The following is a 57,671-nucleotide window of genomic DNA, read 5'->3' as shown; positions in this document are numbered from 1 at the left end:
AAGTTTGAAATATTTCTCTTTATAGGTTTTACGCTGTTCATCAGAAATCGGAGTGTATGTAGAAAGATGTTTGTAAGTCTCATCCAGAAGATCAAACATAGGATCTACATACTGAATAATCTCTTCTTTTGTTTTGAATTTTAAAACTTTTAGCTTGTATTTTTCAGAAATAAGCTGATTGAATTTATGAATTTTGTCCGGTAATGTTTCGGGGAAGATTATTTCAAACTCTACCCATTCCTTTTCTTTAGTCAATCCCAGGTTCTCAAGATGCCTTGGATAGTACTCGTTATTATAAATTCCGATCATCGTCGCCAGCTGGTCAAAACCTTTGATCAGCATTCCTGCTTTATCAAGATTGGTGAAGCCCATTGGGCCTTCAATTTTGTCAATATTTTTTTCTTTGGCATAATCAACCGCTTTTTGAATCAATGCTTTTGAAACTTCAGCATCATCAATAAAGTCGATCCATCCAAAGCGTACTTTTTTAATGCCTAACTCTCTCTCTTCTTTGTGATTGATCAAAACAGCAATTCTTCCTACAATCTTATCATTCTTATAAGCCAGAAACTGTTTGGCTTCTGAATATTGAAGCGCAGGATTTTCATTTGCATTCCAAATGTTGATTTCGTCATTGATAAAGGACGGAACATAGTAGGGATTGTTTTTATACAAATCCATTGGAAACCTTACGAATTGCTTGAGCTGACCCGCTGTTTTTACTTCAATAATTGAAACTGTAGACATGTTTTTTGAGAGGAATTAAAGGACAAATATAAATAATAATATCGTATACTTTGGCACAGTTTTTATATGATTATGGGTAAAATTAAACACAAAATTTATATAAAATGGTGGGTTATTATATCATTATTGGTATTTCAATGTTGGTGAGCTGGTGGGTTTCGTCCAGATTGAAATCGAAATTTGAATATTATTCCAATGTGCACCTTCGAAATGGCCTTTCGGGGAAAGAAGTAGCGGAAAAGATGTTGAGAGATAACGGGATAAATGATGTTCAGGTCATATCAGTACCCGGGCAGTTGACGGACCACTATAATCCGGCAGATAAAACAGTGAACCTTTCTGAGGGTGTTTATATGCAGAGAAACGCAGCGGCCGCAGCAGTGGCAGCTCACGAGTGTGGGCATGCAGTGCAGCATGCGGTAGGGTATTCTATGCTGAATTTACGTTCAAAACTGGTTCCTATTGTCAATATAAGTTCCAATCTGATGCAATTTGTCCTTATTGCGGGTATCGCAGTAATGGCTGCGTCCAGAACAATTGAAAACCCTAATGGAAACACTACTGTGCTGGCAATCGGCGTTGCGATGTTTGCCATGACAACACTTTTTGCTTTTGTAACACTTCCTGTGGAATACGATGCAAGTAACAGAGCGATGAAGTGGCTTAAAGATACTGGAACTGTAACTGCAGAAGAATTTGTTGGAGTACAGGATAGCTTAAAATGGGCGGCAAGAACTTATGTGGTAGCCGCATTAGGTTCTCTGGCACAACTTCTTTACTGGGGATCTTTGCTTCTTGGTGGGAGAAGGGATTAATTATTAAATTCAAATGAAACATATTGCATCTCAGAAAGCTTTTCTGAGATGCTTTCTTTTTGTGCCAGTTTCAATGACGCGGTGAGAATACAGTTTTCATTCGCATCGAAGTTCAAAACTTTAGCATCAAATTTAGAAAGCAAGGTAAAAATTGTATTCTGCTGATTGAAGTTAAATTGAATCTCTACTTCTGTTTCTAATTCTCTGGTGATAATACTGGCTGCCTCTAATGTAATCTTCGCAGATTCTTTATAAGTTTTTACAAGGCCGGAAACTCCCAGTTTGGTTCCTCCGTAATAACGGACAACAATGACAAGGACATTGGTGATTTCATTCGCTAATAATTGATTGTAAATAGGCAATCCTGCACTTCCGGAAGGTTCGCCGTCATCATTGGCGCGATAGTTTTCCCCATTCAATCCCATTCTGAAAGCATAACAGTGGTGAGTTGCTTTCGGATGTTCTTCTCTTATTTTCTCCAGTGCACTCTTTAATTCTTTTTCATTAGTCACAGGATAAGCAAATCCGATAAACTTGCTTCCTTTTTCTTTTAAAAGAGTATTTTCTATGGGGCTTTCTATGGTTTTGTATTCGAACGTCATCGGAATTGCTGCTTTGTTATGCAAAAATATTAAATAAATCCTAGTACTTAATGAAAGAAGCCGCCAGATTTCTGACAGCTTCCCAATTTTTATGTATTGCAACTTTTGTTATTTCTATCCGCAATAATCCAGCGGAAGTAAACAAATATAGTTTGTAGGACCACAAAAGTCTGTAGGACAGAAATCTCTACATCTTGTAAGGTCTCCATTAGGCAAAGTACAGTTTACAAAAGCTCCGCCTTGAATTGATTTTAAACCGATTCTTGATACTTTTTTCAAATTTTTCATGATATTAGTTTTTGTTTTTACATCAAAATTTAACAAGGGAATGTTCCATCTGCCCAAGGTGGTGGGCAACTCATACTTGAAGGTGTTGCGCAGCAATGTTGTAATGAAGGAGGATAGAATGAGCAACATTCAGGAGCAATTCCTCCGTTTACTTTTTTTAAACTCTGTCTCGAAACTTTCTTTAAATTTTTCATAGTAATTTTAATTTGTAAGACTAATGTAAAGAAATTATTTCATTTGATGGTGATACAAAAGTATTATTTTGCTTTAAAAAATGAAATGGTATTATCTCTGAAATTTTCAATTGTATCAGGAACTTGATTGAATTCCGGAGCTTTTGTCCCATTTTCTACTGTCAAATTCTCATTTTTAATTACAATAGCTTCGTCCCAAAGATTAGCATTAATAAATTCCTGCAGAGTAAAGCGGCCCCCTTCGATAATCACAGATTGTATTTGTTCTTTATACAATGCCTCCATGAGCTCAGGTAGAAAATGAGCCTTGTTGATTTGAATGAATTGAATATGTCCTTCAGTACCTTCTTTCACGGAATTTAAAACCAATGTTCTTGCTTTATTGTTATAAATATTGAAACTGGCAGGAACTTTTAAATCAAAATCAATCAGAATTCTTACAGGATTTACGCCTTCAACATTTCTTACGGTAAGACTGGGGTTATCGTTCAATGCAGTTTGAGTTCCTACTAAAATGGCATGCTCGTCAGCTCTTAACTGATGAACAAACTGGTTTACTAATGTATTGGAAACGGCTGTCGGTGTAAAATCCTTATCCAAAAAGCCATCACCGGATTCTGCCCATTTTAAAATGATATATGGTCTTTTCTTTTCGTGATAGGTGAAAAATCTTTTGTTCAGTTCAATGCATTCTTCTTCAAGAATTCCTGATACGGCTTCAATTCCAGCATCCTGAATGATTTTCTTTCCTTTTCCATTCACTTTATCATGGGAGTCCATTGCGCCAATCACTACTTTTTTAAATCCTAATTCTTTAATCTTCAAAGCGCATGGCGGAGTTTTTCCATAATGTGCGCAGGGTTCCAGAGATACATAGATTGTAGATTCCGGAATCAGATCTTTATTTTTAACGGAATTAATGGCATTGATTTCTGCATGAGGTTCTCCTGCTTTGTGATGATACCCTTCACCAATGATTTTTCCGTTGTGTACGATCACACTTCCAACAAGAGGGTTAGGGTAGGTGTTGCCAAGAGCTTTTTGAGCCAGCTCAATACATCTTTTGATATAAAATTCGTCGTTGTTCATATGTATAAAAAGAAAAAGCGAAGACAAATTGCTTTGCTCCGCCTTTATTTATTTTGTTATGTATTAATCTCCGCTGATAATGCTGTGAAGATTTTGTTTTAACGTTTCAAGATGAGCTTTTTTCTCATCAATCGTGTTATAGGTATCTTTTAAAAGAGGGTTTTCTCTGGACGGTTTGTTGAAGAAAGAAAGGTTGTTTTCCAGTTTAACAATTTCTGCCTCAAGATCAGAGATTTGATTTTTGATCTTTCTTGCTTTGTCGGTAAGCTGGTTTTCAGATAGACCTTCTTCTTTCAGTTCAAGTTCGTTGATCTTATTTATTTTCAATTTCTCTCTCAATGTTTTGTTGAATTCAGAGTTGATTGAAATTTTATCTCTCGGAACTTTTCCGATATTATTCCATGAAGTTTTGATCTGCTCGATTCTTTCAATGCTTCCTTCTTCATTGGAAACTTCTTTCAGTTCATCAAGAAGAGCTTTTTTGTTCTTATAATTTTCTTTCCAGTTGTCGGTAGAAGTATTGCTCTTCTCTCTGTAATTGTTGAAGAATGCATTACATGCGTCACGGAATTCATCCCAGATTTTATTGGTCATGCTCTTTGGAACGTGGCCGATTTTTTTCCAGTCTTCCTGGAGTTTTTTGAATAACGGAACAGCAATATCCCATTCCTCGTTATTCATATTGTCCTGTGCAGTCTGGATCAGTTTAAGTTTTTCTTCAAGATTTGCCTGTTGAGAACCTTTCAACGATTTGTAGTAATTATTTTTCGTTGTATTAAAGCCTCTAAGTGTCGTTTTGAAATCATTCCAGTTTTGATTGGAAAGTTTTCTTGGAACACTTCCTGTTTTTAAAAATTCAGAACGCAGATCTTCCACTCTTTTGATGGCATTCTGCCAGTAGTTGTGGTTTGGCGTTTCCGAAGGTTCAGACAGTTTCTTGATTTCTGCAATAATCTGATTTTTCTTTTCAAGATTTTCACTCTGTTCTTTTTCAATAGAAGCTGAAAGTTCAGATTTTCTTTCGTGAATTTTATTCGAAATTTCTTTAAACTCTTCCCATGTTTTCTCACGGAACTCTTCAGCAACAGGTTCTGCTTCTTCTTTCCAAAGTTTATGAAGATACTGAAGTTCGTTTAGAGCTTTCTGGATAACGGGTTCATTTTCCAGCTCTTTAGCGCGGGCAATAATATGTTCTCTCTTTTCCAGATTGTGGCTGTATTCCTGCTCCAGAAATTCTTTATTAAGATCCAGCATCTGATAAAACTGATTCAGGTGGTGGAAATAATTATTGTTGAGAATTTTGAATTCAGACTTTGCAACCTGTCCTGCTTTTGACCAGTCTTCTTTAATCTCACGAATAGATCTGAAAAGATTGATTCCTGGTTCTGAGCTGGTGTATAGATTTTTAAGTCTTTCGATTATGCTTTGACGGTGGTCAAGGTTTTTCTTTTGCTCTTCTTCCTGTCCTTTCTGGAAGTCGTCATGTTTTTCCTTGAAAATATTAACCAACGCAGAATACTTAGCCTGAGAAGGGTGTTCGTAGCTGAAATTTTCAGCTGGATTTCCCGCTTCTACATATTCATGCTTTTTATCTTCCACTTCATCATGGATATAATGACTTGCTTTCTCTTTCAGCTGGTTGAATCTTTTGAAGTTCTCACCGGCATTGGGAGTGTTGATGATTTTTTCCATTTCCTTTAAAGCATCGGCAAGGGAAATTTCTTCCTCATGTTCATCCAGGTGCTCTGCATCATCTTCATGTTGGTTTGCATCATGAGAAACTGTGTTTTCTGATGGGTCCTGAGATACTTCGTTAGGATTTTTCTTTTCTTCGTTTTCAGAAAGATTGTTTTCTGTAGTCATAGCAAATCTTTTATGTGAGTGGCGTTAATATCCTTTAAATATAGCTTTAAGGCCAATTAAAGTACTAATTTATGTTATTTTTTTTGAAAATTCCAAATTTCCCAAGCTTTTTCTGCTTGCTGTTCAAGCATATAGTACCCATTCACTGTTTTTGCTCCTTTTTCTGAGGCATTGATGATGAATTGGGTATAGTTTGGATTGTAAATCAGATCAATAACGAGATGATCTGAAGAAAGCCCGTCAAAAGGAAAGTTCAGACAGTCTTTCACATTCGGGAAAGTGCCTACCGGTGTACATTGGATAATAATTTTATGCTCTGCAACAGTTTCCTGATCAAGATTTTCATAATTGATTTCTGTACTCCTTGAAATAGTTACAGAAGGAATATTGTTCTTGTCCAATGCATATTTGACGGCTTTTGCTGCCCCTCCGTTTCCTAAGATCAGTGCTTTATCCTGAGAAGGTTTTTTGTGCAAAAGAAGCGTCTTTTCAAAACCGAACGCATCTGTATTATACCCTGTTTTTTTGCCATCCTGAATAAGAACGCAATTGACAGCACCTATTTTCTCGGCTTCATCACTTAGTTCATCGAGATAATCGATTATTTTTTCCTTATAAGGGATGGTCACATTGAATCCTAACAAGTCCGGTGAAGCAAAAAGGTTTTCTACTTCATTGATTTCGTTGAGATCAAAAATATCGTAGGAGAAATTCTTCAGCATGAGCTTTTGGAACTTGTTTTCGAAGAATTTTTTAGAAAAAGAATAAGAAATATTTCGTCCTATCAATCCTAATTTTTTATTGGAATCCATACATCAAAAATAAAAAAAAGACCGGATAAATCCGGTCTTGGTTTGAAATATTTTTTAATAATTAATCTACGATAAATTTAGTAGAGAAATTATCTGTTTTAAGGAGATAAGTTCCTTTTACTATACCTTTAAGATTAATTTTGTTTGAATGTTTGAAAGGATTTGCAATTGTTTCAATTCGTTTTCCTGAAAGATCATAGATCTCAGCTTTTGAAATTTTGCTAAGGTTTTCTCCTTTTACAAATAATTCATTATTTCTTACCGGGTTAGGGTAGATGGTAATTGCTGATGTATCTTTTTGGTTTTCAGCGGTAGCTAACGTAGTTCCGAAACATGTCCAGCTAAGATCATCCAGAGCAACTCTGTTGGACGTAGACGAATTTGTCAGTTTAATCACCGCATTTCCGTTTACATTTATATTATTAATGGTAGTTGTAGTAACAACATTACTGTAAGGAATGGTTCCTACATTGACGTCGTTTACAAGAACATTGAAGTATCCTGCGCTTCCGGAGAATTTCAATTGAGTTGTTAAAGTTAAGCTTTGAACTCCACCTGAGAAAGTTGAACTTGTTAAAGTTCCATTTTTTATGGTAATGGCTTTATTATTGATGGTCTGGTCAACTCTTGCGTCTGTAGCAGTCCATGAAATTCCATTATTGGTCCAGTTTACTGTCATGTATGTATTTACAGGACCGGTGATCATTTCGAAATTTTCAGTTCCACAGTTTCCTCCTCCGGCAGGTACATCAAGAGTTGTTTCTGTAGCTGTTGTACTTTGTGGGGAAGAGTTTGCGAAAGCATCTTTAGCAATAATGTAGAATGTGTATTGAGTCAATGGTGATAATCCGGAAACAATAGTAGATGTTGTTGTACCTGAAACAGTAGCTTTTAAGGTTCCGTTGGCATAAATATCATACGAAGTTACTCCCACATTATCTGTAGCAGCTGTCCAGCTTAAAGCAATAGAGTTTGAAGTTGGGTTGCTGGCAACAAGGTTGGTTGCAGCTGTAGGGGCTTGGTTATCAACAACCGGAGCTCCCCAGATCTGAGTAACATATTCGGGGTGATCAATGAAAGGGTTTCTGTTTCCCTGGTAAGTATAAGAAGCATTGTTTCTTGCAATTTCTTCCGGAGATACGGGATCCATTGCATTCCATGCTAAATATTGATTAAGTGCCCAAGGCTGTAGTCCCGGGAATGTTGTGTTACCAAGCATGTCACCAGTAGTGAAATTAGGAAGTTTGTCTTCATATCTTGTTACGAAATAAAGGATCATTCTGGCAATGTCTCCTTTGAAAGCATCAATGGGTTCAAATACAGTACCTGCATATCCTGCAGAAACCGAATTTCCTAGTTTTGATCCATTTTTTGAAGTAAAAGAAGGTGTTCCTACAATTCCGAAAGGGTAGTTGGATCTCATTCCGTTTACTTTTCCGTCTGTAGCACGGATAAAATGAATGTCAGCTACCATTGGGGAAGCATTGTTGAACAAACTTTGAGGAACAACGTGCTCTCTATTGTAGCAGTCACCTTCATTAGAATATCCGGCAGATCCACACTGACTGGTTCCCAGGGTGAAATTATACTGATCCGGTCCATTGGGGTTTTCAGAATAAATATCCAGAATAGTTCCGTCATTTTCATAGAAATAATCGCGGTCTGTGTTAGCATAACCTGTCCACAGGCCACCGTAACCATTGTCGATATGCCCATTACTGATAATGGTTTTAAGAGCTGTTTTAAGAGCTGCACCTGTTAAGGTCGGCGATTGGTTATAATATCCAGCCGGAGCCTGTGCCAAAGCGCTTATAAATGTAACGCTTAAAAGAAAAAAAGATAAAATTTGTTTCATTTTTTAAAATTGGGGCGTAAAGGTACGAAAAAATGAAACCGAAGTATATTAATTGTATGTAATATATAAAGTTGAAATGTTAGCCTTTAGTAATATATTCTTTACTGATTTTTGAAAAGAACCATGAAATAGTTATTCCAAACAAGGAAGCTGTAAGGGCTACAATAAGATAATTTTTTCCCACAATTTTTACCGGGAATGGCAAAACCTCATTAGCTCTGAAGAACTCTGTATAAAGCTGGAAGTAGCAAAGTGCTGTTCCAAGAATTAATCCGGTAATCACACCTGAAATCACAATCAGGAGGCCAGTGTAGAAATAGGTCATTCTTAAATGGCTTAAAGGAAAGCCTAAAGATATCAATGATTTTGCCTGTTCTTTTTTGTCAAGCTGAAGGATAATAATGGCTCCGGCAAGGTTAAAAGTCGTAATAAAGATCACCAAGGCAAAGATCAGGTAAATGAATAGCTTTTCTGTATTAATCATTTTCCAGAAAGCAGCATTTTCCTCTTCTTTGGTTTTGATCTCAATATTTTTTCCGAGAGAAGAAAGCAGGCTTTGTTTTACAGCATCGGCATTTTCCGGATTTTTCAGTTTAATAACAATCTGGTAAGCAGACTTTTTAGGAAGAGTGAGTAATTCTTCTGTAAGCTCAATAGGAGAAACGATGTAATTGTCCAGCTGGTCTTTTCCCGGGAAGACACCTGTTACCAGAATATCTCTTTTATTATAAATGTCTTCTTCCTTACTGATAATCCCTGTTCCCGGTTTGGGCATAAAGACGGTTGCGTAATGATTGGAAGAATCCACAGGAATTGAAAGTCTGTTATCCAGACTGTTTTCCATCAATACCTCATTCGAGTATTTGAAACTTGGATAAGTTCCGTAAAACACTTCTTTATTAATAGGATTTACCTTAACATAAGCAGAATCTACCCCTCTTAGGTAAGCAATATCACCCTTTCCGTTGAAACTGATATATACTTTTTCTTCAATAACGCGGGAAAAACTGCTGATTTTCTTATTGTTGCTCAAAACTTTACTGACGTTATCCAGATTTTTGATGGTTTTTCCGGAAGTGCTTTTTAACGTAAGATCAGCGTGAAGATTGGAAATAAGGTCTTTGTTCAGGTCTTCAAGCCCTGAAAAAACAGAAATAATGACGAACATTGCAGCCACAGCAACCGTCATGGCACCTACAGCCAGCCACGTAATGAACGTAACGGCAGTACTTCCCTTTTTAGCCAAAAGGTATCTGGATGCTATGTAAAATGCAATATTCTTCAAGATCTATAAAACAGGATTGTCGCCTTCACCTCTTAATTCTCTTTCCAGTCTTTCAACATCATCAAGAGCGGTATCCAGGTAAAAGTTAAGTTGTGGAATAATACGCACCTGTTTTGCCATTTTCTGGCCAATGAAGTTTCTGTATTGAGGTTTGTTTTCTTCAATCTCCTTCATCACAGCGGTACGGAATTCCTGTGGGAAAATGCTTAAATAAATCTTAGCAATTCCTAAGTCAGCAGTTACTTTTACATCTGAAACAGATACCAATATGCTCTGTTTGCTTTCTGAAGCCTGTTTGCGGAAAAGCTCTGCGAAGTCTTCCTGAATGATCTGTGCTACTTTTCTTTGTCTGTTACTTTCCATAATTTCCGCAAATTTAGTACTTTTGTTTGAATTGATACTTTGAAATTCAACTACAGTATCAAATTTACGATTTAATTATATTGATTAGTATTTATGAAACTAGAACATATTGGCATTGCCGTAAAATCTTTAGGAGTTTCTGATGAACTTTTTGCCAAATTATTAGGAAAAGAATCCTATAAAAAAGAAACAGTGGAAAGGGAAGGGGTAGTAACTTCTTTCTATGAAACAGGAGAAAGTAAAATTGAGCTTTTGGAAGCCAGTAATCCAGAGAGCCCGATTTCGAAATTTATAGATAAAAAGGGAGAAGGTATCCATCATTTGGCATTTGGCGTTGAAAATATCGTGGAAGAAGTGAAAAGACTGAAAAAAGAAGGATTTCAGTTTATCTCCGAAGAACCGAAAGAAGGTGCTGATAACAAATTAGTTGTATTCCTTCATCCCAAGTCTACAAACGGAGTGCTGGTAGAACTTTGCCAAGAAAAGCAATAAAAAATTTTGTAGTGAAAGAAATTTTACTATTTTTGCAAACACAAAATTTAACCAAGTTTTGAGGTCCTATAGCTCAGTTGGTTAGAGCACCTGACTCATAATCAGGTGGTCCCTGGTTCGAGCCCAGGTGGGACCACAAAAAATCAAGCACTTACAAAAATGTAGGTGCTTTTTTTATGTCCCAAAACTATATACTGAAATACAGGTTCAGGTTTAAATGATAATACTATATTGGTGCAGGGCTATAAAAAAGTAGGACATACTGCCCTGCATATAGATTTTTTATTAAAAAACTTTATTATTCTTTTTCAATAGGATTATTGTTAAGCTTGTAAGATTCTTTTATTTCCTTCCCTTGTTTCTCAATAAAGTCCTTTACCTTCATGTCAGTTCCAGGCATTGTCATACTTAATAATTGAGGAGTTAGCTCATTTCTCATGGCAGCTAAAGGATCCTGTTTGTAATTTTCAAAGGTTTTTATAAATTTTACTTTTTCTACTATTTTCACATTACCATTGGTGAACTTTTTAACAAGTGAATCTTCACTGTTATCTTTCGCTTTTTTATTTCCTTTTAAGGTAAATGAATAATTGTGTTGATCATCTTCTATTTTTACAATTAATCCAGGTAAACCATTAAATTTATAAGGACCGTCATTAAAAGGAAGATCAGGACAAAACCAGGCAACCCATTTTCTTCCCGCAAAATTTACTATAGCTTTTTGGGCATTATATTCGCCGATTTTTTGCTTTTCTTTCTGAACTTTCCAATCAAAATTTATTTTTTCCTGATAGCCAAAGGTAAGAGGAGTCAATCCGTTCATAATATCTTCAGTATATTGAACTTCCATGTCAGGATATTTTTTTGTTACAGAATAGGTAAATCTGACATTCGGAGGTGCTGACTGATTTTCGTAAATGCCTGTTTTTTGCATTTTTTTAAATACTTCGTTGGAGATTGAATCTGAAACAATTAATTGATAATCTTTAAAAATCGATTGATCTTTTTTAATATCTAAAACCATCATTGCAGTTTCATTTCTTGTAGAATCTTTTTTAGGTTTATATTGTACTTCATAGAAAAAACGATTGATCTCCTGAGCTTTGATTTTGATAGTGGTTAAAAAGAATAACGGTAGTATCAATAAGTATTTCATGGGTTAATTTTTAAAATTTGTATCTGTATTTTGCAAAAATTTTATACCAAAAATCCGTGAAGGGAGTAGGTAAAAAAGAGAAAAAAGAAATAATTCTCCAGGGAGAAGTAAAGTGGGCAAATATTTCAAATATTGCCTTCGAACGTACCCAGACTTCATTATCATTCACAAAATAGATGGTCTGAAGATCTATAAACTTAATTCCTTTATCACGAAGAATTTTCCTTGCTTCTTTGTTTCTTACGGAAATGATTTCCAGTGTTTTAACGTTAGATTGGCTCCATTTGGAAAACCTTGTGCAAAACTTACATTCAGAATCATAAATAATAACTTTCATTTTGTAAATTTTTAAATAGATTGCAAGTCTGGCTGCGTTTTTATGTTTTTATATTGTGATAAAATGAATAACGAAGAAAATGACCCTGCCAAAAGCCCTGTAAATATCATGACTCCACTTTGAAGAATAAATGGAATTTTTTTCATGTAATCAATATTTTTTGAGGTTACCGCATATTGTCTGGATATCATCTGCAATGTTTCAGCATATTTTAAAGATAATGTTTTATCAATTAAAGCATACACGAAAACATCGATCAAAAAAATCATGATGGCGCTAAGAATGAAGGTACAAATCACATAATAAAAATTGGCGATATGATTTACCTGTTTTACCTTCTTATATTTCTTTAGTGACAGAAACAAAATAATTGCAGCGATCATAAAAGCAATAAACAATGATAGAATAGGGAAAAAAGCAACTGCAGTCATACTAAAATTATCATAAGAAAGATAGTATGCAATGCCATAAATACATCCTGTAAAGGATAAAGCGATCACTATTGAAGTAATAAAAATATACTCCAATGAAATAAGGTTATTGTCCATAGAAATTAGTTTTTAAATGCTAAATGTTGATGTAAGAGACCCAATCTTTCTGAATATCTTCTGTAAGATGTGTCCTTATTAAATGGTATTCTTCTGATAGGTAAATTTTAGCGAATTTTCCATTTTGTAAATGTCCGATATAATCACAACAATTTGTAAGAGTTTCCATAATATGAGAGCTTATCAAAACGATCTTATTTCTTTTTTTGAGGTCATCAATGATAAAATAAAACTTTTCGACACTTTCAAAATCGAGTCCGTTAAATGGTTCATCAAATAAGTATATGGGTCTGTCAATTAAAATATTACAAAGGATTGCAAGTTTCTTCTTGGTTCCTAATGAAAGTTTTTCAACAATAGCGTCTGTTGGAATATTAAAGAAATTTGTCAGTCTTGTTATCTTTTCATCCTCGTTATCATGAATAAACAGGTTTAAAATATCGTTAACCGACAGATAAGAATAAAAGTAATTTTCAGATTCCAAATATGAAATATCTCTTTTATATATGGGTTGGTCTTGTAATACTATTTTTCCATGGTATCTTGTATTTTGAAAAATAGATTCAAATAAAGTTGTTTTTCCCGCACCATTCCTTCCAAGAACACCGAATATGCTTCCTTCATTTATATTTAAACTTAGGTTATCCAAAATTTTTTTGGAGTTATAACTCAAGGTGATATTTTGTATACTAAACATACTTTGTAATTTTCTTTAAGGCTGATTTTCTATTGTTTATAATGTAAATTATTGCTGGAATTAGTAGCCCAATAATAAGTGTAAATTTGAAAAATTCAGCATCATTGATATGAGTTACCTTTATTTTTTCATTATAATTTACGTACTTATTAATAATAATAACATAATTTGAAAGAAAAAGATAAAAACTGAAATAAATTATATAATCTTTTTGTAGAGGATTTAAAAATGCAAAGCTGATTATAGCAGGAATGGAGATCATCAAGCAAATCAGAAAAGAGTATATGATTTTTTTTTCTAATCTGAATTTTGAGAATTGCAGAATGAGAATTTCTTTATTTTCCTGGAGTGAATAAACATGCAAAAGAATATGTAGCCAGCATAATCCTAATATTATCAAAGTTGCAGGATGATATCCTAAGAAAACGGAAAGTAATACAAAGGAAAAGAAAATTATAATATTCTTTCGTATATAGGCTTTCCACTCTAATAATGCATTAGGGAGTTTATTGATAAACCTTGGGTTTGCAAAATATTTTTTAAGCTTTAATAATGGTAAAATGAAGCATATAAAACCATTTCCCAAAAAGGCAAAGTTATTTTCTTTGAAAACGAAAAATAAATTTATAAATATCCAAATTATCAAATATTCTAATGCAAGGCTTATATAGAATTGCTTTCCTAAAATATTTTTTAAAAAATTAATATCCTTTCGAGTAAAATGAATGATAAATAAAACAGTTGATGAAATTAATGCATAATAGCCATTATGATTCGTTTTAAAAAAAAGTAAAAATAAAAGTATTATACTTACTAAAACACCAATATCCATACTTTGGTTTGACGCTTTAAGTAATAATTTTAATCTCAGTTTCAGATATCTCTTAAGCATATTCTTTAATAAATATTTTTCTTTTGAATAGCGATACAATTTTTTGAAAATATACTCCAGCCTTTTTCCATTCTTCATCACTTATGAAAAAACCATAACACATCATAAATAGGATTTCAAAATCATGGATCATCATAAAAATGTATATTCCCAGATGGATCATTATTCCAAGAGCAAACACAACGTATTTACCGGTTTTATGCCATGCAAGAAAAGGAAATGCTAACTCCCACATTAAAGTAATATAGGTAGAAAGTGTCACAAAAATCCCATTTTTTGCTAGTATATTATTCATTTCTGTTCCCTTAAATCTTTCTAATTGTAATGTATAATAAGTGGCAACACCGCTGAACCATACTTTAGCATTAAGTTTGAATATGGCAGAAACGAAATAAATCAAAGATAAATGAATTTTTATAGATAAAACGGATATTTGATTGACAAAATAGCTGATACTATCTTTTTTTTGTCCGGTACTGTTATTTAATGTGAAATACCTGTAGCAATCCGTAAAAATCATGTACAGTAAAAGAAATTTCAATAAATTATCACCACCATTTAATATAAAAGGATATGCTCTTTGAACAATTTCTACGGAAATATATAACAATAAGGGAGTGAAATACCTGAAAATTCCAAAGGCAAATAAAATACTTAGCAACATTATAGCACTAAGAATAATATTAATATTTTGAAAAATAGAGGATTGTTGAATTCCAAATAACTGAAATATTGGATTAACAGGTGCTCCTTTCAAAAATGTAGCATCAGTGATGAGATCCTTATTAAAAAATAATTGTAAATATTTTTTAAACACGTGTATTGATATCAATATCCTGAAAATCGAAAGATATATATAGTGATTTGAGTGGAATAGTTTTTTCATTTTAAAAAGGATAAGGATTGAAAGCAATTACTTTAGATTCTACATTTGGCTTTTTACTTTCTCTATTAGCAAATTTTTTAATTTCCTCAGAATTTATGTTTATCGTTACATATTTTACTGTCTTTAACTTTTCGGCAGACATTTTATCTTTTCCAACAATCTTCGCATAGTCTTTTAAAAGGAGAAAACCTTGAACTTGTTCAGGATTTTCATTGAGTCTTTGTACTGCCAGAAGATTGGCATTGTGAAGATTTAGCTCGGGTTGTGTAGTATTTATTTCAGTTCTTTCTTTCACTATTGTATTAACGATACCTTCGATAGATCCATAAATTGTATAGTCTACCATCTCGGCTCTGCCATTAAATGGCCTTGTATTTCGTTTTGATTCTATAATTGAAGAATAGACTTCGAAAGCAGCAATTTCATTTTTATTCTCATCCAGATAGGTAAAATAAAGTTTGTAGTTAAATTGTGGTGGAGGGGCAAAAAAACTCCATTTTTGAGCAAAAAAAGTAGAAAATAGTTTCATTTCTTTTTGATACTCAATCTTTATAAAATTATTGGGTGAATTGTATAAAAATGTAAAAAGCCAATAAATTGATACACAGGTAACGATAAATATTTTAATTGCTTTTTTCATAACTGTCAGGAATAAAAATGGCTCATTGTATTAATGAGCCATTAAATCATTATTAGTCTAAGTTCTGGATGTTTGCTGAAACATCATCTGTTGCGTGAAGACCATCTACTAGAGCTGAAACAACCATTACAGCAAGAAGAACGGTGCCGGCAACAGCAGATACACTTGAACCTGGAGGAAGCGCCTGGCGTGAAGTGTTAGAAGACTGTACTTGATCTCCATAGGCGATACCTTGTGCTTTAACTACATTAGGTACTAAAAAATTTAATGCAAATACGAATGCCATTCCACCTGCGAAAACTGAGTTTCTGATTTTTTTGTTCATGATAATTTTGTTTTTTTTATGATAATTAATTTTGTCATATAATCCCTGACATGGGTTTTCTGCTGATCAGGCTTGTTTCATTTTTATATTGCGCAGATATAAAAAGGTTAAGATTATTTGTGTTTCTAACCAAGGCAAAGATGCGTGTGCTTTTTCGATGATACAAGAAAAGTATAGTGGGATTTATAAATTTTGGATGAAAATCCTTATGGATTTATAAATTTAAATGAGAATTGAATGTTGTGTAAATTATTGTTTGCTAGTCTGTTGTGTTTTCAATAGTATCCTGCATAAGAATTTATAGGATACTATTGGAAAGTGTTTTTTTTTTCGGCGAATAATATCAGGAAACTGAGGAAAAAGAATGGGGTATTTTGAAAAATTCTTTATAAGAATGATTCATAAGCAAGCGTTTTATAATATCTCACTAGATAATCATAAATAACCATTTCAAATAATCTTTGCTGGGAAACAAATATTCTGTTGATATTCATATGGAAAATACTCTGAAATAAGAATTGCAGAGGCATTTCTAAAGATTGATTTTTATGTTTATGAAGAATGTTTTGTAGCGCAGTGTTCTTTTCTTCAATATTATAAATAATAGAGTTTCTTTCTTCCAAAAATTCTTTAGAATTAATAAAGTCTACAAATTTAGGTTTAAACTCGCGGTATTTTTTGTCTAACTGGCTATTGAGTTTTTTATCGGCATTAAATTCCTGTTTAAAAGTATGATTAAAATATTTGATCCACTCCAGCTTTTCTTGGATGGAAAGATTAAGTTTATTCAACATCTCATCCATATAAAACAAGCTGACTATGATCTTTTCCTCATCATCATAATGTAAACACTCCAACGTGAACTCACTATTTTTGTGAAATAGGGTTTCTATTTCTTCCATGGTATTCTTTCCATACCTTTCAATTTCCCGTTTATAGGTGTCGACCATAATGGTAAAAATCTCTCCACTATCTATATATGGCTGAAAAATATTTTGAGCAGTGTTAAGAATTTCATGGTAGTATTGGGGATCATTTAATTTTAATCTTATCCTCAAATGAGATTTAGGATCATAATACCGTATAAAAAACCATTCGGAAATATAGCCGTTCTTCTGAAATAGCTCTATTAAAGGATGTATGGCTTCTTCCAGGATTATATCAGAAGTTTTTATACCTGTATATATTTTCAAGTATAACCAATTACTTCCGGGGATAAAAGTTCGTTGCATTATTAAATATCTTACTTATTTTTTTCTTTTACGGCTTTATACAGTGGAAAAATAAACTCCTGTCTGAAATGATCGTTTTCATTCGATAAAAATTCTTCTATAATGATTGATTTTTGGCTTTTAACAGTTTCAATAAAAAGCTTTGCCATATCATAATTTTCAAGAGCCAGGGTTAAAGTATTGTCAAATTTGGACCATTGAATCCAGTCCGGAATTTTTCTTTTGTTTCTCCAGTTTTTTAGTTCCTGTAAAAAATCTTTTTTGTTCAATTTTAATTGATCTAACAAAAAAATATCTTTTTCTGTAATCTTCCACCGCGCTTTTGAAAGAATGATATTACGATATTCTACCCTTGGCAAAAATGTATAAATATATTCTAAGTCGCCCCAGTTAAAATAAAGCCCGGGTTTGATATTCTGTGTATGTAAATCTGATAAGAAATGATAGACAGGTAATGTATTGGTATAGTAATTATGGGCGTTTGTGAGATAAGGAATAACCCTCCTATTTAGTTTTTTTGAACGTAAAATAATCTCATCATTTTTTAAAGAAATATATAAATCCTCTGTAGATATCTGATTTTCTTGAGGCAATAAAGATTGAGCTAAATAAGGAATTTCATACGTTCTCAAAGTAGGTCTTCTTATTATATTTCCTATCCTTGCTTCAGGTAAGTGAATGATTTCAGCTAAGATCACGTCAGAGTTGAGTTCTTTTTCCTTTTCAGCAATGTTTTTGATAAGATTCTGTACTTTTGATTTTTCAGAACAGAATCGCCCCAAAAGAGTGCCGGCACTAGTTCCTGTGCTTGCATTTAAGAATATTTTTTCCTGATTATTTTCAGAAATTATTTCTGCCATGATAGAGGTGGTATCAGGCATATTATCCCAGTTTTCCTGGAAATCTTCAAAATCCGGATCAGTTAGTTCTATACTATATTGGTTATCTAGTAGAGCTTCCTGTAACTTTTCATTAAGTATTATCTGGATCGGAGTAAGCTCAAGATTTTTATTTTGTTTTTCCTGTGAAATAGGGAGTATTAAATCTTCTATATAAGGATGAATGCCTTTTGAAGATGTATTTTGCTTATATCCTATACCTATTTCAGTATCTAAGACATATAGCAGAGGCATTTCCTGAGTATCAAACTTTTCGACAAAAGCTTTTTTAAATCTGGAAAATTGATTTTCCTTTTGTGTTAAAGTGATTTTATTCAGAAAACTTATTCCTGTTTTTAATTGTTTTTTCCAACTTGGGGATAAGTAAAAAGGAGAGATATTATAGAGATCCGTCTGAAAAAGATATTTTTGTTCACACTCCATAGTGAACGATTGTATCAGATCTCTGATTTCATCGTATAATATAGTAGGATTACCAATATTTAAATCCAGTTTCTCCAAGTTATTCTTTAAAGAAAGTAAAATATCAGTTTCATTTTTTATTTTTAATCTATTTAGAACAGTAATAATAGTATTTAAAAAATCAGTTCCTGATACATTAGGTTCAAGCTCACTTACCAGAACCTGATTAGCAATCAATTCTTCTACAAATTCTCTTGCTTCATCTTCTGTTATCTCTTCATTAAGCAGGATATGAGAAATTTCACTAATGGTTTTACCTTGTTTTGAAAAATTTATTATTTGCTGTAACTCTGCAGATATTGGAGCCGAGGAAATAATGTATTCTCTTTTTCCTCCTGTATATTGATATTCTATATATCGAATTCTATTACCTATTTTATAGATGCTGTTATTAGGAAAAAATAAAAGCTTATTCTTTACTATGGGTAGTTGTGTAAAGTATTGTGCAAGAGAAACAAGAAAATGCATATCTAATCTGGTATCCCGTACTAATTGATCAGTAGGTAGTTGGTATCCTGTTGTGTTGTCGGAAAATTTTGATGCTTCTAAAGAAAATTCTCCTAATCCTATACCAGAAAATAAGCCGAATGGAGTACAACGGGTACTCATTCGGCTATAATATTTTAGAAGGGTATTTTTGAGTTTATGAAACTCTTTGGATGATAATGGTTTTTCTGAGCTGAGCCATTTGTCAAACTTTTCATATAGATGAGAGGAGGCAAGATAGATAGCCTCCCTAAAAACAGGATTGTTAAAAATCTCTTTTAAGTTTTTATCTGAAATTTCATCTTGACTAAGTTGTTCCTGAAAGCTCTTTAGTGAGAATAAAGGGGTTCGTACTATATACTCATTAAAAAAATGATAAGGGAAGCGTGACATCTAATTTTTTATTTGTTCTTTTGGTCGGTAGTCGGGATGGCCTAATTGCCAAAATGCAAAAGTAAATATATCATCAATATTAGTATATCTTTGATCTACTGCAACATTATTTCCATGACCTCCTTCAAAATCTATTTTTAATAACTGAGGATTGGAAGAAGCATCATTAAACATTAGTTTAGCAGCATATTTTACGGGTTCCCAGACTATAACCCGCTGGTCGTTTATCCCTCCGGTTATAAAAGTAGCAGGATACTTTTCTCCTTTTTTAATATGCTGATAAGCATCCATTTCCAGCAAACTTTTGAATTCTTTTGGATCGTTAACCGTTCCGAATTCTTTGGGCTGGCCATTAGGGGTTATTTCATCTCTTAACGGATTCATTACTCCTACTTCTGCAATAACTACTTTAAAGAGGTCAGGTCTCTCCGTCATGGCTCTCCCTACAGTAATTCCTCCGGCACTGGAACCCCAAATCGCTACTTTTTCTTGTGAGGTATATTTTTCTTTTATCAGATATTCTGTACAATCTATTAGATCCCTCCAGGTATTGGGTTTAGTTTCTTTATATCCTCCTAAGCGCCATTCTTCTCCTTTTTCTCCTCCTCCTCTTACATGAGCTATTGCAACTACACCACCTTGTTGAACCCATAATAAATAGGTGGGGGAAAAATAGGGATTATTAGAAATACCATAAGAACCATAGCTGCTAATAAGAGTCATATTCTTACCATCTTTTTTGATGTTTTTATTATATAGTAAGGATACCGGGATTTCTTGTCCATCTCTTGATTTCACGATGATTTCATTAACAATAATATCCTGAAACTCGGGATATTTAGTAATAGGGGTAAGATTTTCTGGCTTGAAAGAATTGGTCTTTAGGTCATATTTAAATCTTTGCTCATCATTGGCCCAGCCGGAGCAAGTTATCCAGATATCAGAATGATTTTCTCCTTTGCCTCTTAAATTAATATCTCCGGATGGATAGGGAAGCTCAATAGAATGATTTTGTCCGTTTTTATATAAGTATAGTTTAGCTTCTACTCCGTTTTTTGTAGTGGTATAATAAATACCATCTTTTGTGATGGTATAGCTTTTAATAATTTCGTCTTTTTTTTCAGGAATCAAAACTTCACCATTCTTAAAGTCAGGATTGATAATACTGGTTTTACATAGCTTATTGAGAGAAGTATTGTAACCTGATATAAAAAATATTTTATCTTTTTGAAAAGTTAAACTTTTAGCTTTATCGTCCGAATTGGAAAATAATCTCCAATTTTTTTTACCTGATAATAAATCCTGTTTACGAATGATAAATGTTTTTCTATAAGACTGGAAATCAACCAACATGCCAATATAGTATTGATCATCAGCACTAAAGTCTAAAATGATAGGAAATTGATCTTCGGTAATATGTAGATCAGGATTGTTTTTAGCAGAAAAAACGTCAACCGATTTATTAGGATCAGTTCCAATTTTATAGAATACAGTTCTTGTATTTTTATAAAAGTTTTGAGATGTTGGGTCAGTTGTAGAAAACTCGACATAGATAAACCCCGTATTATCATCTATCCATTTTATTCCATCGAAAGTAGCGGGTGCAGAGTTGGTAATAATCTCAGGATGTACATATTTCGTTTTTACATCCAGGATAATTATTTCTGATAATTCTTTTCCTTTTTCAGACATGGAAACAGCTATTTTACTGCCATCCGAAGATGGACTTATATAATTGATAACAAAAGAATGACTTCCGTTATTCTCTTTATACATAGCAGGATCATATAGCAATACTTCTTGGCCTAAAAAGCCTTCCTTATAATATAATCTTGCAATCTTTTCATCACCATTTTTCTTTAAATAAAAATATTTGTCATTATCGGTAATTTCAAAATCTGATATAGAGTACCCCTGCCTTCTGTCAAATTCTAACCTTTTTTCAACATAATAGTTTTTTTTAGGAATTTGATTTAATATAGAATTGGTATAATTGGTTTGAGACTGCATCCAATTTATAGTTCCTGCGTTTTGAAGATCCTCAAGGTTTCTATATTCATCTATTATTTTAGTTCCAAAATAATTTTCTGTAACAGGTTTTGAAGGTGCTAAATTGTTTTTTTGAGCCTTTACGGGAAGTACGTATAAAATAGCAATAATGACAAATATTAAGTTTTTCATATTTATTTAAGGCTTGATTGTATGTTTAATGGGAGTGTTTGGATCAACTTCGCCATTTTCATCTAAAGATACCTGATTACCATTCCCTCCATATCCTCCATGGATTCTCTTTAAATCATTAATCTTCATAATCTGTACTTTTTTTAAAGACAATTTCTTTTGCGCGTTGTTTTCTTTTTTCATGATTGTTATTGTTTATAAAAATTAATTTTACAAAGAAAGCAATATTTCTTTGACCCCACTGAAAATATATCTATAGATTTATAAATACATATTTGTAAAATGTCAATAAAATAATAATGATCAATTAGTTAAAATCAAAATACAGATTATGTATTTTCTTGAAAAAATGAATATTTTTGTACGGTATAGAAAAATTAATGAAAAAGATATTCCTGCTTTTATTAGCATTCTTTTGTAGTCTATTTTTTGCTCAAAACAAAATTGATAGTTTAAAATTATTGAATTATGAGGAGTTAAGAAATAAATTTAATGTTTATGATGAATCTAATAAAAAGTTAGAAGCACAAGTTATTTCTCAATATTACTTAGCAAAAGCAAAAAAAGAAAAAAATATCCTTGAAATTGCAGAAGGATATAATCTTATGCATTCAACTGAGGACTTCCCTGTGGCCTTAAAGTATATTGATAGTCTGGCTATGATTACAAAAAATGTGAAAGGAGATGTATATCCAGCCAGAACATTTATTATAAAAGGAAATTTATACTATAAATATGACAATTTAAAAGCTGCCCTTGATAACTATATTTTAGGTTTGGAATATTCTAAAAAGCAAAAGAATTTGAAGCAAATAGCTTATGCTAATATGAATATTGCCTATTTAAATAGCTATATGGGGAAAAATAAAGAGGCAGCAAAAACATTTAGATATTATTTATTGAATTCCCACGATATAACAGATGAATATCAGCATGATCAGATGCGGGTAAGTCTTGCGTACTGCTATATTAAAATAAATAAAATTGATTCTGCCAGTTTTTTCATTCAGGAAGGATTGAATTCTCCCTTTGTACAAAAGAATATATATAATAGGAATCAGTATTTATATTTATCTGGACAGCTGCATCTTAAAACCAAAAATTATCAAGCTGCAATTGCTGAGTTAACAAAGGCGTATACTTATTTTTCAAGTATTAATGATAACAATCAAAATTTTGTATTATATAGTCTGGGAAAATGTTATGAAGAATTGAATAACAAACAAGAGGCGATAAAATATTTTACTCAGATAGATTCCAATGTAAAAAAAACGGAGATTACTTTTCCAGAGTTAGGAGATGTATATACTTTTCTAATAGATTATTATAGGGAAAACGGCGATAAAGAAAAGCAACTCTATTATATTGACCGTTTTCTAAAAGTTGATAAAAAGCTTGATGAACAATTTCGATACTTATCAACGGAGTTGCACCAAAAATATGATACGCCCAATCTTTTACAAGAAAAAGAAGTTATAATAAATGAATTAAAAAATAAAAAAACATTTTTGTATGTTTCTGTTAGTATTTTAACTTTAATATTACTTTTACTTACCTATTTTTATTATAAAACTAAGAAAGCTGAGAAAGAACATCGAAAAATTGCTCAGGACTTAATTCATTTGATTGAAAAAAGAAATCTTGAAGCAGCTCAAAATAAAAATGATAAACCAGTAGAAATATACGAACCGGTAAAGGTTGAAAGTGAAACCAAAACAATTAAAACGGTTCCCGAAGATGTTGCTCAATCTATCTTAAGGGATCTGGACAATTTCGAAAACAAACTTCATTTTTTGAAAAATGGGATTACATTAACAAGTCTTGCAAAAAATATTAAAACCAATACTGCTTACTTATCGGAGATTATTAATAATCATAAAGGTAAAAATTTCACAACTTATCTTAATGATTTACGTATTGATTATGCTTTAGATCAGCTTGTAAAAGATAAGAAATTTCGTTCTTATAAATTACCTGCTATTGCAGAAGAAATAGGTTATAATAACGTTCAGGCATTTTCGATTGCTTTTAAGAAAAAGACAGGAACTACTCCGTCTATTTATATTAAAGAGATTGAAAAATCAATTTCGAATTAAAATAAAACAAATAGGATTTTAGCATAAAACTTACTATGCATAACATTAAACATTTGTTTAAAAAACCATAAAATACATTTAAAATTTAGTTAACAATTTTCTTCTTCATATACCGTTGCTTTGCAAAAAAAGTAATGATGGAAAACAACCACCAATTCAACAGAAGAAGATTTCTTAAAAATTCACTATTGGCAGCCGGAGGAATTTTTCTTGCTCCTCTTATCGAAAGTTGCAGTGACGATTTTACTGAAAATGGAAATGCTCCCGATAATCTCCAAAACGGAGGTTTTGAATCCGGGGTCGCAAGTTTTGATCCGAGTGCAACAGGAATTATTATCTGGACCCGATATTCAAAGGGAACGGATGCAGAAATTACATGGGAAATTAGCAAAAACAATACTTTTTCGGAGGTGGTAAGAAGAGGGCAGGCCAATGCTATGGCAGTAAATGACTTTACTATAGCTGTAGATGTACAGAATATCTCTTCTAACACAAAATATTATTATAGATTCTATAACAGTAAGACCAAAGAAGTGAGTGTGACAGGAGAAACCCTTACTTTACCTTCAAAATCGGATGCTGTAAGTGAAGTGAAAATGGCAGTGGTGTCTTGTTCCAACTTTCCTGCAGGACTTTTTAATGTATACGGTGCAATTGCAAAATCTGAAGCTGATGTTGTAGTACACCTTGGAGACTATATTTATGAATATGCTCCGGGACAATACGGAACAAATCCTTACACCAATCAGTTAGGAAGAGCTCATCAGCCGGCGAAGGAAATTCTTAACCTCAGCGATTACAGAGAAAGATACAGGCAGTACAGAGGAGATAAAAATCTTCAGCTTCTTCATCAGAAAAAACCGTTCATCTGTGTTTGGGATGATCATGAATTTGCTAATGATACCTATAAATCCGGAGCAGAAAATCATCAGCCCAACGAAGGCGATTTCCAGGCAAGAAAAATGGCGGCTTTCCAGGCATATAGCGAATATATTCCTCTTAAAACGGGAAAAGATATGAGAATTTACAGAAGTTTCAATTTCGGGAATATCCTTTCACTATACATGATGGATACAAGGGTGATTGCAAGAGATAAGCAAATGGAATATTCCGATTATATTGATAGCACTGGGAATTTTAATCAAATACAGTTTAAAACAGATTTTTTAAGCACAAACAGAAAACTAATCGGAAATGAGCAGATGGCATGGCTGGGCTCTCAGATCAATAGCGATACTGCAAAATGGAAAGTGCTGGGCCAGCAGATTTTAATGACTAAAATGATGGTTCCAGCAGAGTTATTGATGCTGCTGAATCAGATTCTTGCAGAAATTAAACAACACGGAAGTGCACAGCCGGCTACCATGCAGGCCCTTCAGAATACCATCACTCAACTGATTATTCTTAAAACAAGACACCAGCAGCAGGATCCAACACTGACTCCGCAGGAAATTGCAAGAATCACAACTACTTTACCATACAATCTGGATGCATGGGATGGATATTTTATGGAGAGGGAACAACTTTATTCTGTTCTTGCAGGGAAAAATGTAGTGGTATTAGCGGGAGATACCCACAATGCATGGTTAGGAAAACTGAACGATGCACAAGGGAAGTTTATCGGAACAGAATTGGCTTGCAGTTCCGTTTCTTCTCCTGGCTTGGAAGGATATCTGGGAATAACTTCAGATCCTGCAAAAGCGATAGAACTGGCTCAGGCATTTTCATTACTGATTGATGATCTGGATTATGCCAATCTTTATAAAAGAGGATATCTGCATGTGAAATTTACCACTGGAAGTTCTACTGCAGAATGGAGGTTTGTAGACAATGTCATCTCTGATACTTATAATGTAAGTACAGAAAAGACCTATACGATATTATAGTTTCGATAATCATATCTTATTTTCAATTAAGTAAAAAGAGTCACGGTGTACTGCGGTGGCTCTTTTGTATTATAGTTTGGAAGCTGGAAGCAGGAGGAGGGAAGCTATTAAGATCATAACTGCTTACTGAAGGTTATTTACTTTTTTTGTATCTTGAACAGATGCAAGAGGATGTAAGAAAAGATTTTTTGCCATTAGTTTCTAAAACATGCTGGTTCATGACCTGGCTGACCAGGACTTTTGGGGGGCTTTTATTGTTGGCAGCGTTTCTGATCATAGTGGGATTGCCTGTTGTGATGAGTGATAAACCGGTTATATTTGTTATTGTAGCCATACTATACTATCCGGCACTTGCTTTCGGTTTATATCGTTTTTTTCTTTACCAAAGGAGAATCAGAAAAAGAATTGTCAGAAAGATAGAGGTTGATGATAAAGGAGTTCACTATGAGAGAGCCGATGGAACAATAGATAAAATTTTGTACAATAGCCTGAAAAAATATTCCTTTTCTGATGAATATGATGTGAGTATCAGTCCAAGGCATAAAACTTATATATTGAAAGTAAATAACAATGGCTCGGTAGCAGACGTTGATTTTAATAGAATGGATGCAGGCTACACTACTTATATTGGAAATTTGAGAGCTTTACGAAGAAGATACATCCAGGGAATTGTGTATTTTCGACCAGATTTGCGAATAAATCCTTTGGTTTATGAGGTCTATTATATTAATCCTGTTGATTTTACTTTCGATCGTAAAAAGTTTTGGACAGAATGTGGGAAGATTTTGGTAATAATGATACTATTCTGTTTAATATTAGGAACCATCATGCTCGGATTTGTTAAATGGCTTTTTTAAGAATCTTTCATTGATTAACGAAGAATTTTAATTTCATATCCTTTAATTTTATTTTTATATCTCAAAATCTTATGCTTATATTTATTTTATATTAAGGTTTTCCGGTTAATAAAACAGGGTGTATTCTCTGGAAACTATGACTGGATTTAAAATTAAATGAATGAAAAGTTTAAAAAAGCAGCTCGGACAGTTTCCGGATGAAAAAAGGAAAGAATATTTCAATACACTACCGAATTACCTCAACGGGCGATTTCAGAATATATTAACAACCCCGGCGCTGTTAGAAGGAGAAAGCATGACTAAGTTGCTCCTTCAAAGCTTGTGCAAAGTAGAAAATACATCACCAAAAATCGCTCTCCCGTTTATAGTGACTGACCTTAAGAATCTTCGTCCGGATGAAAATGTGTTGGTATGGTTTGGGCACAGCTCCTATTTTATACAGCTGGATGGAAAGAAATTTCTTATAGATCCTGTTTTCAGTGGAAATGCTTCTCCAATGCCCGGTTCTATAAAAGCTTTTCAGGGGGCAGATTATTACAAACCGGAACATATGCCGGAAATAGACTTTCTGCTTATTTCCCACGACCATTGGGATCATCTTGATTATAAAACCGTTCATGAATTAAAAGATAAAGTAGGTAAAGTTATTTGTGGTTTGGGAACCGGACAGCATTTCGAATATTGGGGCTGGAGCTTTGATAAAATTATCGAAAAAAACTGGTGGGAAAGTATAGACATTGCAGAAGGCTTCAGAATTACACTCACTCCGGCAAGACATTTTTCCGGCAGATTGCTGAACCGTAATATCTCACTCTGGACTTCCTTTGTTTTAAAAACACCTGCGAAAAATCTGTTTTTAGGCGGTGATAGCGGTTATGGAAATCATTTTACAGAAATAGGGGAAAAATATGGACCATTTGATTTAGCCGTAATGGAAAATGGGCAGTATAATGAAAAATGGCCCTATATTCATACGCTGCCAGATCAGTTGATCACAGAAATAAAAGAACTGAAAGCCAAAAATTTTATCCCGGTACACAATTCTAAATTCAAACTTGCCCAGCACATCTGGTATGAACCTTTGGAGCTCGCTTCGAAACATGCAGAAGAAAATAATATACCTATAACCCTTCCGATGATTGGAGAAAAAGTAGATCTGGATCAGTTGGGAACTACAGTCTGGAAAAAATGGTGGGAAGACTATATATAATTAAAACCCTTTATGTACTACTATAAAAAACTAATAACATTATTGATTTTGCTTTACAGTATTTTATCATACGCTCAATCCTATGAAAAAGATACTTTGCAGGGAGATTTTACATACCGCTTAAAAGGCAGGTTAAATACACAAACAGATTACATTCATGAGGAGCTGTTCTCATTACAGGTAAGTAATAACCGGGCATTTTTTACAAGTGTTCAATCTCTTAAAAGAGATTCGGTGATAGAAAACTCTCTGCAGACAACAAAGAATCCGGATGGAAGCATTAGTCTTAGCCTTGCAGGAGTATCAGTACCCAAAACAAGATTTCTCTCCACCATATTACAGACCAATGAAAATATACAATATTTCCAGTTAGCCGGAATGTCATTGCTTACGTATAAGCAACCCGTTATGAACGGCTGGAAACTTATTAATGAATCAAAAATAATTAATACACTACACTGCAAAAAAGCCGAACTCAGCTATAGAGGAAGAATCTGGGTGGCATGGTATTCCACTGAAATTCCATTTCCCTATGGTCCCTATAAATTTGGTGGATTGCCGGGACTGATCATCAAAATAGCTGATGAAACAGGAGATTTTGATTTTGAACTTGTAAAATCCGTACCCACTGCTGAACTAAAAGGTAAGCCTGTTAAGATTAATAAAAGAAGATATACAGAAGCCATAGAAACTACACAGCCAAAACTGGAACAGGCATTAAAGACTGCCAGAGAAAATGCCGCTGCTGTACTGGCAAGCTATGGAACGACAATTTTAAAAGGGCAGGAAATTGTACGACAAAAGCAAAGAGAGCAACAACAAAACCTGGCATATGATAATCCGATAGAACTGGAAAAATAAAAACCGGTCCATTATTGGCCCGGTTTCTTCCTTCTTATCAAAAAAATAATCACTACAAAGGTTCTTTATGATTGACCTTGGAATGAATAATATCGTAAAATACAGATGGATTTGCAACATCAGGTGTAATTCTGTAAGTAAATGTTGTTTCGTTCAGTACCAGAATATCTACAACACGGGTAAAAGTAGGAGTGGTAAGTGTTCTTTTCTTTCCATCCGGAGAGATAGACCATGTTCCTTCGGATCTTAATACATCATTTAACCCAAAAATTTTAAAAGTTCCGTTGGCCTTGAAGTAAGAATATCCCACAAATCCGGCTACACTGGCATCATTTAATGCAATATTATTTCCGCTTTTATCCTTAGCTCCAGTAGTTTCCCATGGAGTAGAAGCCAGGGTAAGCTGCCCGTTCGTTGGCTCCGCATGAGAGGTTCTTGTATGGATGATATCATAGTAAACTGACTGATCGCTGGAGTTAGGACGAATTCTGTAGGTGAACTCATTTCTGTTCAAAACAAGAATTTCAACATCACGGGTGAAAATAGTAGTCCCATCCGGGTTTAATGCTGCAATAGTTCTTGTTTTACCCTGAGCATCTACAGACCATGTTCCCATAGATCTTAATATGTCAGTCAGATTATAAATTGCAAACTTTCCATCTGCTTTGAAGTAAGCAAAACCTACATATCCGGCTACGCTGGCATCGGTAAGGGCTACATTATTTCCATTTTTATCTTTGGCTGCTGTAGTTTCCCATGGAGTAGAAGACAATAGCTGTGAGGGAGTCTGTTGTTCAATACTTATTTCATTGTCATCACTTGAGCATGAAACAAAAGATGCTGATAACAGTATAGCAGCAGACAGATAACATAATTTTTTCAGTGTATTCATAAGGGTATTTTTAAGTCTTTGCAAACTTATCCCTAATCAATGTTAATATGTTGTATAAAATATCTCTTTTGTTGTAAAAAACATAACAGATCCCAGTTCAGAATGAGAAAAATGGTATTATGTCCAAAATTTGCATCAAAAGTACCCAATTCCCATCCTTTGGAGGGGTGGCGAAAATTCAAAGAATTTTTGACGGGGTGGTTTTTAGCATTATTTATTAAAATCAATTTCTTACCATAAAAATTCACCAAAAATTCTATTTTTGAATATGAATAACAGAAACCGCGGAAAAAATACTGGTGATGATACCTTATTTGGCTCAGAAAATCAGATCTCCAAACTGAGACTGGCTGTTGAAGACATGCAGTATCTGTTGAGCAGAGAGTATCCGGAAAAAGCGGCTTCTGATCTTGTGGGTAACAGGTATCGACTGAAAACCCGTCAGATACAAGCATTGAGGGGAGCGTCAGCATCCATTCAACAGCTTGATAACAGACAGTTGAAGCATGTTGGTACTTCAGATTTGAAAGATAAAACGGTATATCTTGATGGGTTCAATGTTCTTATTTTACTGGAAAGTCTGCTTTCCGAAGCTTATGTTTTTGAAGGATTGGATGGCTGTATCCGTGATCTTTCAGGTGTGCATGGAACTTATAAAAGAGTGAATCAAACCTTAAGAGCAGTAGAATTGGTAGCTTCTTTTTACCGGAAAAGTCAGATTGATCAATTGGTATGGATCTTTGATAAGCCGGTTTCCAACAGTGGAAGAATCAAACAGATTATTCTGGAATTTGCCGAAGAGCATCAGCTCAATTGGGATGCAGATCTGCAATACAATCCCGATAAATTCCTGGCAGAAAGTTCAGCCATCGTTATTTCCTCAGATGCCTGGATTCTGGACCACTGTAAAGAATGGTTTAATCTGATCGGATATTTGATTACAGAAGAAAGTATTCCTGTTAATCTGATCAAAATGAAGTAAAATATGAATCCGTTCGAACCTTATATTGCCCTGTTCTCCGAAACATGGAAAAGCCAATACAAAGCCATTTTAGCACAAGAACATCTGAAATATCTGGAAAAAAATATCCAGAAGTTTAAGGACAATACTTTAGAATTGCACCTTCCTTATTTTAATGAAGAAATAATTATTGACAGGAAAGAAAGCTTTGAAAAATTGATGAAGATTCTTGATAATAATGATTCAGATGAGGTAAAAGTTCAACTTCTGGAAGAAATTCCTTTTGAACATTGGCTGAATGTTTTAGGACAAAGGCTCACCTCTGCCAGCATCCGTGATGAAAATGCTATTCCGCCTTTGAAAGCAACGTTGATCAATGCCTGCAAAGAACCATTCAACAATGAAATTACCATTGCACAAAGAGCCTGGGAAAAGCATATTGGAAGAATGGATGATGATTTCTGGGGAGAGATAAAAGGAAATAACCAACAGAAGCAGGAAAAAGTAATGGCAAAAATCAATGACATCCTTGATCATAAAACCTGGTGGAATGTTTTCTTCCATTACAAGCATGAGCTGGTTTTTGAAGTCCGGGAAAAAGAAGGCCATGGAATTCGTTGGAGTCACGGAGGAACAAAGCTGATCGGTTTTCTCGAAAAATTTATCAACGAATAAATACAAACATCTGTGTCATTTGTGAAATCTGTGGGAAAAAAAGTTCCCGCAGATTATGCTGCTTTTACTCATAAAACTATTGCACCTTTTCGTTTTTCGTCTTTTTTATCTTAATTTTTAACTGCGTAAAAACATTGCGTACCATGCTTCTAGTTTTGCAGACATAAAACAGAAGCTATGAATCAATCAGAACAAAAATTTTCAGCCGACGAATGGGAAATATGTCTCAAGGTACTTAATTCCTTGAAAGAAACCCCTTTCCTGAACCCTGATAATAAAACATTTTCAGGACTGATTACCAAAATTCATAAAAATGCCAAAAGACAAAGCCGTCATGAAAACTATTCTGAGATGAGGTCTCATGATCTGGCGATAAATTCCAATGCGGTACTGATGCAGAAAGCATTGGCTGGTATTTCTGCTTTTTATGATGATGAAAAGGAAGAAGTGAGACTTACAAAGCTTCAGATTCCCAAAAACTGCTACTGCTGTAACCAAAGTTATCAGTATGCTCATTCTTTCTATTCCAGATTGTGTCCCGTATGTGCCGGAGAAAACTATGAAAAGCGTTTTGAAACAGCTGATCTTACGGGAAGAAATTTAATCCTGACAGGAGGAAGAGTGAAGGTGGGTTTTGCTACTGCATTGAAGGTGTTGAGAAGCGGGGCCAATTTGGTTTTGACAACCCGTTTTCCGGCATTGGCAATGGAGCTTATGCAGCAGGAGGCAGATTATGAAAACTGGAAAGACAGACTTTGGATCTATGGCCTAGATCTTAGAAATCTGAAGGCAATCCAGGATTTTATTGATTTTTATAAGTTGAATTTTGATACGCTGGATATTCTGATCAATAATGCAGCCCAGACCATTAAATATCCCGACGAATACTATCTGCCAATTATAAAACGCGAAAAAGAAAAACTGATAGCATTTAAAGATATTCATACCCTGATTCCAAACCACACGGAAATTTCAAATGAAACAGCAAAACTGGAATATGCTCAAAATGAAGAAACGCAGGTTGCACTTACCCGTTTTGGACAGCCGGTAGATAACAGAGAAAAAACAAGCTGGAATTCTACGCTGGAAGAAGTTTCTATGTTTGAATTGGTAGAGGTGAACCTCATCAATCATATTGCCCCTTATTTTCTGATCAAAGAGTTGAAACCATTGATGAAAAACTCTGCTTTTAAAGAAAAATTTATCATCAATGTCACTTCATCAGAAGGAATTTTCAGCTACGAAAATAAGACGATTTTTCATCCGCACACCAATATGACAAAAGCAGCTCTGAATATGATGACCCTCACTTCTGCAAAAGAATTTGAAAATGATCAGATTTATATGAGTGCCGTAGATGTGGGGTGGATTTCTACAGGAGCCAAAGAAAGTCTTAGAAAGAAACAGTTTGAGATGGGATATATTCCCCCGCTGGATTCTGTGGATGGGGCGGCCAGAATTATGCACCCTGTGATAGAAGGAATAAAAGGAAATTACTTCAGTGGAGTTTTATTGAAAAACTATAAAGTTCATACCTGGTAAAATCCATACGGAGATAATAGTAATAATGGAAAAATACATTTTGCTAAAATGAGTTGCAGGTTCGATTCCTGCTTATCTCCCAACTATTGAAACGGTAGCTCAACGGAAGAGCTTTGACCATCCACGTCAACGGCTGCGGGTTCGATTCCCGTCCGTTTCACAGGAGTACATAGTTCAAAAGGAGAAGAATACGTCCTCAGCAGGGACGAGCTGCAGGTTCAAATCCTGCGGTACTTCCAATGCAAACAATGGAGATAATAGTTTAACGGAAAAATGATTCCCTGCCCGGAATTGATGCACGTTCGAATCGTGCTTATCTCCCCAATCAGAAAGTCAGAGCAGTAGCTTAATCTGGAAAAGCATATCCATGGAGGATAGGTTGCCGGTTCGATCCCGGTCTCTTTGGCTTTCATTTTAAAATATTATACCATGCTTAAAAAACTATTGATTTATCTGAACATTATTGATGAAATTCAGGTTCCGGTACCTATACAGAGGAGGGATAGAACTCCAATGGAAAAAGCGTTGGAGCGTTCGAGAACTGAAATGCTGAAAGAAAGAAGCAGGACTATGCAGGAGCAAAAAAGAGAAGCCTCAGAAAGTTTAGTGAAAGGAAAGAAAGTGACAGAATCTATTCTCCCCGTAAGAGAAAGGAAAACCAACAGAAACTATTTGAACAGAATTAATAATCTGGCAGAATATACAAAGGATTATAAAGAATATTGTCTTGAGAAAACAAGCAACCAGCATATGTTGAAAACAGAACAATATCATATTTATGCTAAAAGCGGAACTACAGAAGCATTTCAGATTTCTGAAGATGCCTTTATCACCCATAATGAACATAAGATGCTGCGGATAGAAAGTGATTACTTTGTAAAGTATATCCAGCAGGAATATAACCCGATAACTCAAATCATAGAAAATGCATACGACTGATACCATAAGAAAATATAAAATATTCTCCGAAGAAGACTGGGCGGATATTGTTTTTGATAAATATGCTTTGATAGAAGTTTATGCTAAAAACATCACCTTTCATTGTACAGAAATAGAAGGAAGCTTGTATTTGCGTGGTGAAGGCTGCCGCTTTCCGGAGTTGAAATATATCGCTGGAAATCTTTCTATTGATGCAAAATATTGTGAACTTCCGGTACTTGAAACAGTAGAACGTCATTTTACCATGCATTGCCATACCATGATGAATGAGCTTAGAAAAGTCAGAGGTAATTTTAAGTGTATTGTGGATGCCACTTTTAAAAACCTGGAAACGATCGGAGGATGTATTGCTGTAAAGAATGCCACAGTACATACCAGAAATGGAAAGTTGCTGAAAACAAGAGATGTTATTCCTGTTCAGTACCAGTTTCAGGCAGATGAGCTTTTGAAAGATGGTATTTTTGATATCAATATTCTTGGAGATAATATTATAATTCCTCACCGGGAAATACGTGGTAAAATTACCATTGTAGGGAAAAATGTTTCATTCCCGAATCTGGAATTTGTTCATGGTAGAATAAGGAGTGAATATCATATCGGACATAAATTTACCCATCATTTTCCCATGCTGAAGAAGTTGATTGGTAACCTGAAATTTGAAAATACCGGTGTCTCATTTCCGGTACTTCAGGAAACCAGCGGAAGTATTCATATGGAAAACGGTTCTTATGTCACTTTTCCGGCACTTGAAAAATCCGGTAATATAATGCTCAATGGAGGAAGTAGAGGGGCATTTCCGGTTTTGACTGATATTATTGGAAATTTCATGTATAATGGTTCTGAAAAGTGCGAGCTGAATGCTCTTCGATATGTGAAAGGCTTTTTCAATACCTATAATACGTTCGCTCCTAACATTGCTGAAGTGGGAGATCTGATTATCCATGAAATCTATCGTTTTGAACACCTTCAAAAAGTGAACGGGAAAATTCAGTTTTTGTATAATGTGAACCCTGCAACAGATTTTAAATCGTTGGAGTATCTTGGGGAATGGGGAGATTCCAGAATGAAAGACCTGAAGTTTCCTGCGCTGGAATGTATCAACAATTATTTGTACGGTACCTATGATGGCTTTGAATATATCGCAAAGAATATTTATTTTAAAATAAATAATAATCTGCATCTTACGAAAGATTATTTCATTATTTCACGGACATCTTTCCCTTATATTTTCCAGGAAAAGCGCTATCATATGAGAAAACTGGTTGCGATCTTAAAATTAAGACACAGCAGCTTTCAGAATTTCAAAACCCGTGAGTATGAAAGACAATGGGAGTCTTTTAATACTCCATTTTTTACAAAGGTTTTAGGAAAAATTGAAAGTCTCTGGACAGAAGTGGAGCCGATGAAATATGAGGAATTCTTTAAAGCAGAAGACCGGAATTTTAAACTGTTCTGCTTCAGTTATTATGGCGTAGGAAATCTGATGAAAAAACTTGAATCCAGAAAGATCAATGAAAAAGAAATTGAAATTGCCTACGAGGAGTATGATGAAAACGGAAACGAAAAACTAACCCAAAAAGTTAACCGTTATGAAGTACATGAAATTGAAAACCGTAAATTGGGAGTGTTCATCTGGGGGAGCAGAGCAGAATATTCTTATGCAGTGAAATGTTGGTGCCCATCTACGGAAAAAGAACACTGGCTGTGGATAGAATCCGATTATAAATCCGATGCTTTAACGGCCATTGCATCTACCTTCAGAATACACAGTAATCTGATTCCTTATATAAAATGCTTGAAGAGACAGGGAGATCTGCTCATCTGCGAATTGAAAGAAAAAGTAACTCCTACCGGAGAAATACGACCTCTTACAGCTTCAGAATACTTTAATCTTCTGAGAGCAGAAACATAAACAAGAAACAGTAGTTTAACTGGAAAAATATTCCATTCAAAGGAAGGTCATCGGTTCGAATCCGGTCTGTTTCTATTTTTTTAACTAAAAGTAACCAATAATAAAAAGTAAAAGAATGAATACTTATATTGATATTGGCATTAATCTGACCAATAAACAATTCTATAATGAACACGAAGAAATTATTAACCGTGCTTTGGACGAGGGGGTTGAACATATGATTCTCACCGGAACCAGCATACGTGGAAGCAAAGAATCTGCGGAAATTGCACAAGAATATCCCGAAATTTTATTTTCAACAGCCGGAATTCATCCCCACGATGCCAAATCTTTTAATGGACAAAGTATTGATGAGCTCAGAAAACTATTAAAGCAGGATCATGTGATTTCAGTAGGAGAGTGCGGATTGGATTTTGACCGTGATTTCTCTCCCAGACCTTTGCAGGAAAAATGTTATCAGGCACAGCTTGAACTCGCCATTGAAGTAAACAAACCCCTTTTTCTTCATGAAAGATCCGCATTTAAAAGATTTAATGAAATCACAGATGACTGTCTTTCAAAGTTACCTGAAGCCGTTGTACACTGCTTTACCGGAACATTGAATGAAGCAAAAACTTATCTGGATAAAGGATTTTATTTAGGATTTACAGGAGCCATCAGTGATGAGAAAAGATTTAAACACCTTGAAGACGTTATAAAATATGTCCCTCTTGACAGGATGATGATTGAAACAGACGCCCCATTTATGCTTCCGAAGAATATGCCGAGAATGCAGAACAGAAGAAATGAACCTTCATTTTTACCTTATGTAGCACAAACCATTGCCCATCTGAAGAAGATCAGCATTTCTGAAGTGGCAGATGATACTACAGAAACAGCCAGAAATTTTTTCAGACTATAAAAAAGAGCTCTACTGATGAAGTAAAGCTCTTTTTTTATAATGAATTTATTTCTTACAAACTCTTTATAGCCGATTCCAAAGCTAGTTCCATCATTGGATTCAAAGCTGTTTCTCTTTCATCTGCAGAGATTTTTTCGTGGGTAGGAATAATATCCGTTACCGTAAGAATAGTCGCTGCATTTTTTCCTAAATGCTGAGCATTGGCAAATAAACCAAAAGCTTCCATTTCTACTGCAGGACAGTTGTATTTGGTAGCAATTTCAGGAGTGTTAGGATCTTTTCTGTAGAAAATATCGCTACTATGGATATTGATGGCTTTAGCATTTAAAGATAAATCTTTAGCCGTTTCGTTGATGGTATTAAAGATATTCCCCTGGTGAGAAAGGATTTCGTCTTCAATTCCCCATGCATATTTGGCATACGTACTTTCACTGGCAGCTTTGTCAATATTTAAGATGTCAAAAAGTTGAAGATCTGTATTGTAAGCACCACAAGTCCCGATTCTGATGATCGTATCTACTTCATATTCTGTAAATAACTCAAAAGAATAGATTCCTATACTTGGGAAACCCATTCCACTCGCTCCTACAGTGATTTCTTTACCTTTATAAAGCCCTGTATAATAAAAAATACCTCTGGTTTTGCTTACCAGTTTAGCATTTTCTAAATAATTTTCAGCAATATACTGTGCACGAAGCGGATCCCCCGGCTGCAATACTACTTTAGCAATTTCTCCTTTTTTTGCACTGATGTGAATACTCATAATGTTTTTTTGAATGGGACAAAGATAATAACTTTTAGTTTGTTTATATAATTACGAAAATGGAAACAATGAAACCTCTTCTTATTAATAGAATATATAAGATATTATTAATAAATGCTTTAAATAATATTTTAAATAAAGTCCTTTGTATAATCCAAAACCTAACCTTGTAAACAGAGAACAATAAAAGAATAACGAAGAGCAGGTATCGTGAAAGCAGACCGGCTACTTTTGCAGAAGTAAAACATTTAACATTTTAAAAGTGAAAATAGAGCATATTGCCATTTGGGTGAAAGATCTTGAACAATCCAGAGCATTTTATCAGAAATATTTTGGAGCAGTTTCCAATGAAAAATACCATAATCCGGTTAAAAACTTTCAATCCTATTTTTTAAGTTTTGAAAATGGCTGCCGTCTTGAAATCATGACCAGACCAGATATCAAAGAAAGCGAAAACTCTTATGAATCCCAGCAGTGCGGAATTATTCATCTTGCATTTTCTGTAGACAATAAACAAAAAGTAGACGAACTTACAGAAATACTGAGAAAAGATGGATATAAAGTGGCTGGAGAACCGCGTACCACAGGAGACGGATATTACGAAAGCGTCATCCTTGATCCGGAAAATAATATTATTGAAATTGTATCACACTAAGTCATTACGAGGAGCTTTAGCGACGAAGCAATCTTTAGTATAGTAATAAATATGTAATTTCAAACATTGTAGGTTTTTAAAACCTAAAAGGTTTAGATTGTAAGAATTACCTTGCTGAAAACCTCACATTCAGCGAATTCGAAATGTTCTCACGCCTTAAAAAGTATTACAATGCTTACCCACTGGCGCCTTTGCGCTTTCCAACCTTAGGATAACTTCAAAGAATCCATATTTAAAAAGAATCTTCTCCACAAAAATTTTATTCTCAACGAAATAATTTTATTTTTGTTAGATCATGGAAACCAAGTCACCGTTTTTAGACACGATATTTTTGCTTCGTAAGGAAGAATGTATTACTCTTTTTTCAAACTTACAGCAAATTTCCCCTCAGGAAGAGGCGGAAGCAGGAGATTATTTTGAAGCTGAATTCGAAAAAGAAAGACTTGAATTTTTATCTGATCAATTGACCTGCAGCAAAGAAACCGCTGTTTGGGCTGCCAAGGTGCTCTACCATAGTGCACAGCTTTATCTGATCAGAGAAAATACAGAAAAAAATATTGACAATCTTATTCCCCGGTTCAAAGGAACACGGGATATTCCTTCTATCTTATCTGCAGACTTGTCACTGAGATTTTTACCACAGGTTATGGTTGCTTTACATACAGTTGATCCTGATGATCCACTGATTCCCATGCTGGAAAATATTCTGACACAGTTTCACTATTCCGGAGTAGGGTATGATCTTGATCTGAAGAACGTGAACTGGACAGAAGAACTGCAAGACAAGACGTACAGGAAACTTTATCTGGAAAGAATTGTTGAAAAAAGAGATTATAAACTTGCGGAAATTCCGTTCATTAATAAACTACTAATAGCCGAATTCGGAATGTACAAAGATGCATTCTGGCGAGAACTAAAAACTATAACCGAAGACCATAATGAAAACGTATGAGAAAGTATTTGAATTTTTAACCGACCCTACAAAAGAAACATTCCTGAAATGCCGTGAACTGGTGATCAGTAATACGGAATATGATCCCTATTCCGAAGATATTGAAAACTTACAGGATTTACTTAATGAAGGGAAATTTGAAGAGGTTATACAATATGTCAATGTCAATATTTTACTGAGTCCCAGAGCGCATATCTGTAAATATTTTGCTTACAAAGAACTGGGGGACGAAAAAGGACGGAATATTGAAATGACCATAGCACAGCTTATCTTTGATTGCCTTGAAAAAACCGGAGACGGAACCAAAGATTCTCCTTATATGATCACAAGAATTTCCGACGAAAGAGATCTGATCAGACATCACTTCAATAAACAGGATGTTTCACAAAGTCTGGTCAAGGATGGAGATAAAATAATGGATGTACTTACACTGGATGACGGAACACAGCTGTATTTCGATATCAAAGTGCCTTATCAGAGACTGGCTTTTTCATTCAATAAAAGAAATGAACAGGCAGAAAATAAAGAAGAGAAAACCCCTAAGAAAAAGTGGTGGAAATTTTAATTTTTAAAATCAATGAACCAGAATATAAATCAGCTAAATACAGTCCTTAACTACGTAAAAGATACTTTTGTAGGTAAAAATGATGTCGTAGACCTTTTAGGAATATGCCTGTTGGCAAGAGAAAATGCATTTTTATACGGACCTCCGGGTACGGCAAAATCTGCGATTGTCAGAACACTGGCCAAAACAGTGAAGGACGGAAAGAATTTCGAATATTTGTTAACCCGTTTTACAGAACCGAACGAGATTTTCGGACCTTTTGATATCAGAAAACTGAAAGAAGGTGAACTTTTGACCAATACGGAAGGAATGATGCCCGAAGCTTCCTTGGTTTTTCTTGATGAGATCTTCAATGCGAACTCGGCTATTTTGAATTCCCTTCTGACAGCACTCAACGAAAAAATATTTAAAAGAGGAAAAGAAACCAAGCATCTTCCTGCACTGATGTTTGTAGGAGCAAGTAACGTTCTTCCGGAAGATGAAGCACTCAATGCATTATTTGACCGTTTTCTGGTAAGAATTAATGTAGACTATGTCAATCCCGAACTCTTACAACAGGTACTTTTGGCCGGAAGAAAACTGGAAAACGAAGAAAAAACAGAAGTTCCGGAAATCCATGCTGATGAAATCAGACAGCTTCAGAGTTTGTGTAGAACCATAGATCTTAAACCCATTTATGAAGTCTATCTGAACACAATTATGAGCCTCAGAAATACAGGGATTGCTATTTCAGACCGTAGAGCGGTGAAACTTCAGAATCTGATTGCAGCAAGCGCCCTGATCTGCGGAAGAAAAGAAGCCGTACTTTCTGATTTGTGGGTGTTAAAGCATATCTGGGATACCGAAGAACAGATTGAAATTCTGGAAGGAATTATCAACAGGACGATTGAGAAGGATGATCATCCGGATTCACATCCACAGGCCATGCAGAACAAAACTCCCAATCCTGAAGAAGTTATGAAAGACGTAAAAATTCTTGTAGAAAAATGGAATGAAGGAACATTAAGTTTTGAAGAGCAGAATGTAATAAAAGATAAATTGAGATACCTGCAGACCCGTTGCGACTGGATCAGAAATCCGGAGCAAAAACAATATATCCAGCAAGAAATTGAAAGCTTATGGCAGAAGATTCTTCAAAGCGTTTAAAAGAATTCTGGGCGGAAATTCCCCGTGCTGATGAAGATTTTCTGGGTTCCATCAGAGACTGGAAGAATATTCAGATTGCTGTAGAGGATGAAACGATCTGGCTGAAAGGCTTTATCGAGGAACAGGCGGCAGCTCCGGAAATACAACAATTGCCGGACTTTATTCTGTATGAACTTCGTGATGGACTTTTATTCAGAAAAGAGGCTTTGGTTCCGAGTAAAAAAATGCGGACAGCTTTGCTCTGGATTCCGATAGACAAAGCATTGCAGCTTAGTCTTCCCCCTTCAAACCAAAACTATTTTGGGATTCATGAACAGGTTCGGATACAACTAAAAGAAAGCAATGAAGAACATTCGGTTATCGCTTTGCTGAGCAACATTGCCGATATTAAAGAAAGTATCGCTGCACTACCGAAGTTTAAGCTTGAAAAAATAAAATGGACAGTTCTGGGCGATAAAGCCCTGTTTATGGGAACTCCATTATTGAGCTTTCCCGGAAAGACCTACTGGACAAAGGACAGACATTTATTGCCTGCAGGTCTGGATTTTGAATTTAAAAACCTAAGCACACTGTTGCAGCAAAAATATAATCAAGAGGAAGGATGGCTGCTGTGGGATGGAAATGGGAATTATCTTTCAATAAAAGAAACAGACTTCCGTCCATTATCCGTAAGCTCATTCCGCCTGACAGAAAAATTAAGAGAATGGAATTAAAGGCTTATTTCCAGTCCTATGAAAATTATTTTTGGGAATGGAAAACTGATGAAGATGTTCCCGGTGATTCCGGTTATCATGAAAACAATCTCCTCTCCATTCCCGGAGTAGGAGCCATAGCTTACAGGCCTTATCTAATGGAGATACTGAAAGAGCTTCAGCCGCAGGGATGGCCTCCGTTCGGGGCATTGCTTATGGTTTTGTATGCGATGCAGGATGGATATACGGACTTTGCAGGCCCGCTAAGACGTACAGCTGAGTTTTATAGCGGTGAAGATTTTGAGTTCAACGCGGAAAAGCAAATTGAGTTCCTTGAAAAAATAAAATCACTACCCAAAGTTTATAAGGAGAAACAGAACAGAATTGTATTGCTCCAGACTTTGTTCAACAATAGTCATAACAGGGTGGCCTCTCTTCATGCGGATATTTATTTAAAGATCTATTATAAACGACCGCAGGAACTAGCGATCAGTGCAGAAAAACAAGACGAAGGTTCAATAGCTTTAAACAAAGATCTGAGCGCTTTGAATCTCAATGAAAAATTTCCTACGGTGCAATCCATTATTGATGCCATGAAAGGATTGGTTCATGAGCCGGAATTGGAGGATGAGGTGGTAGAAGAAGAGACAACTGCAGATAGCCATAAAGATTTTATCAAAGAATTAATTGATGAACCCAAGACTTTTCAGATAGGAAGCCTGATCAAAAGAATCTGGAGCGGCCTTAAAATTCCAATGCGTCATCTTTCTCCCGGAGAGCAACCCATTGGAGGAATTTCCGATATGACCAATAAAGGAGATTTTCACAGAATGCTTCTTTCCGAATTTGCCAATGAAGATGATGTCTTTATAAATCGTGTTGCCAATAACGAAGCACTTTATATTCAAAGAGAGATTCCGCCTGAAGAAAATATTTTTGAAAGAATTATCCTGATTGATACTTCCCTTAGAAACTGGGGAACACCAAAAGTATTGGCTTATGCCTCTGCAATAGCCATTATTAAACATCCCAAAGCTCATTCTGAATGTAAAGTTCTTGCTTTAGGGCAGGCAGCAATTCCGATTTCACTGAACAAAGTGGAAGAAGTGGTGGAAAATCTTAACCAGGTAAGTCCGGTTCTGGAAGTTTCGGAAGCACTGGAGAAGTTTTTTAACGAACATCATTCACAAAAAGATATTGAAGTGTTCTTCATTACCCATCAGGATAATATGGCTGATGAGGAAATTCAGCGGGTTGTACATCAGAATAGGGATAAATTGAAGTTTTTGGTAACAACGGCTTCAGATGGTGAAATCAATTTTTACAAACATCATAAAGGAGCAAGAAAGCATATCCAGAAAATAAAACTTCCATTGCAGGAGCTGTGGGCCAATCCGCCGCAACAAAAACAATCTGTTCAGAACTTCAACGGAAAGAAAACAGATCTTCCGCAAAACTATCCGATTTTATTTCCAACGCCGGTTAATAAGATTGCTAAGTTCTTATATGAAGGAGAATTTTTCATTTTGAGTTCAAAAAAGCAATTACTGAAAACTTACCTTTCTGATAATTATTACGACAGACATTCTTACGATTATTATAAAACATTTCATGGCTGTGAAGTTTTGTTTGATAAAATTTCCATAAAACCCAAAGGACAGTTTGCCTTGGCAAAAAACAGACAGCAACACTTTATTCTGTGTCAGTACCATCCTGAACAGAAACTTATTTTAAAACTTAATCTTAATACCGGAGAATATTCTGACCAGAATCTTACAGGGATGAACATTCTGGAGTCTTACCGGTTGATTTATTTTGGACGGAATTTTTATCTTCATCATCCGGACAACCCTACCCATTACAAAATCAATATTGATGGGAACATTTCTGTAGAGCCTATTACCGGAAAGGATAAAGAATTTGAAAAAAATAATATAAAAGCAGAAGCAGAAGTTGCCAGGTTGAAAGGAAGTGGACTGAAGGTCATCAATAATTTCAATAAAATAGGAATCAACAAGTATAATAACCTCGTTGTTTCTGGAAATGAACTATACAGTGCTACGGAAAATACACTTGATTTTTCCAAAAATAAATTTGATATCAAAATTTTCGCAGAGCAGAATAAAAATAAATTTACATTTCCTGACGGAAGTGAAATCATCACCGACTCTCGGGGAATGCTGACGTTCCGAAGCAGTAATAAGAGTATCGAAGAATTCTTTATTCCATCTACATTAGGTGGTTTTCTCTCGTTAGCTACCTATACGGAATTCGGAGGATCAGAATATTATCTTCCGGAACATGCCCTGTTGAAAGTAAAAACAATGGATGATATGTGTGACAGGTTTTTAAAACCGTTTATAGAACAGATTTTGGATTATGGAGCTTAGAATAAAACCTTTCCCGAAAAATAATTATCCCAAAAAAGGACTTTTAATCAAAGGTTCTTCACCTGTGGTATGGCTTCAGGAAATGGAAATCCTTGGTATTAATTTAAGTCAGGTAAAATCTTTTGCCATTCCGGCAGACAGTCCCAATGTGCTGTACGGTTGTTTTCTCATTTTTAATGATTATGCTCCGCATGAAATAGGCAGGAATGCTTATTTTCAAAGTGTGGATGACAGGCTTTTTATCCCTGAAAATACAACCTTTTATCCCAAAATAAATCCTGAAGACTGGGCACAGCTTGATTCACGTTTTCTGATTATGCATCCCGAATTCGGGTTGGTAAAACTCTCTGAAGAAATCGACTGGATCTCATTAATTCAACAGCCTGAAACCATAAATGAAACCATCAGAAAGCCTCTGAACGGAGTTTCAATCCCTCAGAAAATAGAAAGCTACACGGTGGAAATGGATGATGAAAAAGTAATGGAAGCATTACAACCAAAACAAACCGAAGAAGAATGGATGAACAACCTGCCGTTTGATCTTAAAAAAGTAATGGCCGGAAATAAAAAAGAAATAGAAAAATACTTAAAATATATTGAAAAATACCCTGAAAGAGCAGTAGATTTAGGTGTTTCCCTGGACGTAATGGGAACTTCCAGAGGTGATGGATTTGGTAAGTTTACCTGGCTGGAAGGATTATTTGGTGGCGGTGCAGGAGGCAAAAAGGAAAGTGCAGGAACCAGAAATTTTCGCAGAGTATTCTGGGCAGTCATTATTGCCGCTATCGTTTTAAAGATTGCATTACCTTCAGATAAAAATAGTTCGGAACAGGATGAAAATACTCCTTCTTCAGGAAAGATAGCAAATAATGCAGCAAAAGCACCTTCTGATATAATTGCTTTCCAGTCCGGGACGTCGGAAATTGATCTTAAAATAGATTCAATGTATCACCAGCAGAGAAAGGGATTATCCAAAGAGCTTATTCATGCAGGAATCATTGAATCCAAAACAAAAGAAGACAAAGAAAACTATAAAAAAGGTGGCGGAAGAGATGTAAGCGAAATAGGAAGAGATATCGAAAAGCTTGTTAATAAAGAAAAACAAAGCAGAGATTCTCTTAAAACCATTTACACCAAAAAAATCACAAAACATCTTGAACAAAAAACTGAAAATCTGAAACGTAACATTTCAGATTCTCTAAAGCAATATACTAAAGGAAAACCGGTGAATGATGATGTTGTAAAATACCTTCTCAAAAAAAGGAAGGCATTGATGGCTGATTCACTAGGGAAACTTTACGGTACACTGGATATCGTAGATCCTTCTTCTGTGTCAATTGACAAGTCTAAAGTAAAAGGAGTGGGTTCAGAAGGAACTCCTTTAAAAAAAGAAACTCCCGTTTCAGATATTCTGTATATGGTAATCCTGATGATTGCTGGAGTGGGATTATACTCATTCCTGTTTAAAAATAAATCGTTAAATCTTGGCGGAGACAATGTACCAGGCTGGGTAAAGTTTGTTTTAATTGCCATTCTTGTAGCTATGCTTGTATATTTATTTTATCCGCTGGTTAAAATGTTTGGGTACAACTGGTTTGTGTGGATTCTGGTAATTGGTGTGCTGTTACTTCTTTACCGTCTTTTCAGAGAAGATAAAACCATTTTAAATTCCGATGATGATGAATAGACAGAAATTTATAGACAAATTTATGGCAGCATTCGTACTGTTGGCCATGTTTAAGGTTGTCGGAATTGTAGCCCAGCTGTTCCATGAAAGTTTCTGGAGCGTAGTGGGAACATTGGGTATTTTCTTAATTGTAGCCTTTATTATCCTTATTGTGATCACTTTTTTAAAAGATAAGGAGCAAAATAACAGAAACTCAGTTGGAAGAAAAGGCAGCGGAAGCAGTAATTTCTATCTGGAAAATTCACTCTTTGACAAGATCAGGAGCAAATATGAAGAACTTGCCGAAAAATACATAGCCGAAAAAGATTATAAAAAAGCAGCAAGAGTCTATATGAACCTGCTGCAGGATAATTACAGAGGTGCAAAAACACTTGAAAATGGAGGGCTTTATAATGAAGCAGCGGTAGTATATCTTAAAAAACTGAATAATAAATCCGATGCTGCGGTTTGCTATGAAAATGCAAAACAGCATAAAAAAGCTATTGAGCTTTATAAAGAAATGGAGCAGAAAGAAAAAGTGGGAGATCTTTATAAAGAAATCAATGATCTTAAGAATGCCCATCACTATTACCAGCTGGTAGCAGATGATTATACAGGAAATAATCAGATGGTGAAAGCCTCTTTAGTCTACCGTAAAAAAATGGAAAAAACAGAAGAAGCCCAGAAAGTGCTGTTGAAAGGATGGGAAGAAGATAAAGATGCTTTCAATTGTTTGAATAACTACTTCGCCAATATCTTTGATATTAAAAAGCTGGAATCAGAAATTATGAATTTATACGAAAAAACTCCAGACAATAAAAAGATTACTTATCTTGATGCTATGAAATATGAATTTAAAAAATCTCAGGAACTGCATGCCGTAACAAGAAATATAGCTTACGAAATCATTGCTGAAAAAGTAAATACCCGTTCTGAAATTGTCAATGAACTGAAATTTTTTAATCCCAATGATGAAGTGATTCTGAAAGATATTTCAAGGTTCAAAACAGCAAGAAATAAAATGTTCAGGAATTAAATTTTAAAGATTCAAGAATTTAAAAATTAAAGAAAATTCAGCTTTATCAAATCAAAATTTAATTGATTCCTTTATGTCCCTTTGCTTATCTAAAACTTTCCCAAAATTGTGAATATTATAAAATAATATCAAAAAAGATTTATCTTTGCAACAGAAAATTATGACAATACAAAGAGCACATATCAATGCAGAACTATGCGAAAGTCCTTCTAATAAAGGATTATTCGGGTATGATGAGGTGATATGGAATGAGGCGAAATGTGCTAACTTTGGAAATTATTTACTGTAAACTTGTAAAAAATTAATCAAAATACAACAGAAACGCCTCGGAAAACCGAGGCGTTTTTTGTTTTGTAGGTCAGAAATTATTTAGAATGAAAAAAAATAACCATAAACATGAAAAATTTTTAATAAACAATGAAACTTTAATACGATAAAATAGAGTGATAAGCAACCCGGTGAGAGACAGTCATTTAGGTAATTAAGATATCTGCAAAATATTGCGGACAGAAATTCTCTATGCTAAAAATAACATATAATAAATTGATTATCAATATTTTAAGTTAAAAATTTATTTGCGGATTCCAAAAATTCATATTTACTTTGCAACCGAAAATTGAAAGCAACAGGTTTTCAGGATTCAGTTAAAAATAATTTAGAAACAAACAAAAATAAAATGAAACAGTTACACAACATATTCAATCAATATTCAAGACTATTCGGACAGAAGCCGACAGGTGTTGCATGTATTCTTGAAAGTGAAATTGTGGATAAAAGGTGCTTATATACGTGGGTCAGCTAATGATCTCTTACGTTTAAATATATGAAGCGCCTCCCGAAAAGAGGCGCTTTTTTTATGGTTTCTTTAGCTTATTTGGTAAAGCGCCGGTCTGTGGAACCGGAGAACAGGGTTCGATCCCCGGAGATACCCAAAGGAGAAAATCTCATGGCTCAATTGGATAGAGCGTCGGTTTACGGCACCGAAGGTTGAAGGTTCGAGTCCTTCTGAGATTACAAAGAATGTGAATTTTAAAATTGACAAGCGAAGCGAATTGATTATTGACTATTCACGACTTTAAAATAATCCCATAGCTCAAATGGTTAGAGCACCGGTCTTTTAAACCGGGGGTTGAAAGTTCAAATCTTTCTGGGATTACAAAAAACGGTTCCGTAGCTCAACTGGACAGAGCATGGGTTTTCTAAACCCAGGGTTAGAGGTTCGAATCCTCTCGGAATCACAAAAGGTTCATGGAAAATTTCCCATCCGGCTGTCTCCCGGAAAAGAAACAGAAGTGAACCCCAAAGCTGGAAAGATAACGGTGGTTGTTTACCCGTCTTGGACGCGGGAGGTCGCAAGTTCGAATCTTGCTTTCCAGACAATTTGTTCCATTAGCATAGTGGCAAGTGCATCCGGCTTTCTACCGGACGACAAGGGTTCGATCCCCTTATGGAATACAAATGATTTCGTAGCTCAAGTGGTTAGAGTGTCGGTCTGATACACCGAAGGTTGAAGGTTCGAGTCCTTCCGGAATTACAGTAACTAATTGTTAATTGTTTCAGGAGAAAAAGTAAAAGTTTGTCGAGAGCAGAAGATCTTTACGCCAAACACGAAAAATAGAGACAGGCTTTTCTTCTCTCAAGATTAATTAAAAGTTAAAGAATATCATTTATAAATTTTTAGGTAAAATAAAGTTTGTCAGGCGCAGAAGTTCTTATATCAAACAATTTTAGACAGACTTTATTTTTAATCTGATGGTTCGCCGAAGTGGAAGAGTCGGGGCGGTCTGCAAAACCGTTGTGTAAACTGAGTGGGTTTGAATCCCATAGCCATCTCAAAGTAAAAACTATAGGAAATATAAGAATCTTTTATCATTGATCTTTTATCATCTATAGCAAAGAATATCCTTTATTAATAAAAGAAAAAGGCTGTCGAGCGCAGAAGATCTTTAACCAAACATTCAATATAAAGACAGACCTTTTCTTTTTAATGGTAAAATGAGGAATTACTTATGAATATGATTAATTGCTCAAAAAAATCCGGAAGTACGCCGAAGTTGGAGAGTCGGGGCAGACTGTAAATCTGTTGCTTCATTGCTGAGTAGGTTCGAATCCTACTACTTCCACCAACCACAAATAATGTAATGGCAGCATGCAGGAAATGTACTCTTGTTGTCCAGGTTCGATTCCTGGTTTGTGGATTAATGCTCTATTCGTCTAACGGTGAGGACGCCTGCCTTTCGAGCAGAAAACAAGGGTTCGATTCCCTTATAGAGTACTGGATGTGAATAGCTGGTCAATATTGAATTGATTTAATACCATGAAAGTTCAGATTTTATTGAAAAAATTGGCCAGTTACCATTCACGCAAAAAAATGAAGAAAAGAGAAAAAGGACTGTCGAGAGCAGAAGATCTTTAGTCAATAAAAACAAACAGCCTTTTACTTTTTTAAACAAAATACATTAGGAAATGAGAAAGGTTTGTCAAGCGCAGAAGATCTTTACAAACACTAACAGGCATAGTTTATTATCAGACAGAGCTTTCTCAAACCTAGATATACTATGAGTAATAAGTAATGAGCAATAAGTAAATACCCATGGATTTTCATTAAGAATTACCGATTACTCATTACTAATAAGATACGCCTCTCTATTCCAATTGGCAGAGAAAACGGCTTTAAACCCCGTAAAGTCCCAGTTCGAATCTGGGGAGAGGTACAGGATATAAGTGATTGAAGAACAGTGAGTAATAATGAAAATAAAAATATTACTCATTACCAATTACTCATTACTTATAAAAAAACTGCGGGAATGGTGGAATGGCAGACACTCTTGATTTAGGATCAAGCTTTTGAGGGTTCGAATCCCTCTTCCCGTACAAAAACATAAATGATAAGAGATTAATGATCAATGATTGCTGAGCACTTCATCAATTATCAATCAACATTTATCAATTATAAAATTGATTCATAGTGTAATTGGCAGCACACAAGATTTTGATTCTTGGAGTTTAGGTTCGAGTCCTAATGAATCAACAATTTTACTCTGATAGTGTAATGGCAGCATCTCAGTCTCCAAAACTGATGGTATCGGTTCGAGTCCGGTTCGGAGTGCAAAGTGAATAGTCAATAGTGAATTTTGCTTTGCAAATGAATTTAAAAATATTGACGATTCACAATTCAGAAATTAATTTAAAACAAAATTTAAAACATGTAGAAAAAATGGAAACGCAACAACAAACATGGCAGAATATGAGTGGAAAAATTTTCCAGCACTCTATCACACAGCTGGTAGAAGAAGCCATCATTCGCGAACAGGCCAACGGACACCGTCTGAAAGTATGTGTGGGATCAGACTCTCATGTATACGGAGATGCCATCAACTATGCTACGGCAGTAGTGTTTATTCGTGAGGGAAAAGGAGCGTTTACCTTTATTAGAAAAGAAAGAGAAATACAGAGTATCAGTATCAAGGAGCGAATGCTGAATGAAGTCAACAAATCCGTTGAAATTGCATACGCGATTTGTTCTGTGCTGGATGCTTATGGTGTAGAAATGGAGGTACACGCAGACATTAATACCGACCCGGATTTTAAATCCAATGTAGCATTAAAAGATGCCATGGGTTATATTCTGGGAATGGGATATGTGTTTAAAGCAAAACCTTACGCTTTCGCAAGTTCCAACTGTGCTGATATGATGGTGTAATAAAGCTGGAAGCTTAAAAACTATAAAAATTAACTCATGGAAAAAACAAAAAGATTATTATTTCTGGATGATATAAGATACCCGATCGAGGCTTATCATTATACCCAACAGGAAATTTTCCTCAGAAGTGACTGGCACATTGTTCGGAATTACGAACAGTTTGTCAACAGGATCTTGGAAAAAGGACTCCCGGAAATGATATCTTTTGACCATGATCTTGCAGACGAACACTATTTGAAACAGAATTCTCAGGAATTTGTTGAGAAAACAGGATACGACTGCGCCAAATGGCTGGTAGAATATTGTATGGATCATTATCTGGACCTTCCGAAATTCTATTGCCACTCCATGAATCCGGTAGGAAAGGAAAATATCCTAAACCTGCTGCAAAACTTTAAAGAATTGTAATGGACATTTTAAGATTTATTGAAGATATAAAAGCACATCTGAAGCTCACATTTGATAATGTAGACGGATGGTTTCAAAAAGATAAAAAAACGTTGAATCATCAGCCTTCAAACGGAGGCTGGACGATTCAGCAGATTTTAGAACACATTTATCTTACGAATTTTTATCTGCTCATCCTTATCGAAAAAGGGTCCAAAAAAGCAATGAAGAATTCTTTAGATCTTGATCTGGAATTTGAAATAAAAAACTACAGTTTCAATAAAGAAAATTTTGACAAAGTAGGGGAGCACGGTGCCTTTGAATGGATAAGACCAGAACATATGGAGCCGAAAGGAGAATTAAGCTTAGATGAAATAAGAAGCTTAATAAACCAACAATATTTTCAATGCGTACACTATCTTGAAGTAATGAAAAATGGCGAAGGACTCTTGTATAAAACGACAATGACAGTGAATGACCTGGGGAAAATTAATGTATATGAATATATTTATTTTCTGTCACTCCATGCTCGAAGACATATTACCCAGATGCAGCAAAACGAATCAGAAATGATTAAAAACTAAACAAAATGATTTTTAAAACATATAACGCTATAGAAAATGCTTACCAGGCCCGTGTGATCGAACAGATCAGAATGCAAGGTTTTGGGGATGAGGTTTTCATCGTACAGGAAAAAGTTCACGGAGCTAATTTCTCTTTCTTTACCGACGGAAAGGAAATTAAAATCGCAAAGAGAACTGCTTTCATCGAAAAAGATGAGAAATTTTTCAATGCCCGTCAGATGTTGGAACGCTACAGAAAAAATGTAATAGAAGTGTTTCAAAAAGTGAAAGCCATGTACCCGAATGTAGGAACTGTAGTGATCTACGGTGAATTGTTCGGTGGTGGTTACCAACATAAAGAAGTAGAACCCGTAAAAGATGCTGTAAAAGTACAGAAAGGTATTGAATATGCCCCTCACAACGAATTTTACGCTTTCGATATTAAACTGAATGGAATTACCTATTTGCATACAGAAGTGGTCAATCAGATTTTTGAAGAGACAGGATTTTTCTATGCTAAAATTTTGTTTCAGGGAAGTCTTGAAGAAGCTTTGAAATTCCCTAATGTTTTCAATTCAAAAATTCCTGCTTGGCTGGGATTACCCGAATTGGAAGACAATAGGTGTGAAGGAACCATTGTAAAAACTTTGAAAACCAGATACTTTGGAAACGGAGCCAGAATTATTCTTAAAAATAAGAATGAAAAATGGGTAGAAAAATCAAAAATGGTTAAAAAAGAGGGTAAAACTGTTCAGAAACAGATTCACTTCAGCGAAAAAGCTCAGGAAATCTGGGAGGAAATCCAAAAATATGCTACAGCCAACAGATTGAATAATGTGATAAGCAAAATTGGCGAATTCGAACCTAAAATGATAGGTAAGGTAATAGGTCTTTTTTCACAGGATATTTTAGAGGATTTCCAGAAAGACTTCCCGGAAGCTTTTGCCACTATTGAAAAAGAAGAGCAGAAAAGGATCAACAAAAAGTTGAATTCTTTAGTCATTGATTTTATAAAAGAAGAGTTGATGACTCTTAAAGTATAGTTTCGGTAATTTTTTACCGAAACTTTTTCATGTATAACAAGTAACCATCAAAGTCAGAAGAACGAAAACACTTCATTGTATTAAAGAGAAATAGGACTCATGAAAGTGAGACAATTCCCATCCTTTGGAGGGGTGGCGAAAATTCAAAGAATTTTTGACGGGGTGGTTTTAAAAAGAAAAAAACAATTAAAAAAATGAAACCCAATATATTTTTTACAGCAGACCATCATTTTGGTCACGAGAATATTATAAAGTTTTCAGAAAGACCTTTTGAATCACTGGACCATATGAATGAAGAACTCATTAAAAGATGGAACGAGAAAGTTGAGCCCGGTGATACAGTCTACCACTTAGGAGACATGAGTTTAGGCAAACCGGATTTTACAAAAGAGGTTTTAGACCGGTTACATGGCAATATCCACCTGATCAAAGGCAATCATGAAGGAGCGGCTCTCACTTATCCCAAACGATTTGCTTCCATCAGAGATTACCACGAACTGAGAATTGATGAAGCAGATCAAAGTAATGGTAAACAGAAAATCATTCTTTTCCATTACGCCATGCGTACGTGGAATGGTTCACACCGCGGGGTCTGGCAATTATACGGCCATTCACACGGAACTCTACCGGATGATGAGATGGCACTCAGTTTTGACGTTGGGGTAGATTGCCACAATTTTTATCCGGTTTCCTACGAGGAAGTCAAGGAAATAATGAAGAGGAAAAAATGGACACCTCCATTTGCTCCCAGAAATTAACAATTAACGATGAAAATGAAGCTTGAGGATATGAGAAGTATAAACCTGACTCACTTCTAACCTCTAGCTTCTCATTTCTAAAAAAATCATGAAAACAACCAATGAGATGATAATCATCGATCTGGAAGCTACATGTTGGGAAAACGACATAATTCCCATTGGGCAACAGGTCGATATTATAGAAATAGGAATTTGCAAATTAAACTTAACATCAAAAGCAATTTCCCAGAAACAAAGCATCTATGTCATTCCGGAACGGTCAGAAATCAACAGATTCTGTACACAATTGACCGGAATTACGCCGCAACTGATAGAAGAAAAAGGAATCTATTTCGAAGAAGCCTGTGAATTAATCAGAGATCAATACCATTCTGCACCGCTTACCTGGGCAGGATATGGAAACTTCGACGGAGAGCAGATCATAGAACAATGTGACTGGCTCGGGATAACCAATCCTTTTTCAGAAAATTATATGAATGTGATGCATGAATTTAAAAGACATTTCAAATTGCATAAACAAATAGGGCTTAAAAGAGCTTTACATTATTTGAATATGGATTTTGAAGGCACCCACCACAGCGGAGCAGACGATGCTTATAATACAGCCAGAATTTTAAGTAAGATTCTGTAAATAGTCAATTTCAAATACTGGAGGACAGATGCTGGAGGCTGGAAGTAAATGAGACAATAGTAAAAATTTCTTCTTTCTGCATCCTCTTCCAATCTTTAACAATTAAATTTTAGACAAGTGAAAACAACAGAAAATATATTAATAGTAGACCTTGAAGCAACGTGTTGGGATAACCGCCCGCCAAGAGGTCAGGAAAGTGAGATCATTGAAATCGGGGTATGCATCATGAATGCAAAAACAGGTAAGATCTCTAAAAATGAAGGAATTTTAGTAAAACCCCAGTATTCAAAAGTAAGTCCGTTCTGTACGGAATTGACTACTATTACCCAAAATATGCTGGATCATGAAGGCATTATGCTGGATGATGCTTTCGATATCCTAAGGGCAGAGTATGATTCGGAGGAACTGACTTGGGCGAGCTACGGAAACTACGATCTGAATATGCTTCAGAATCAGGCAAGAAGATTCTACACAGATTATCCAATGAGTGATGACCATATCAATGTGAAGACATTATTTGGTGAAATTCATCCTACAATCAGGAAAAGTGTCGGAATGAACAGAGCTTTGGGGGAACTGGGTATGACTTTAGAAGGTACCCACCACAGAGGAGTAGATGACGCTAAAAACATTGCAAAGATTCTGCATTGGTGCCTTAAGAATTATTAAATACTGAATAGAAACAGATATTTAAAAATGAAGACTGTCTCAAAATGTTGAGACAGTCTTTTTTATTTTGTTGAATCAGATATCCTGTTACCAATAAAACTGTAAAGGTCAGCAGGAATAGAATGTCCCATCCCTTCAATAAGAATCCATTCAGTCCCCGGAATAGAATCCGCAATATCTTTTCCGCAATCAGGATGAAAGATCAGATCGTCTGTTCCGTGAATGATTAAAGTTGGAGCAGTTATTTTCTTTGGCACTTCAGGATTATACTGAAAGGAAGCCATTGCTAAAAGCTGCCGGATAATTCCGTTTTTGGTTCTTGAGCGTATAAGTTCCTCTTCAAGCAAAGCTTTTTCCTGATTCGAATCAAAAATATATCCCGAACCCGATATTTTTTTTGCAAAACGGATCTTTTCTCTTAGATACTCTTCTTTCTGAAGAACAGGATCAGCAGACACCTGTGTCATCATAGCCATCACTTCCGGATCAGGTTTGGGAAGGGAAGGATTCATAGAAGTAGACATGATGATCGTCAATGATAAAACTCTTTCAGGATAATAGGAACCTAAAAGTTGTGCAATAATTCCTCCCATGGAACGTCCCGCAATATGAGCTTTTTCAATATTTAAATGATTAAGAAGACCAATAACATCATTCGCCATATCCATTAAAGAATAAGGAATCCCTTCTTTACTGAGATTCCCGAAAATCTCTTCAATGCTTTTATCAGCAGGAATTTCCCTTTTTGCATTAAAAACAGAACTCCCCGAATCTCTGTTATCAAACCGAATCACCCTGAATCCTTTTTCAACCAACAGATCACAGAATGTGGTATCCCAACGGATCATCTGACTTCCTAATCCGGGAATTAATACAATGACATCAGAATTTTTTTCGCCAAATACCTCATAGCATAATTCCACATCATTCATTTTGACTGTTTTCATTTAATCCCTTTGTGTATTTAATAATACTTCTTCCAATGGTAAAAGTCTGGAATCTTCTACCGCAGCCATTCTATGTCCCATAATTTTCATATAAGCTTCATTTTTTTCGAAACCGAAAAAATCATGAACACTTTTTTGTTTGATTAAGAGACACAGATCCCAATATTCACTTTCAGGACCTATCAGAAACTGGTCTCCCTTTCCAATAAATAAAATTTCTCCACCGCTTTCCTTTAAATAAGGTTCCGTTTCCCTGATATAAGTAAGATAGGCATCCCAACCACTTGTTTGCTCATTGGGTTTCAGATCCGGATATTCTGAATAATTTGCTTCCTTCTTTAATTTGATGAGGTTAAGATTAATGATGGCTCCTTTTATATTTTTAGTAAACAGATGTTTACCTGCCTCAAAAGTTGGAGATAGATATTTTTTTGACATCACTTTAATATAATTCTGTAATGAGTCCGGAAATATAAGACTGTTCAGCCTTTTGAACCTCTTTACGGTAGTTGATAAATTCATTGTTCTGATCCGGAACAACAACGGCAAACTCAAAGGTAAAAGAATCACTTCCCGATTCTGTCCATTCCTTCTGTAACTGAGGATTTGTAAACATGCCTCCGTTTAGCAGAAATTTCATCTTGTTCACCAGTGCTTCCAGGTTTAAAGAACCCTGAACGTATTTTTTCCCGTTTGAAATGTTGGTAACAGCAAGTACTCCCATTGTTGTTGTATGGTCTTTTGCCCTTTCTCTTAGTTGTTTTTTTAATGCATTTTTCATCTTTTCATTATTGTATATTTCCTCCTAAATCAAATAAAAGCTCATTGACCATGCGTAGAGATTTACCTTTTTTGGAAGAAAGAATTTCTTTGGTAATATTTTCTGCGCTTAGCTTAGCTTCTTCAAATACCTTTTTACCGTTAGGAGTGATGACCACATAACTTACACGGGCATCTCTTTCGTTGCTTTCTCTGGATACAAGTCCGATTTTTTCCAATGGATTCAATAAACGGGTAACTCCTGATGCGGTAAGACCTATTTTTTCGGCAAGATCTATTCTTCTCATTTTACTCTCAGAGGAAGAATAGAGCACATAAAGAATAACAAAGTCATTGAATCCCAGGCCATGAACGCTCAGAGAATCAAATTTTCTGGCAATTACAGACTGTAGCTTATTGATGTTTATTAAGAATAATAATTCTGTGCTTATCATTGAAAAGTATTTGAGTTGTCAAACATTTTATTTTGCAAATATATAAAATTTAGCGAATTACAATCCTGTTTTTATTATTTTAAAAAAAATTAACGTATTAGTAAGCTAACATAATTGGTTATAAGGTATCTTAAATTCTGGAATTAAGACACCAAATGTTGTGTAAATATCATTATATAACGCTTTTAACCACTTTTTTATTAATATATCTTTAAACAGGGAATTGTTTTTATGTTATCAACGGCTTTGATAGCCATTGTTTTAATTAACTTAATATTTGTTAAAAAAATCACTTTTATGGGATAATTTACTGTCTGTCAGTCATTTTTTTTTATTTTAGCCGATAAGAATGAGTTTATGCTTATTGATAAAGGTTTTCAGGTGAAAAATTTAAACTGTTGACGTATTGTAAAACAGGAAACGATTACAAATAACAGAATTCCGGATATGGCAAGACACCTGTTGATATTGTCAGTGAATTCTTTGATCGTTATATTCCTGATAATACTTCTTTTTTAAATACTTCATTCAATTTTATCAAGGTGTTTATGATAATAATCTGATGAGAATTTTATATGTGGTATCCTGTTTTTCAGACTCTGCTTTTACAGGAAAAAAATAGTAAAACTCATTAAGTGTTGTATATCAGTGTTTTTATGTAAATAGATATTGTGTTTCCGAATGTTTGGATGAAACAGAATGCGCTTCCCTGAAGAGGCTTTGTTTATTCATGCTTTTGGGACTGTTTAATACTATGAAACGCTCTGTGGTACGGCTTTTGAAGCCTTATAAACAGGATGTTTTTGAATAATTTTAAAGAAATGAAGTGGGGAATAATAATCGGTAAAAAGTTAAGTTTTGAATGGAATCAGATAAAAGGATTTATCTACAAAATTCCCAAACTTATCCGTGTGATTACCAGTTGGAATGCTGCTTCCGGAAAACTGCTGATGCCCATTCTTTCAACAGTTGAAAAGACAGTTTTGAATGCTGAAAATTTCCTTAGGCTTTATCATGAACTGTTAAAACAAAATCAGTCTGGGATGAAAAAAATCTTGTCAGACAACCTAAAGAATGGAAAAAATGAATAACCTGAAACAAATTTATACATCAAATTAAAGCACCATGAAAGAAAGACTTTATGAGATCCTTAATGAGGAAAAAATACATGAGATTATTCCCTTTCTAAAAGAGCTTAGTATTGAAGAAAGGAAAACACTGGTACCGTCTATAAAGAAAATGGACCGCGAGATCAGTAAAATTGTAATGACTAAAAACTCCTACCATACGGCAGGATCTGTGAATCAGCATTCCATCATAGATATTGCTTCATTTGTCTGCATGGACAAAAAGAATTTTGGTAAAAACTATTGGAGTCTTTTCCGTAATGTAGAACAGACTGATCAGATACTGGAATGGGGATGCCCGGATTGGTTTTCAGACTTTATCAATGAATCTGTTGAAGCTGAATTTACAGCATTTAATTATAAAGATATTTTAGGATGGACGGAGAAAGGATATGTACAGCCCAAACCAGAATTGCTGGGACATCATCTGAGCAATTATCCCGCAGATCTTGACCGCCACCCTGAAACACTCAATACTCATTTTTGGTATTTG

The 57,671-nt window shown here is 34.9% G+C and carries 59 protein-coding genes and 19 tRNA genes (2 of these 78 only partly in view); 50 read left to right on the top strand and 28 right to left on the bottom strand.

Annotation, left to right across the window (positions count from 1 at the left end):
• Positions 1-747, bottom strand: the 5' portion of a protein-coding gene (locus tag A1704_RS18885; RefSeq protein ID WP_062675583.1) for a GNAT family N-acetyltransferase. It extends 381 nt beyond the left edge of the window; 747 of the gene's 1,128 nt are visible here — the first part of the coding sequence; its start codon is at positions 745-747; its stop codon lies beyond the left edge, outside the window.
• 104 nt (positions 748-851) lie between these two features.
• Here A1704_RS18885 and A1704_RS18880 point away from each other — a divergent pair, with 104 nt between their 5' ends.
• The gene (locus A1704_RS18880; RefSeq protein WP_174525207.1) at positions 852-1,562 is read left to right on the top strand and encodes a zinc metallopeptidase; all 711 of its coding nucleotides are present in this window, start codon (positions 852-854) and stop codon (positions 1,560-1,562) included.
• On the opposite strand, the gene A1704_RS18875 is transcribed toward A1704_RS18880, so the two are convergent.
• The 9 genes from A1704_RS18875 to rbfA all read right to left on the bottom strand — a co-directional run bounded on the left by A1704_RS18875 (position 1,559) and on the right by rbfA (position 9,913).
• Positions 1,559-2,164, bottom strand: a complete 606-nt coding sequence (locus tag A1704_RS18875; protein WP_062675582.1) for an IMPACT family protein — start codon at positions 2,162-2,164, stop codon at positions 1,559-1,561. The two genes, A1704_RS18880 and A1704_RS18875, sit on opposite strands and share 4 nt — an antisense overlap.
• A gap of 114 nt (positions 2,165-2,278) precedes the next feature.
• On the bottom strand, positions 2,279-2,452 hold the full coding sequence (locus tag A1704_RS24565; protein ID WP_157885786.1) for a bacteriocin-like protein: 174 nt from the start codon (positions 2,450-2,452) through the stop codon (positions 2,279-2,281).
• A 29-nt stretch (positions 2,453-2,481) separates the two neighbouring features.
• A complete protein-coding gene (locus tag A1704_RS24750) occupies positions 2,482-2,646 on the bottom strand; it encodes a bacteriocin-like protein (protein ID WP_167348784.1) in 165 nt (54 codons plus the stop codon).
• Positions 2,647-2,709: 63 nt separating this feature from the next.
• Positions 2,710-3,735 (bottom strand): bifunctional diaminohydroxyphosphoribosylaminopyrimidine deaminase/5-amino-6-(5-phosphoribosylamino)uracil reductase RibD, encoded by a 1,026-nt coding sequence (gene ribD, locus A1704_RS18870; RefSeq protein ID WP_062675581.1) that lies wholly within the window; start codon positions 3,733-3,735, stop codon positions 2,710-2,712.
• Between the two features lie 63 nt (positions 3,736-3,798).
• Positions 3,799-5,598 (bottom strand): DUF349 domain-containing protein, encoded by a 1,800-nt coding sequence (locus tag A1704_RS18865; protein ID WP_062675580.1) that lies wholly within the window; start codon positions 5,596-5,598, stop codon positions 3,799-3,801.
• 74 nt (positions 5,599-5,672) lie between these two features.
• Positions 5,673-6,410, bottom strand: coding sequence for a shikimate dehydrogenase family protein (locus tag A1704_RS18860; protein ID WP_062675579.1), 738 nt, complete (start codon positions 6,408-6,410; stop codon positions 5,673-5,675).
• 61 nt (positions 6,411-6,471) lie between these two features.
• Positions 6,472-8,265: an endonuclease gene (locus A1704_RS18855; protein ID WP_062675578.1), complete on the bottom strand. Its 1,794-nt coding sequence runs from the start codon at positions 8,263-8,265 to the stop codon at positions 6,472-6,474.
• A gap of 79 nt (positions 8,266-8,344) precedes the next feature.
• The gene (locus A1704_RS18850) at positions 8,345-9,550 is read right to left on the bottom strand and encodes an ABC transporter permease (RefSeq protein WP_062675577.1); all 1,206 of its coding nucleotides are present in this window, start codon (positions 9,548-9,550) and stop codon (positions 8,345-8,347) included.
• Between the two features lie 3 nt (positions 9,551-9,553).
• Positions 9,554-9,913, bottom strand: coding sequence for a 30S ribosome-binding factor RbfA (gene rbfA, locus A1704_RS18845; RefSeq protein ID WP_034693455.1), 360 nt, complete (start codon positions 9,911-9,913; stop codon positions 9,554-9,556).
• A gap of 93 nt (positions 9,914-10,006) precedes the next feature.
• Between rbfA and mce the strand changes: the two genes are divergently transcribed.
• Both mce and A1704_RS18835 read left to right on the top strand, forming a co-directional pair.
• Positions 10,007-10,405: a methylmalonyl-CoA epimerase gene (gene mce / locus A1704_RS18840; RefSeq protein WP_062675576.1), complete on the top strand. Its 399-nt coding sequence runs from the start codon at positions 10,007-10,009 to the stop codon at positions 10,403-10,405.
• A gap of 62 nt (positions 10,406-10,467) precedes the next feature.
• Positions 10,468-10,541 (top strand) — tRNA-Ile (locus A1704_RS18835).
• Between the two features lie 162 nt (positions 10,542-10,703).
• Here A1704_RS18835 and A1704_RS18830 read toward each other — a convergent pair.
• From A1704_RS18830 to A1704_RS24560, 12 genes are all read right to left on the bottom strand, one after another.
• Positions 10,704-11,561, bottom strand: coding sequence for a GLPGLI family protein (locus A1704_RS18830; RefSeq protein WP_062675575.1), 858 nt, complete (start codon positions 11,559-11,561; stop codon positions 10,704-10,706).
• Between the two features lie 10 nt (positions 11,562-11,571).
• Positions 11,572-11,898 (bottom strand): thiol-disulfide oxidoreductase DCC family protein, encoded by a 327-nt coding sequence (locus tag A1704_RS18825; RefSeq protein ID WP_062675574.1) that lies wholly within the window; start codon positions 11,896-11,898, stop codon positions 11,572-11,574.
• An 11-nt stretch (positions 11,899-11,909) separates the two neighbouring features.
• A complete protein-coding gene (locus tag A1704_RS18820) occupies positions 11,910-12,446 on the bottom strand; it encodes a hypothetical protein (RefSeq protein ID WP_062675573.1) in 537 nt (178 codons plus the stop codon).
• 19 nt (positions 12,447-12,465) lie between these two features.
• Positions 12,466-13,143, bottom strand: coding sequence for an ATP-binding cassette domain-containing protein (locus A1704_RS18815; protein ID WP_065119686.1), 678 nt, complete (start codon positions 13,141-13,143; stop codon positions 12,466-12,468).
• Positions 13,136-14,113: a hypothetical protein gene (locus A1704_RS18810; protein ID WP_157885785.1), complete on the bottom strand. Its 978-nt coding sequence runs from the start codon at positions 14,111-14,113 to the stop codon at positions 13,136-13,138. The genes A1704_RS18815 and A1704_RS18810 overlap by 8 nt, the downstream gene beginning before the upstream one ends.
• Positions 14,028-14,921: a hypothetical protein gene (locus A1704_RS18805; protein WP_062675571.1), complete on the bottom strand. Its 894-nt coding sequence runs from the start codon at positions 14,919-14,921 to the stop codon at positions 14,028-14,030. Before A1704_RS18805 ends, A1704_RS18810 begins: the two co-directional genes overlap by 86 nt.
• 1 nt (position 14,922) lies before the next feature.
• Positions 14,923-15,561, bottom strand: a complete 639-nt coding sequence (locus A1704_RS18800) for a hypothetical protein (protein WP_062675570.1) — start codon at positions 15,559-15,561, stop codon at positions 14,923-14,925.
• A 52-nt stretch (positions 15,562-15,613) separates the two neighbouring features.
• On the bottom strand, positions 15,614-15,886 hold the full coding sequence (locus A1704_RS18795) for a hypothetical protein (protein WP_062675569.1): 273 nt from the start codon (positions 15,884-15,886) through the stop codon (positions 15,614-15,616).
• Positions 15,887-16,272: 386 nt separating this feature from the next.
• Positions 16,273-17,079, bottom strand: a complete 807-nt coding sequence (locus A1704_RS18790) for a thiopeptide-type bacteriocin biosynthesis protein (protein WP_238590658.1) — start codon at positions 17,077-17,079, stop codon at positions 16,273-16,275.
• A gap of 50 nt (positions 17,080-17,129) precedes the next feature.
• On the bottom strand, positions 17,130-19,358 hold the full coding sequence (locus tag A1704_RS18785) for a lantibiotic dehydratase family protein (RefSeq protein ID WP_062675567.1): 2,229 nt from the start codon (positions 19,356-19,358) through the stop codon (positions 17,130-17,132).
• On the bottom strand, positions 19,359-21,539 hold the full coding sequence (locus tag A1704_RS18780; RefSeq protein ID WP_062675566.1) for a prolyl oligopeptidase family serine peptidase: 2,181 nt from the start codon (positions 21,537-21,539) through the stop codon (positions 19,359-19,361). It abuts the gene before it with no gap.
• Positions 21,540-21,545: 6 nt separating this feature from the next.
• Positions 21,546-21,722: a hypothetical protein gene (locus A1704_RS24560; RefSeq protein WP_157885784.1), complete on the bottom strand. Its 177-nt coding sequence runs from the start codon at positions 21,720-21,722 to the stop codon at positions 21,546-21,548.
• 197 nt (positions 21,723-21,919) lie between these two features.
• Between A1704_RS24560 and A1704_RS18775 the strand changes: the two genes are divergently transcribed.
• The 5 genes from A1704_RS18775 (at position 21,920) to A1704_RS18755 (ending at position 28,449) form a co-directional block, all read left to right on the top strand.
• A complete protein-coding gene (locus A1704_RS18775) occupies positions 21,920-23,635 on the top strand; it encodes a helix-turn-helix transcriptional regulator (protein WP_062675565.1) in 1,716 nt (571 codons plus the stop codon).
• Between the two features lie 134 nt (positions 23,636-23,769).
• The gene (locus tag A1704_RS18770) at positions 23,770-25,521 is read left to right on the top strand and encodes an alkaline phosphatase D family protein (protein ID WP_062675564.1); all 1,752 of its coding nucleotides are present in this window, start codon (positions 23,770-23,772) and stop codon (positions 25,519-25,521) included.
• Positions 25,522-25,739: 218 nt separating this feature from the next.
• Positions 25,740-26,378 (top strand): hypothetical protein, encoded by a 639-nt coding sequence (locus tag A1704_RS18765; protein WP_131797542.1) that lies wholly within the window; start codon positions 25,740-25,742, stop codon positions 26,376-26,378.
• A 160-nt stretch (positions 26,379-26,538) separates the two neighbouring features.
• Positions 26,539-27,588: an MBL fold metallo-hydrolase gene (locus tag A1704_RS18760; protein ID WP_062675562.1), complete on the top strand. Its 1,050-nt coding sequence runs from the start codon at positions 26,539-26,541 to the stop codon at positions 27,586-27,588.
• A gap of 12 nt (positions 27,589-27,600) precedes the next feature.
• Positions 27,601-28,449: a GLPGLI family protein gene (locus A1704_RS18755; RefSeq protein WP_062675561.1), complete on the top strand. Its 849-nt coding sequence runs from the start codon at positions 27,601-27,603 to the stop codon at positions 28,447-28,449.
• A 52-nt stretch (positions 28,450-28,501) separates the two neighbouring features.
• On the opposite strand, the gene A1704_RS24555 is transcribed toward A1704_RS18755, so the two are convergent.
• Positions 28,502-29,341, bottom strand: a complete 840-nt coding sequence (locus A1704_RS24555) for a DUF4822 domain-containing protein (RefSeq protein WP_065119682.1) — start codon at positions 29,339-29,341, stop codon at positions 28,502-28,504.
• 268 nt (positions 29,342-29,609) lie between these two features.
• Here A1704_RS24555 and A1704_RS18745 point away from each other — a divergent pair, with 268 nt between their 5' ends.
• From A1704_RS18745 to A1704_RS18705, 10 genes are all read left to right on the top strand, one after another.
• On the top strand, positions 29,610-30,323 hold the full coding sequence (locus A1704_RS18745; RefSeq protein ID WP_062675560.1) for a DUF434 domain-containing protein: 714 nt from the start codon (positions 29,610-29,612) through the stop codon (positions 30,321-30,323).
• A 3-nt stretch (positions 30,324-30,326) separates the two neighbouring features.
• A complete protein-coding gene (locus A1704_RS18740) occupies positions 30,327-30,977 on the top strand; it encodes a hypothetical protein (protein ID WP_062675559.1) in 651 nt (216 codons plus the stop codon).
• A gap of 177 nt (positions 30,978-31,154) precedes the next feature.
• A complete protein-coding gene (locus A1704_RS18735) occupies positions 31,155-32,519 on the top strand; it encodes an SDR family NAD(P)-dependent oxidoreductase (RefSeq protein ID WP_062675558.1) in 1,365 nt (454 codons plus the stop codon).
• A gap of 88 nt (positions 32,520-32,607) precedes the next feature.
• Positions 32,608-32,679, top strand: a tRNA-Gly gene (locus A1704_RS18730).
• Between the two features lie 2 nt (positions 32,680-32,681).
• Positions 32,682-32,757 (top strand) — tRNA-Ala (locus tag A1704_RS24550).
• Between the two features lie 13 nt (positions 32,758-32,770).
• Positions 32,771-32,843: transfer RNA gene (locus A1704_RS24545), tRNA-OTHER, on the top strand.
• A 10-nt stretch (positions 32,844-32,853) separates the two neighbouring features.
• Positions 32,854-32,925, top strand: a tRNA-Pro gene (locus A1704_RS18725).
• A 23-nt stretch (positions 32,926-32,948) separates the two neighbouring features.
• On the top strand, positions 32,949-33,458 hold the full coding sequence (locus A1704_RS24095; RefSeq protein WP_062675557.1) for a hypothetical protein: 510 nt from the start codon (positions 32,949-32,951) through the stop codon (positions 33,456-33,458).
• Complete coding sequence (locus A1704_RS18715) at positions 33,445-35,370, top strand: hypothetical protein (protein ID WP_062675556.1); 1,926 nt, start codon at positions 33,445-33,447, stop codon at positions 35,368-35,370. Before A1704_RS24095 ends, A1704_RS18715 begins: the two co-directional genes overlap by 14 nt.
• A gap of 115 nt (positions 35,371-35,485) precedes the next feature.
• Entirely contained in the window at positions 35,486-36,271 is a 786-nt protein-coding gene (locus A1704_RS18705) for a TatD family hydrolase (protein WP_062675555.1), read from the top strand.
• A gap of 52 nt (positions 36,272-36,323) precedes the next feature.
• On the opposite strand, the gene deoD is transcribed toward A1704_RS18705, so the two are convergent.
• Positions 36,324-37,034, bottom strand: coding sequence for a purine-nucleoside phosphorylase (gene deoD, locus A1704_RS18700; protein ID WP_034693505.1), 711 nt, complete (start codon positions 37,032-37,034; stop codon positions 36,324-36,326).
• A 262-nt stretch (positions 37,035-37,296) separates the two neighbouring features.
• Here deoD and A1704_RS18695 point away from each other — a divergent pair, with 262 nt between their 5' ends.
• The 30 genes from A1704_RS18695 to A1704_RS18555 all read left to right on the top strand — a co-directional run bounded on the left by A1704_RS18695 (position 37,297) and on the right by A1704_RS18555 (position 53,890).
• Positions 37,297-37,689, top strand: coding sequence for a VOC family protein (locus A1704_RS18695; RefSeq protein WP_062675554.1), 393 nt, complete (start codon positions 37,297-37,299; stop codon positions 37,687-37,689).
• Positions 37,690-37,984: 295 nt separating this feature from the next.
• Positions 37,985-38,641: a hypothetical protein gene (locus tag A1704_RS18690; RefSeq protein WP_062675553.1), complete on the top strand. Its 657-nt coding sequence runs from the start codon at positions 37,985-37,987 to the stop codon at positions 38,639-38,641.
• Positions 38,628-39,206: a DUF4919 domain-containing protein gene (locus tag A1704_RS18685; RefSeq protein ID WP_062675552.1), complete on the top strand. Its 579-nt coding sequence runs from the start codon at positions 38,628-38,630 to the stop codon at positions 39,204-39,206. The genes A1704_RS18690 and A1704_RS18685 overlap by 14 nt, the downstream gene beginning before the upstream one ends.
• A gap of 12 nt (positions 39,207-39,218) precedes the next feature.
• Positions 39,219-40,352, top strand: coding sequence for an AAA family ATPase (locus tag A1704_RS18680; protein WP_062675551.1), 1,134 nt, complete (start codon positions 39,219-39,221; stop codon positions 40,350-40,352).
• Positions 40,325-41,065 (top strand): hypothetical protein, encoded by a 741-nt coding sequence (locus A1704_RS18675; RefSeq protein ID WP_062675550.1) that lies wholly within the window; start codon positions 40,325-40,327, stop codon positions 41,063-41,065. The genes A1704_RS18680 and A1704_RS18675 overlap by 28 nt, the downstream gene beginning before the upstream one ends.
• Positions 41,056-43,434, top strand: a complete 2,379-nt coding sequence (locus A1704_RS18670) for a hypothetical protein (RefSeq protein ID WP_062675549.1) — start codon at positions 41,056-41,058, stop codon at positions 43,432-43,434. Before A1704_RS18675 ends, A1704_RS18670 begins: the two co-directional genes overlap by 10 nt.
• Positions 43,424-45,121 carry a hypothetical protein gene (locus tag A1704_RS18665; RefSeq protein WP_062675548.1) on the top strand — a complete coding sequence of 566 codons (1,698 nt, stop codon included), beginning with the start codon at positions 43,424-43,426 and terminating at the stop codon, positions 45,119-45,121. Before A1704_RS18670 ends, A1704_RS18665 begins: the two co-directional genes overlap by 11 nt.
• A gap of 22 nt (positions 45,122-45,143) precedes the next feature.
• Positions 45,144-46,136: a soluble NSF attachment family protein gene (locus A1704_RS18660; RefSeq protein WP_238590657.1), complete on the top strand. Its 993-nt coding sequence runs from the start codon at positions 45,144-45,146 to the stop codon at positions 46,134-46,136.
• Between the two features lie 160 nt (positions 46,137-46,296).
• Positions 46,297-46,425: a hypothetical protein gene (locus A1704_RS18655; RefSeq protein WP_062675547.1), complete on the top strand. Its 129-nt coding sequence runs from the start codon at positions 46,297-46,299 to the stop codon at positions 46,423-46,425.
• Positions 46,426-47,000: 575 nt separating this feature from the next.
• A tRNA-His gene (locus A1704_RS18645) sits at positions 47,001-47,068 on the top strand.
• A gap of 8 nt (positions 47,069-47,076) precedes the next feature.
• Positions 47,077-47,150: transfer RNA gene (locus A1704_RS18640), tRNA-Arg, on the top strand.
• A 68-nt stretch (positions 47,151-47,218) separates the two neighbouring features.
• Positions 47,219-47,292 (top strand) — tRNA-Lys (locus A1704_RS18635).
• Between the two features lie 8 nt (positions 47,293-47,300).
• Positions 47,301-47,374, top strand: a tRNA-Arg gene (locus A1704_RS18630).
• Between the two features lie 67 nt (positions 47,375-47,441).
• Positions 47,442-47,513 (top strand) — tRNA-Pro (locus A1704_RS24540).
• Between the two features lie 6 nt (positions 47,514-47,519).
• Positions 47,520-47,591 (top strand) — tRNA-Glu (locus tag A1704_RS18625).
• Between the two features lie 5 nt (positions 47,592-47,596).
• A tRNA-Ile gene (locus tag A1704_RS18620) sits at positions 47,597-47,670 on the top strand.
• A gap of 217 nt (positions 47,671-47,887) precedes the next feature.
• A tRNA-Cys gene (locus A1704_RS24535) sits at positions 47,888-47,969 on the top strand.
• 206 nt (positions 47,970-48,175) lie between these two features.
• A tRNA-Tyr gene (locus A1704_RS18615) sits at positions 48,176-48,262 on the top strand.
• 77 nt (positions 48,263-48,339) lie between these two features.
• Positions 48,340-48,411, top strand: a tRNA-Glu gene (locus A1704_RS18610).
• Between the two features lie 365 nt (positions 48,412-48,776).
• Positions 48,777-48,850 (top strand) — tRNA-Leu (locus A1704_RS18605).
• Between the two features lie 87 nt (positions 48,851-48,937).
• Positions 48,938-49,010: transfer RNA gene (locus A1704_RS18600), tRNA-Leu, on the top strand.
• Positions 49,011-49,095: 85 nt separating this feature from the next.
• A tRNA-Gln gene (locus A1704_RS18595) sits at positions 49,096-49,167 on the top strand.
• Between the two features lie 7 nt (positions 49,168-49,174).
• Positions 49,175-49,245, top strand: a tRNA-Trp gene (locus A1704_RS18590).
• Positions 49,246-49,353: 108 nt separating this feature from the next.
• A complete protein-coding gene (locus tag A1704_RS18585; protein ID WP_062675669.1) occupies positions 49,354-49,839 on the top strand; it encodes a ribonuclease H-like YkuK family protein in 486 nt (161 codons plus the stop codon).
• A gap of 36 nt (positions 49,840-49,875) precedes the next feature.
• Entirely contained in the window at positions 49,876-50,247 is a 372-nt protein-coding gene (locus tag A1704_RS18580; RefSeq protein WP_082798830.1) for a cyclic-phosphate processing receiver domain-containing protein, read from the top strand.
• Positions 50,247-50,810, top strand: a complete 564-nt coding sequence (locus A1704_RS18575; protein WP_062675545.1) for a DinB family protein — start codon at positions 50,247-50,249, stop codon at positions 50,808-50,810. Before A1704_RS18580 ends, A1704_RS18575 begins: the two co-directional genes overlap by 1 nt.
• A gap of 5 nt (positions 50,811-50,815) precedes the next feature.
• Entirely contained in the window at positions 50,816-51,832 is a 1,017-nt protein-coding gene (locus A1704_RS18570; RefSeq protein WP_062675544.1) for an RNA ligase, Rnl2 family, read from the top strand.
• A 194-nt stretch (positions 51,833-52,026) separates the two neighbouring features.
• On the top strand, positions 52,027-52,590 hold the full coding sequence (locus tag A1704_RS18565; RefSeq protein WP_062675543.1) for a metallophosphoesterase family protein: 564 nt from the start codon (positions 52,027-52,029) through the stop codon (positions 52,588-52,590).
• A gap of 88 nt (positions 52,591-52,678) precedes the next feature.
• A complete protein-coding gene (locus A1704_RS18560) occupies positions 52,679-53,221 on the top strand; it encodes a 3'-5' exonuclease (RefSeq protein WP_062675542.1) in 543 nt (180 codons plus the stop codon).
• A 117-nt stretch (positions 53,222-53,338) separates the two neighbouring features.
• Entirely contained in the window at positions 53,339-53,890 is a 552-nt protein-coding gene (locus A1704_RS18555; RefSeq protein WP_062675541.1) for a 3'-5' exonuclease, read from the top strand.
• Positions 53,891-53,952: 62 nt separating this feature from the next.
• Here the strand turns inward: A1704_RS18555 and A1704_RS18550 are convergent, their stop codons facing one another.
• Genes A1704_RS18550 through A1704_RS18535 form a run of 4 tightly spaced genes read right to left on the bottom strand, consistent with a single transcriptional unit; the run spans position 53,953 to position 56,051 of the window.
• Positions 53,953-54,837, bottom strand: a complete 885-nt coding sequence (locus A1704_RS18550) for an alpha/beta fold hydrolase (protein ID WP_062675540.1) — start codon at positions 54,835-54,837, stop codon at positions 53,953-53,955.
• A complete protein-coding gene (locus tag A1704_RS18545; protein ID WP_062675539.1) occupies positions 54,838-55,275 on the bottom strand; it encodes a DUF1330 domain-containing protein in 438 nt (145 codons plus the stop codon).
• Between the two features lie 4 nt (positions 55,276-55,279).
• On the bottom strand, positions 55,280-55,618 hold the full coding sequence (locus A1704_RS18540) for a GIY-YIG nuclease family protein (protein ID WP_062675538.1): 339 nt from the start codon (positions 55,616-55,618) through the stop codon (positions 55,280-55,282).
• 7 nt (positions 55,619-55,625) lie between these two features.
• A complete protein-coding gene (locus tag A1704_RS18535; protein ID WP_062675537.1) occupies positions 55,626-56,051 on the bottom strand; it encodes a MarR family winged helix-turn-helix transcriptional regulator in 426 nt (141 codons plus the stop codon).
• Positions 56,052-56,854: 803 nt separating this feature from the next.
• On the opposite strand from A1704_RS18535, the gene A1704_RS18530 reads away from it, so the two are divergent.
• Complete coding sequence (locus A1704_RS18530; protein ID WP_131797541.1) at positions 56,855-57,142, top strand: hypothetical protein; 288 nt, start codon at positions 56,855-56,857, stop codon at positions 57,140-57,142.
• A gap of 34 nt (positions 57,143-57,176) precedes the next feature.
• On the top strand, positions 57,177-57,671 hold the 5' portion of the coding sequence (locus tag A1704_RS18525; protein WP_062675535.1) for a DUF6493 family protein. It continues 2,202 nt past the right edge of the window; 495 of the gene's 2,697 nt are visible here — the first part of the coding sequence; the start codon lies at positions 57,177-57,179; its stop codon lies beyond the right edge, outside the window.

It is taken from the genome of Chryseobacterium cucumeris, from assembly GCF_001593385.1.
GTDB lineage: Bacteria > Bacteroidota > Bacteroidia > Flavobacteriales > Weeksellaceae > Chryseobacterium > Chryseobacterium cucumeris.
This window is presented reverse-complemented; position numbering and strand designations above follow the sequence as displayed.

Bases quoted from the DNA above. Each gene is read 5' to 3' on its own strand.
- A1704_RS18675 (WP_062675550.1), top strand. From the start codon at position 40,325: ATGGCAGAAGATTCTTCAAAGCGTTTAAAAGAATTCTGGGCGGAAATT.
- A1704_RS18825 (WP_062675574.1), bottom strand. From the start codon at position 11,898: ATGAAAGTTATTATTTATGATTCTGAATGTAAGTTTTGCACAAGGTTT.
- A1704_RS18690 (WP_062675553.1), top strand. From the start codon at position 37,985: ATGGAAACCAAGTCACCGTTTTTAGACACGATATTTTTGCTTCGTAAG.
- rbfA (WP_034693455.1), bottom strand. From the start codon at position 9,913: ATGGAAAGTAACAGACAAAGAAAAGTAGCACAGATCATTCAGGAAGAC.
- A1704_RS24560 (WP_157885784.1), bottom strand. From the start codon at position 21,722: ATGAAAAAAGAAAACAACGCGCAAAAGAAATTGTCTTTAAAAAAAGTA.
- A1704_RS24565 (WP_157885786.1), bottom strand. From the start codon at position 2,452: ATGAAAAATTTGAAAAAAGTATCAAGAATCGGTTTAAAATCAATTCAA.
- A1704_RS18740 (WP_062675559.1), top strand. From the start codon at position 30,327: ATGAATCCGTTCGAACCTTATATTGCCCTGTTCTCCGAAACATGGAAA.
- A1704_RS18875 (WP_062675582.1), bottom strand. From the start codon at position 2,164: ATGACGTTCGAATACAAAACCATAGAAAGCCCCATAGAAAATACTCTT.
- A1704_RS18550 (WP_062675540.1), bottom strand. From the start codon at position 54,837: ATGAAAACAGTCAAAATGAATGATGTGGAATTATGCTATGAGGTATTT.
- A1704_RS18795 (WP_062675569.1), bottom strand. From the start codon at position 15,886: ATGAACAAAAAAATCAGAAACTCAGTTTTCGCAGGTGGAATGGCATTC.
- A1704_RS18735 (WP_062675558.1), top strand. From the start codon at position 31,155: ATGAATCAATCAGAACAAAAATTTTCAGCCGACGAATGGGAAATATGT.
- A1704_RS18755 (WP_062675561.1), top strand. From the start codon at position 27,601: ATGTACTACTATAAAAAACTAATAACATTATTGATTTTGCTTTACAGT.
- A1704_RS18860 (WP_062675579.1), bottom strand. From the start codon at position 6,410: ATGGATTCCAATAAAAAATTAGGATTGATAGGACGAAATATTTCTTAT.
- deoD (WP_034693505.1), bottom strand. From the start codon at position 37,034: ATGAGTATTCACATCAGTGCAAAAAAAGGAGAAATTGCTAAAGTAGTA.
- mce (WP_062675576.1), top strand. From the start codon at position 10,007: ATGAAACTAGAACATATTGGCATTGCCGTAAAATCTTTAGGAGTTTCT.
- A1704_RS18535 (WP_062675537.1), bottom strand. From the start codon at position 56,051: ATGATAAGCACAGAATTATTATTCTTAATAAACATCAATAAGCTACAG.
- A1704_RS18785 (WP_062675567.1), bottom strand. From the start codon at position 19,358: ATGTCACGCTTCCCTTATCATTTTTTTAATGAGTATATAGTACGAACC.
- A1704_RS18865 (WP_062675580.1), bottom strand. From the start codon at position 5,598: ATGACTACAGAAAACAATCTTTCTGAAAACGAAGAAAAGAAAAATCCT.
- A1704_RS18815 (WP_065119686.1), bottom strand. From the start codon at position 13,143: ATGTTTAGTATACAAAATATCACCTTGAGTTATAACTCCAAAAAAATT.
- A1704_RS18665 (WP_062675548.1), top strand. From the start codon at position 43,424: ATGGAGCTTAGAATAAAACCTTTCCCGAAAAATAATTATCCCAAAAAA.
- A1704_RS18680 (WP_062675551.1), top strand. From the start codon at position 39,219: ATGAACCAGAATATAAATCAGCTAAATACAGTCCTTAACTACGTAAAA.
- A1704_RS18880 (WP_174525207.1), top strand. From the start codon at position 852: ATGGTGGGTTATTATATCATTATTGGTATTTCAATGTTGGTGAGCTGG.
- A1704_RS18775 (WP_062675565.1), top strand. From the start codon at position 21,920: ATGAAAAAGATATTCCTGCTTTTATTAGCATTCTTTTGTAGTCTATTT.
- A1704_RS18810 (WP_157885785.1), bottom strand. From the start codon at position 14,113: ATGAAGAATGGAAAAAGGCTGGAGTATATTTTCAAAAAATTGTATCGC.
- A1704_RS18580 (WP_082798830.1), top strand. From the start codon at position 49,876: ATGGAAAAAACAAAAAGATTATTATTTCTGGATGATATAAGATACCCG.
- A1704_RS18560 (WP_062675542.1), top strand. From the start codon at position 52,679: ATGAAAACAACCAATGAGATGATAATCATCGATCTGGAAGCTACATGT.
- A1704_RS18830 (WP_062675575.1), bottom strand. From the start codon at position 11,561: ATGAAATACTTATTGATACTACCGTTATTCTTTTTAACCACTATCAAA.
- A1704_RS18805 (WP_062675571.1), bottom strand. From the start codon at position 14,921: ATGAAAAAACTATTCCACTCAAATCACTATATATATCTTTCGATTTTC.
- A1704_RS18670 (WP_062675549.1), top strand. From the start codon at position 41,056: ATGGAATTAAAGGCTTATTTCCAGTCCTATGAAAATTATTTTTGGGAA.
- A1704_RS18685 (WP_062675552.1), top strand. From the start codon at position 38,628: ATGAAAACGTATGAGAAAGTATTTGAATTTTTAACCGACCCTACAAAA.
- ribD (WP_062675581.1), bottom strand. From the start codon at position 3,735: ATGAACAACGACGAATTTTATATCAAAAGATGTATTGAGCTGGCTCAA.
- A1704_RS18765 (WP_131797542.1), top strand. From the start codon at position 25,740: ATGACCTGGCTGACCAGGACTTTTGGGGGGCTTTTATTGTTGGCAGCG.
- A1704_RS24555 (WP_065119682.1), bottom strand. From the start codon at position 29,341: ATGAATACACTGAAAAAATTATGTTATCTGTCTGCTGCTATACTGTTA.
- A1704_RS18705 (WP_062675555.1), top strand. From the start codon at position 35,486: ATGAATACTTATATTGATATTGGCATTAATCTGACCAATAAACAATTC.
- A1704_RS18565 (WP_062675543.1), top strand. From the start codon at position 52,027: ATGAAACCCAATATATTTTTTACAGCAGACCATCATTTTGGTCACGAG.
- A1704_RS18855 (WP_062675578.1), bottom strand. From the start codon at position 8,265: ATGAAACAAATTTTATCTTTTTTTCTTTTAAGCGTTACATTTATAAGC.
- A1704_RS18570 (WP_062675544.1), top strand. From the start codon at position 50,816: ATGATTTTTAAAACATATAACGCTATAGAAAATGCTTACCAGGCCCGT.
- A1704_RS24095 (WP_062675557.1), top strand. From the start codon at position 32,949: ATGCTTAAAAAACTATTGATTTATCTGAACATTATTGATGAAATTCAG.
- A1704_RS18660 (WP_238590657.1), top strand. From the start codon at position 45,144: ATGGCAGCATTCGTACTGTTGGCCATGTTTAAGGTTGTCGGAATTGTA.
- A1704_RS18770 (WP_062675564.1), top strand. From the start codon at position 23,770: ATGATGGAAAACAACCACCAATTCAACAGAAGAAGATTTCTTAAAAAT.
- A1704_RS18780 (WP_062675566.1), bottom strand. From the start codon at position 21,539: ATGAAAAACTTAATATTTGTCATTATTGCTATTTTATACGTACTTCCC.
- A1704_RS18800 (WP_062675570.1), bottom strand. From the start codon at position 15,561: ATGAAAAAAGCAATTAAAATATTTATCGTTACCTGTGTATCAATTTAT.
- A1704_RS18715 (WP_062675556.1), top strand. From the start codon at position 33,445: ATGCATACGACTGATACCATAAGAAAATATAAAATATTCTCCGAAGAA.
- A1704_RS24750 (WP_167348784.1), bottom strand. From the start codon at position 2,646: ATGAAAAATTTAAAGAAAGTTTCGAGACAGAGTTTAAAAAAAGTAAAC.
- A1704_RS18545 (WP_062675539.1), bottom strand. From the start codon at position 55,275: ATGTCAAAAAAATATCTATCTCCAACTTTTGAGGCAGGTAAACATCTG.
- A1704_RS18745 (WP_062675560.1), top strand. From the start codon at position 29,610: ATGAATAACAGAAACCGCGGAAAAAATACTGGTGATGATACCTTATTT.
- A1704_RS18820 (WP_062675573.1), bottom strand. From the start codon at position 12,446: ATGGACAATAACCTTATTTCATTGGAGTATATTTTTATTACTTCAATA.
- A1704_RS18760 (WP_062675562.1), top strand. From the start codon at position 26,539: ATGAAAAGTTTAAAAAAGCAGCTCGGACAGTTTCCGGATGAAAAAAGG.
- A1704_RS18540 (WP_062675538.1), bottom strand. From the start codon at position 55,618: ATGAAAAATGCATTAAAAAAACAACTAAGAGAAAGGGCAAAAGACCAT.
- A1704_RS18585 (WP_062675669.1), top strand. From the start codon at position 49,354: ATGGAAACGCAACAACAAACATGGCAGAATATGAGTGGAAAAATTTTC.
- A1704_RS18655 (WP_062675547.1), top strand. From the start codon at position 46,297: ATGACAATACAAAGAGCACATATCAATGCAGAACTATGCGAAAGTCCT.
- A1704_RS18575 (WP_062675545.1), top strand. From the start codon at position 50,247: ATGGACATTTTAAGATTTATTGAAGATATAAAAGCACATCTGAAGCTC.